The sequence below is a fragment of the Saccharopolyspora sp. NPDC003752 genome (genome assembly GCF_053605825.1).
On the sequence record NZ_JBSGJZ010000059.1, the window covers coordinates 1 to 46955 of the forward strand.

At 67.7% G+C, this 46955-nt stretch carries 50 protein-coding genes and 1 pseudogene; 33 read left to right on the top strand and 18 right to left on the bottom strand.

Annotation, left to right across the window (positions count from 1 at the left end; translation table 11 throughout):
• Positions 1-225 precede the first annotated feature (225 nt).
• From ACWEV3_RS40115 to ACWEV3_RS40130, 4 genes are all read right to left on the bottom strand, one after another.
• Positions 226-534 (bottom strand): hypothetical protein, encoded by a 309-nt coding sequence (locus ACWEV3_RS40115; protein WP_452618916.1) that lies wholly within the window; start codon positions 532-534, stop codon positions 226-228.
• A gap of 155 nt (positions 535-689) precedes the next feature.
• Positions 690-893: a hypothetical protein gene (locus tag ACWEV3_RS40120; RefSeq protein WP_452618917.1), complete on the bottom strand. Its 204-nt coding sequence runs from the start codon at positions 891-893 to the stop codon at positions 690-692.
• Positions 894-980: 87 nt separating this feature from the next.
• Positions 981-1991 (bottom strand): ketoacyl-ACP synthase III family protein, encoded by a 1011-nt coding sequence (locus ACWEV3_RS40125; protein ID WP_452618918.1) that lies wholly within the window; start codon positions 1989-1991, stop codon positions 981-983.
• A 5-nt stretch (positions 1992-1996) separates the two neighbouring features.
• Entirely contained in the window at positions 1997-2197 is a 201-nt protein-coding gene (locus ACWEV3_RS40130; protein ID WP_452618919.1) for a hypothetical protein, read from the bottom strand.
• A 590-nt stretch (positions 2198-2787) separates the two neighbouring features.
• Between ACWEV3_RS40130 and ACWEV3_RS40135 the strand changes: the two genes are divergently transcribed.
• The 23 genes from ACWEV3_RS40135 (at position 2788) to ACWEV3_RS40245 (ending at position 21283) form a co-directional block, all read left to right on the top strand.
• On the top strand, positions 2788-3408 hold the full coding sequence (locus tag ACWEV3_RS40135; protein WP_452618920.1) for a prepilin peptidase: 621 nt from the start codon (positions 2788-2790) through the stop codon (positions 3406-3408).
• A gap of 13 nt (positions 3409-3421) precedes the next feature.
• Complete coding sequence (locus ACWEV3_RS40140) at positions 3422-3958, top strand: hypothetical protein (protein ID WP_452618921.1); 537 nt, start codon at positions 3422-3424, stop codon at positions 3956-3958.
• Positions 3959-4949: 991 nt separating this feature from the next.
• Positions 4950-5627 (top strand): SAF domain-containing protein, encoded by a 678-nt coding sequence (locus ACWEV3_RS40145; protein ID WP_452618922.1) that lies wholly within the window; start codon positions 4950-4952, stop codon positions 5625-5627.
• Positions 5628-5668: 41 nt separating this feature from the next.
• On the top strand, positions 5669-6484 hold the full coding sequence (locus ACWEV3_RS40150; RefSeq protein ID WP_452618923.1) for a hypothetical protein: 816 nt from the start codon (positions 5669-5671) through the stop codon (positions 6482-6484).
• The gene (locus tag ACWEV3_RS40155) at positions 6481-7857 is read left to right on the top strand and encodes a CpaF family protein (protein ID WP_452618924.1); all 1377 of its coding nucleotides are present in this window, start codon (positions 6481-6483) and stop codon (positions 7855-7857) included. The genes ACWEV3_RS40150 and ACWEV3_RS40155 overlap by 4 nt, the downstream gene beginning before the upstream one ends.
• A gap of 26 nt (positions 7858-7883) precedes the next feature.
• A complete protein-coding gene (locus ACWEV3_RS40160; protein WP_452618925.1) occupies positions 7884-8714 on the top strand; it encodes a type II secretion system F family protein in 831 nt (276 codons plus the stop codon).
• Complete coding sequence (locus ACWEV3_RS40165) at positions 8711-9604, top strand: type II secretion system F family protein (RefSeq protein WP_452618926.1); 894 nt, start codon at positions 8711-8713, stop codon at positions 9602-9604. The genes ACWEV3_RS40160 and ACWEV3_RS40165 overlap by 4 nt, the downstream gene beginning before the upstream one ends.
• Positions 9605-9645: 41 nt before the next feature.
• The gene (locus ACWEV3_RS40170; RefSeq protein WP_452618927.1) at positions 9646-9882 is read left to right on the top strand and encodes a hypothetical protein; all 237 of its coding nucleotides are present in this window, start codon (positions 9646-9648) and stop codon (positions 9880-9882) included.
• 85 nt (positions 9883-9967) lie between these two features.
• Positions 9968-10330, top strand: coding sequence for a TadE family protein (locus ACWEV3_RS40175; protein ID WP_452618928.1), 363 nt, complete (start codon positions 9968-9970; stop codon positions 10328-10330).
• Complete coding sequence (locus tag ACWEV3_RS40180; protein ID WP_452618929.1) at positions 10327-10755, top strand: TadE family protein; 429 nt, start codon at positions 10327-10329, stop codon at positions 10753-10755. The genes ACWEV3_RS40175 and ACWEV3_RS40180 overlap by 4 nt, the downstream gene beginning before the upstream one ends.
• The gene (locus ACWEV3_RS40185) at positions 10752-11171 is read left to right on the top strand and encodes a hypothetical protein (protein ID WP_452618930.1); all 420 of its coding nucleotides are present in this window, start codon (positions 10752-10754) and stop codon (positions 11169-11171) included. Before ACWEV3_RS40180 ends, ACWEV3_RS40185 begins: the two co-directional genes overlap by 4 nt.
• A 53-nt stretch (positions 11172-11224) precedes the next feature.
• Complete coding sequence (locus tag ACWEV3_RS40190) at positions 11225-14146, top strand: LysM peptidoglycan-binding domain-containing protein (protein WP_452618931.1); 2922 nt, start codon at positions 11225-11227, stop codon at positions 14144-14146.
• Positions 14147-14943: 797 nt separating this feature from the next.
• Complete coding sequence (locus ACWEV3_RS40195) at positions 14944-15258, top strand: hypothetical protein (protein WP_452618932.1); 315 nt, start codon at positions 14944-14946, stop codon at positions 15256-15258.
• Between the two features lie 65 nt (positions 15259-15323).
• Positions 15324-15644 (top strand): hypothetical protein, encoded by a 321-nt coding sequence (locus ACWEV3_RS40200; protein WP_452618933.1) that lies wholly within the window; start codon positions 15324-15326, stop codon positions 15642-15644.
• A 67-nt stretch (positions 15645-15711) separates the two neighbouring features.
• The gene (locus ACWEV3_RS40205; RefSeq protein ID WP_452618934.1) at positions 15712-15933 is read left to right on the top strand and encodes a hypothetical protein; all 222 of its coding nucleotides are present in this window, start codon (positions 15712-15714) and stop codon (positions 15931-15933) included.
• Positions 15934-15997: 64 nt separating this feature from the next.
• On the top strand, positions 15998-16342 hold the full coding sequence (locus ACWEV3_RS40210) for a hypothetical protein (RefSeq protein WP_452618935.1): 345 nt from the start codon (positions 15998-16000) through the stop codon (positions 16340-16342).
• A 64-nt stretch (positions 16343-16406) separates the two neighbouring features.
• The gene (locus tag ACWEV3_RS40215) at positions 16407-16841 is read left to right on the top strand and encodes a hypothetical protein (RefSeq protein ID WP_452618936.1); all 435 of its coding nucleotides are present in this window, start codon (positions 16407-16409) and stop codon (positions 16839-16841) included.
• Between the two features lie 111 nt (positions 16842-16952).
• Positions 16953-17681, top strand: coding sequence for a hypothetical protein (locus ACWEV3_RS40220; RefSeq protein WP_452618937.1), 729 nt, complete (start codon positions 16953-16955; stop codon positions 17679-17681).
• Positions 17682-17790: 109 nt separating this feature from the next.
• On the top strand, positions 17791-18213 hold the full coding sequence (locus ACWEV3_RS40225) for a hypothetical protein (RefSeq protein ID WP_452618938.1): 423 nt from the start codon (positions 17791-17793) through the stop codon (positions 18211-18213).
• A gap of 245 nt (positions 18214-18458) precedes the next feature.
• Positions 18459-19247 (top strand): hypothetical protein, encoded by a 789-nt coding sequence (locus tag ACWEV3_RS40230; RefSeq protein ID WP_452618939.1) that lies wholly within the window; start codon positions 18459-18461, stop codon positions 19245-19247.
• Positions 19248-19253: 6 nt separating this feature from the next.
• Positions 19254-19703, top strand: coding sequence for a hypothetical protein (locus tag ACWEV3_RS40235; RefSeq protein ID WP_452618940.1), 450 nt, complete (start codon positions 19254-19256; stop codon positions 19701-19703).
• Between the two features lie 419 nt (positions 19704-20122).
• Positions 20123-20584 (top strand): alpha/beta fold hydrolase, encoded by a 462-nt coding sequence (locus tag ACWEV3_RS40240; protein ID WP_452618941.1) that lies wholly within the window; start codon positions 20123-20125, stop codon positions 20582-20584.
• A gap of 258 nt (positions 20585-20842) precedes the next feature.
• Entirely contained in the window at positions 20843-21283 is a 441-nt protein-coding gene (locus tag ACWEV3_RS40245) for an alpha/beta hydrolase (RefSeq protein ID WP_452618942.1), read from the top strand.
• Between the two features lie 321 nt (positions 21284-21604).
• Here the strand turns inward: ACWEV3_RS40245 and ACWEV3_RS40250 are convergent, their stop codons facing one another.
• Entirely contained in the window at positions 21605-22327 is a 723-nt protein-coding gene (locus tag ACWEV3_RS40250) for a MarR family transcriptional regulator (RefSeq protein WP_452618943.1), read from the bottom strand.
• A gap of 347 nt (positions 22328-22674) precedes the next feature.
• On the opposite strand from ACWEV3_RS40250, the gene ACWEV3_RS40255 reads away from it, so the two are divergent.
• The gene (locus ACWEV3_RS40255) at positions 22675-23124 is read left to right on the top strand and encodes a hypothetical protein (protein WP_452618944.1); all 450 of its coding nucleotides are present in this window, start codon (positions 22675-22677) and stop codon (positions 23122-23124) included.
• A gap of 165 nt (positions 23125-23289) precedes the next feature.
• Here ACWEV3_RS40255 and ACWEV3_RS40260 read toward each other — a convergent pair whose 3' ends face one another.
• The 12 genes from ACWEV3_RS40260 to ACWEV3_RS40315 form a co-directional block, all read right to left on the bottom strand.
• Positions 23290-25098, bottom strand: coding sequence for an ADP-ribosylglycohydrolase family protein (locus tag ACWEV3_RS40260; RefSeq protein ID WP_452618945.1), 1809 nt, complete (start codon positions 25096-25098; stop codon positions 23290-23292).
• A complete protein-coding gene (locus ACWEV3_RS40265) occupies positions 25095-25829 on the bottom strand; it encodes a DarT ssDNA thymidine ADP-ribosyltransferase family protein (protein ID WP_452618946.1) in 735 nt (244 codons plus the stop codon). Before ACWEV3_RS40265 ends, ACWEV3_RS40260 begins: the two co-directional genes overlap by 4 nt.
• Positions 25826-27169: a 3'-5' exonuclease gene (locus tag ACWEV3_RS40270; RefSeq protein ID WP_452618947.1), complete on the bottom strand. Its 1344-nt coding sequence runs from the start codon at positions 27167-27169 to the stop codon at positions 25826-25828. Before ACWEV3_RS40270 ends, ACWEV3_RS40265 begins: the two co-directional genes overlap by 4 nt.
• Before the next feature lie 294 nt (positions 27170-27463).
• Positions 27464-28444 (bottom strand): peptidoglycan DD-metalloendopeptidase family protein, encoded by a 981-nt coding sequence (locus tag ACWEV3_RS40275; protein WP_452618948.1) that lies wholly within the window; start codon positions 28442-28444, stop codon positions 27464-27466.
• A 105-nt stretch (positions 28445-28549) separates the two neighbouring features.
• On the bottom strand, positions 28550-29479 hold the full coding sequence (locus tag ACWEV3_RS40280) for a replication-relaxation family protein (protein WP_452618949.1): 930 nt from the start codon (positions 29477-29479) through the stop codon (positions 28550-28552).
• Between the two features lie 38 nt (positions 29480-29517).
• Positions 29518-30939, bottom strand: a complete 1422-nt coding sequence (locus ACWEV3_RS40285) for a type IV secretory system conjugative DNA transfer family protein (RefSeq protein ID WP_452618950.1) — start codon at positions 30937-30939, stop codon at positions 29518-29520.
• 44 nt (positions 30940-30983) lie between these two features.
• Positions 30984-32213: a hypothetical protein gene (locus ACWEV3_RS40290; protein ID WP_452618951.1), complete on the bottom strand. Its 1230-nt coding sequence runs from the start codon at positions 32211-32213 to the stop codon at positions 30984-30986.
• A complete protein-coding gene (locus ACWEV3_RS40295; protein WP_452618952.1) occupies positions 32210-33946 on the bottom strand; it encodes a VirB4 family type IV secretion system protein in 1737 nt (578 codons plus the stop codon). Before ACWEV3_RS40295 ends, ACWEV3_RS40290 begins: the two co-directional genes overlap by 4 nt.
• Before the next feature lie 103 nt (positions 33947-34049).
• The gene (locus tag ACWEV3_RS40300) at positions 34050-35024 is read right to left on the bottom strand and encodes a PrgI family protein (RefSeq protein ID WP_452618953.1); all 975 of its coding nucleotides are present in this window, start codon (positions 35022-35024) and stop codon (positions 34050-34052) included.
• Between the two features lie 5 nt (positions 35025-35029).
• Positions 35030-37072: a hypothetical protein gene (locus ACWEV3_RS40305; protein WP_452618954.1), complete on the bottom strand. Its 2043-nt coding sequence runs from the start codon at positions 37070-37072 to the stop codon at positions 35030-35032.
• Positions 37069-37449 (bottom strand): pilin, encoded by a 381-nt coding sequence (locus ACWEV3_RS40310; protein ID WP_452618962.1) that lies wholly within the window; start codon positions 37447-37449, stop codon positions 37069-37071. Before ACWEV3_RS40310 ends, ACWEV3_RS40305 begins: the two co-directional genes overlap by 4 nt.
• Before the next feature lie 190 nt (positions 37450-37639).
• Positions 37640-38536, bottom strand: a complete 897-nt coding sequence (locus tag ACWEV3_RS40315; RefSeq protein WP_452618955.1) for a hypothetical protein — start codon at positions 38534-38536, stop codon at positions 37640-37642.
• 1427 nt (positions 38537-39963) lie between these two features.
• On the opposite strand from ACWEV3_RS40315, the gene ACWEV3_RS40320 reads away from it, so the two are divergent.
• From ACWEV3_RS40320 to ACWEV3_RS40360, 9 genes and pseudogenes are all read left to right on the top strand, one after another.
• Positions 39964-40353: a hypothetical protein gene (locus ACWEV3_RS40320; protein WP_452618956.1), complete on the top strand. Its 390-nt coding sequence runs from the start codon at positions 39964-39966 to the stop codon at positions 40351-40353.
• Positions 40354-40373: 20 nt separating this feature from the next.
• Positions 40374-41345 carry a TRM11 family SAM-dependent methyltransferase gene (locus tag ACWEV3_RS40325; RefSeq protein ID WP_452618957.1) on the top strand — a complete coding sequence of 324 codons (972 nt, stop codon included), beginning with the start codon at positions 40374-40376 and terminating at the stop codon, positions 41343-41345.
• Positions 41342-41836, top strand: a pseudogene (locus ACWEV3_RS40330) (DNA cytosine methyltransferase); the annotation flags it as partial. The gene ACWEV3_RS40325 and the pseudogene ACWEV3_RS40330, both read left to right, overlap by 4 nt.
• A gap of 543 nt (positions 41837-42379) precedes the next feature.
• A complete protein-coding gene (locus ACWEV3_RS40335; RefSeq protein WP_452618965.1) occupies positions 42380-42688 on the top strand; it encodes a hypothetical protein in 309 nt (102 codons plus the stop codon).
• A 62-nt stretch (positions 42689-42750) separates the two neighbouring features.
• Entirely contained in the window at positions 42751-43602 is an 852-nt protein-coding gene (locus tag ACWEV3_RS40340) for a hypothetical protein (protein ID WP_452618958.1), read from the top strand.
• A complete protein-coding gene (locus tag ACWEV3_RS40345) occupies positions 43599-44162 on the top strand; it encodes a VUT family protein (protein ID WP_452618959.1) in 564 nt (187 codons plus the stop codon). Before ACWEV3_RS40340 ends, ACWEV3_RS40345 begins: the two co-directional genes overlap by 4 nt.
• Before the next feature lie 129 nt (positions 44163-44291).
• Positions 44292-44720, top strand: a complete 429-nt coding sequence (locus tag ACWEV3_RS40350; protein ID WP_452618960.1) for a deazapurine DNA modification protein DpdA family protein — start codon at positions 44292-44294, stop codon at positions 44718-44720.
• A 70-nt stretch (positions 44721-44790) separates the two neighbouring features.
• The gene (locus ACWEV3_RS40355; protein WP_452618963.1) at positions 44791-45132 is read left to right on the top strand and encodes a helix-turn-helix domain-containing protein; all 342 of its coding nucleotides are present in this window, start codon (positions 44791-44793) and stop codon (positions 45130-45132) included.
• A 125-nt stretch (positions 45133-45257) separates the two neighbouring features.
• Positions 45258-46496 (top strand): tyrosine-type recombinase/integrase, encoded by a 1239-nt coding sequence (locus tag ACWEV3_RS40360; RefSeq protein ID WP_452618961.1) that lies wholly within the window; start codon positions 45258-45260, stop codon positions 46494-46496.
• On the opposite strand, the gene ACWEV3_RS40365 is transcribed toward ACWEV3_RS40360, so the two are convergent.
• Positions 46429-46716 (bottom strand): helix-turn-helix domain-containing protein, encoded by a 288-nt coding sequence (locus ACWEV3_RS40365; RefSeq protein WP_452618964.1) that lies wholly within the window; start codon positions 46714-46716, stop codon positions 46429-46431. The two genes, ACWEV3_RS40360 and ACWEV3_RS40365, sit on opposite strands and share 68 nt — an antisense overlap.
• Positions 46717-46955: the final 239 nt, after the last annotated feature.

A 46955-nucleotide genomic window follows, 5' to 3' on the forward strand; every position in this document is an offset into this window, starting at 1 on the left:
TGCTCGGGATACTTCGATGAACCTGACACAGGGACATCCTTGCTCAGGCAACTTGCCTGGGATCAGGGTGTCCGGCTTACAGGGGCAACCTCAGTCCAGGCATGAACGTGTGGGACGAGCCTCGCCAGGTGGTCAAGGCTCGTCCCACGACTGAGAATCTCCAGTTCTCGTACACCTTTCCAAGTTTCACGTGCCTGTAGTGTGTGGTGCTTCTGCCCAGTTTTCCTACGAGGAGGGCGGGGTCAGGCCAAGACAGGCAGCGACCCTGCCGTGCACCCAGCCGGTGACTCCGGTGGTGTCGTCGGTCAGGTTGACCCACTCAGGAGTCGTGGGTGCCCCGCCGACGAACTGGTGCACACGGTAGGCGTGGGCCTTGTAGTAGACGCCGTCTACGGGTGACTTCAGATCCGCGGCACGGTGGATGCGGGCACCATCCTGAATGGACAACGCGGTGCCGGGCGGGCAGGCGCCTTCCGCGTGGGCTGTGCCGGTGAGTCCCACCATCAGGATTCCCGCTGCAGCTGCCAGATTCACCGCAGCACTGTACGCTTTTCGCATGACACGTTCCTCTCGTTGACATGCCTGTGATCAGAAATTCGTTAATACAGAGAAGAAATTTTGCTGGCCGGGATGCCTTGAAGGCGTCACAGTGGGCAGGATTCGCTGATAGCGAGGGATTCAGCGGTGCGTCACAGCACGTGCTGGTGTGGGAGTCCTTGGCGCGGCTCTTCCCAGTGCGGCAGTCCGCATGACCCGGCGATGCAGTCGTCGGGGGTGGCTTCGGCTGCAAGTGCTGTTCCGACGGTAGACAGCGCGGCCAGGGATACGGCGATAAACGCGGCTCGCACCCTGTTCGCGGCCGCCTTGTGACGACGCTGTTTTTCTTCGTTCATTTCGTTTTCCCTTTCTCTTTTTGGGCGCAGTTCTCCCGGGCGAGAATTCGCCCTGGGCAGGCATGTGTTGGACGGGGCCGGCGATGGCTAGTTGGTGATGCGGAGGACGGCCGCGGTCCAGGTCGTGCCGACGCCGATGCCCAGCAGGGCGATGTGATCCCCTGCAGCGACGAGGCGTCGGGTGAGGAGGTGGTGGAGGTCGACGATGTGATCGCAGGCGCCCATGTGGCCGTAGCGGCGGGCGAGGAAGGTGCTGCTGCGTTCTTCGGGGATCCCGAGCGGCGCGAGGCAGTGCCGGTGGGTCAGCGGGGCTCCGTAGTGCGGGCAGAGCAGGAAGCGGAGGTCGTCGAGTTCGAGTTCGGCGTCATACAGCGCTTGCTTGACGACGGTGCTGACGGCGGCGGCGTTGAGGGTTTCGAGGCTGCCGGGTCCGTCGTGGGTGGCCAGCCAGTGTGCTTTTCGCTGGCGTAGCTGGATCGGTGGCCTGTAGGTATTTCCGTTGTACCAACGGGTGTTTCCGCGGTGGAGGCCTTCCAGCTGCGGTTGCGCACAGGAGGCGGTGGAGATCAGCTCGGCCATGGCATCGTCCCCGGAGTCGCGTTGAAGGAGGACTGCGGCTCCGGCGTCGCCGTAGGTGATGCCGGGATCGGTTTGCCACCGGTCGAACAGCGGCGTGTGGAAGGTGTCGCCGGCGGTAAACAGCGCTGCCTGGCCGGGTTGGCCTGTGAGGACGTTGGTGGCTAGTTCGATGCCGGCAACCATGCTGTTGGACATGCCGTTGACCGCAAGAGTCATGGTGGTGTTGAGTCCGAGCTGGTCGGCGACGAAGCAGTGGGGCGACCAGAAGTCGAGGCCTGGGTCGTGGATCGTGGAGTGCAGGTGCAAGTCCAGGCGGCGGTGGAAACCGTGGAGGGCTTGGCGTCCGGCGCGTATCGCGAGCTCCGGCCCGGTGCACTCTGGTGCGATGGCGAGGGAGTCCTGGCGGTTCCGCTGCGCCTGCTTCGCGCTGTAGTGGCCGGCGTGGATGGCGTCGGTGGCGGGCATGAGGTCGCCGGTGACGGCTCCGATGCCGTTGATCGTGATTCCGTGGTGTCGCATGCCGATCACCTCGCCGGGTGCGTCGCATTGGAGAGGCGTCCGGTGAACCAGACTTCGCGGAATCCGTCGGCGCCGATCGAGCAGTCTCGGCTGAGCGTGTGGAAGACCGGGTCGAGGGCGCGGTTGACGAAACCCAGGAAGACAGGCTTGGCGGCGTCGGTGACCGCCGACAGGTGGCCCCAGTCCTCGCCGTCTTGCCACCGCAAGATAAAGAGCGTTCGGGCTCTGCTGGTTTGTCGTACGGTTCGCATAATGGATCACTCCATTCCCGCGCGTGGCGCGGCAGGACGAAAGAGAAACGGGAGCCCATTCGGAAAGCCGCCATCTCGGTGGAGAGGGTTCCTCGTTGTGGGTTTCGCCACGGTGACACGGGCACGGTTCCGGTGTCAGATTTTGGCCCCGCCCACCGGACAGATACACCCATCTGAGCGAGTCGGACGCCCAATATCACTGGATCTTCAAGCATCGAAAACCCTTGGCACGGAATCTTTTCGCGACGTGGACGCCGACTCCAAGGGGCTGTTGCGACCAGGCATCAGGAGAAGATGGTTGTTCTACCTGAGGCTTCACTCGAACGGGCGCATACACCACTTCACACTGGCCAAAAACTGACACGAGGCGCGGTCGGATGCCACGCTCGATCTCCCCGGATCCACTGCGACAAATCCGGCTTCCTCTGGCTTCTTCGCAGCCTGTCCCCGTTTCGGAGGTGAAATTGTGGTGCTGGCACATTCTTCCCTGCCTCACATCTACGGCGGGCGTTGTTCACGCACCGACACTTGCCTGCTCTGTGCCCGTGGTCGCTGTTGTTGTCCTCACGGGCATCGCGGTCGGCCCGTTCGTGGCGTGGGCGGTACGGCCGTGGGTGGCGTGGTCAACAGGCCCCTGGCCGGTGGCTGGGTTCAGCGCTGCCGGCGGCGCTGTCTCGCTCGCCGTGGGGTGCCGCTTCGCCACCGATCCCGTTCTCGCCGCCTGGTGGTGGTGGGCGATCTGCAGCATGGCGCTGGCCTGGATCGACATGGCCTGTCACCGATTGCCCCGCCCGTGGGTGATCACTTTGGCCGCGGGCGGCCTGGTCGTGTTCACCGACCACGCGATCACGGTGTCCTCGCCGACGGCGCTGCTGCGATCGCTCTGTGCCGGTGTGCTGGTCCTGACCGTCGGTTCGCTCGCGTACTGGATCGCACCGACTGGGCTGGGTTACGGCGATATCACGTTGCTCGCCGCGATCTCGGTGTACACCGGGTGGATCGGGTGGCGCACTGTGCTGGTGGGCATCGCCGCGTCGCTGCTGGTGCTCGGCGGGCTCGCCGGCCTGGCATGGGCGACCACGCTGCGATCCGGGACCGAACGCATCGCTGCCGGCCCCAGCCTGATCCTCGGCGGCTGGATCACCGTCCTCATTCACACCTTCTGAGAGGCAATCACACATGCTCTCGACACGTGTTGTGCCCGTAGCCGCGCGCACCGTGCTGTGCCCGGTCGGGTTCATCGTGGTCGGCTGCGCGACAATACCGCCGGCCACAATGCCTGCTGACCCGAGCATCGTTGCGCCTCCGGGCCTGCCCTCTGACGAACACGCTGTGGTTGAGCGCGCGTATCGCGATTTCTGGCGGATCACCTGGAACTCTACGACCGAGCGCGATGCGGCGTGGGACGCCGAGGTGCGCCGTGTGGCCGGGCAGGAGCTGGCGGACCAGATCACCTCGCGCGCTCGCGAGCAACTGACTGACGGGATTCGGCTGTATGGCGCTGTCGTGGCCCGTGTTTCGTGGGTGCAGATCACTGGGGATCAAGCGAGCGTGCAGGACTGTCAGGATGCGAGCCGGGCGGGTCAGGCCGACCTCGCGTCCGGGAAGCCGAAGAACGTTGGCATTGCTCGCAATCTCGTTCACGCCACGTTGACGAAAGGGCCTGATGCGATCTGGCGAGTCGATCGCATCGAGTTCCCGGGAGGTGAATGCTGATGCGCTCCACAGTCCGCGGCCCGTGCATTCTCTCCGGTTTTGTCGTGCTGATGGTCCTAGCCGCCCCCGTGGTACTGGCGCAGGATGGTGATGTCGCCGTGGAGTCCGGCGACATTGGTGGCTGGTACGGCCCACCTTCGATCGGGCTCTCCGCTACCGCCCCAGGACGGCCGGGACGGCCGGCAAGGTCGAAACCCGGGGGTGCCGGCACGCGTCCGACTGGGCCCTCGTCGCCGGCGCCGGTGCCGTTGTGCCCGATCGTGATGTGTGACGTCCCGGGGCAATCACAGGATCCGGCGTTCATGCTCAATTCCCAACCCTTGTCGACCTGGTGCTTCGGGCCCTTGGAAGACGGGTACTGCCCACGGCCGAACGCCACACCTTCGACGCCGAACCCGGTGGGCGCTGCGGCTCCGCCGGATCCCGCGGTTCTTGCTCAGCAGGCGGCCCGGCGGCTACAGCTGCCGTTGCCGACTCCGCGGCACTCCCCGGATCTGCGGTTACCGGATGGCCGTCCGGCAACGGTCGTCGGTGAGCACACCTGGTTCTGGACTGCTCCAGAAGATTGGCGTCCGCAGACAGAACGCGTGCAGGCCGGCGAAGTGTGGGCGGAGGTCACCGCGGTGCCCATTCGGTTGTCGATGACGCCCGGCCTGGGCCAGCCGGTCGCATCCTGCGCGGGGCCTGGGACACCGTATGACCGGTCGTTCGGCCTGCATGCGGCCTCGCCGGACTGCGATGTGGTGTACGAGCGGCCATCGGCCGATCAGCCTGGTGCGCTGGTGACGGCGGAGTGGTCGATCACGTGGCGGGTCACGTGGCAGGGCTGGACCGGCAGCGCACCCACCGGGGGTGAGCTCGAGCCGATGACTTCGCGGACGCCAGCGAGGTTCGCGGTGGCCGAGGCCCAAGCACTCCGCATCCGTTAAGCAACAGACCTTCTTGCCGTTTCCCTTTCGTAGTTCGTGTATTCACGTGTGGGGAGAAGTCTATGTCCAGTACCGGAATCTTCGCGGTCACCAAGCCCGATTCGAGCGACGCCAAGGATGGGAGCACTGTGGTGCGTGGTCCCCGGGTTCCTCGGCAGCGGCGGTGGTGGCTGCTCGGCGCATCGCTCGGTGTGATCCTCGTGTCGGTCGCGGGAACGGTCGGAGTGGTATCGGTGGCGTGGGAGCGCGAGCCGATGTTGCAACTCGTTCGTGACGTCGCTTGGGGTCAACCCATCAGAGATGCTGATGTGACCACTGTGGACCTTGATCCTGGTGCGCGGCGATTCGTGGTGGCGGATGCCGACCGTGGCCGCGTGGTGGGGCAGATCGCCGCCGCCAACTTGCGAGCCGGGCAACTCCTGGCCCTCAGCGATGTCACCACTCAAGCCGTGCCCGCGAGTGGACAGCAGGTGATCGGCATTCGCCTGCTCCCGGGCCGGTACCCGGCACGCGGACTGACCCCCAACGACCCTGTCGAGGTCGTGGGCCTGTCGAGCTCTGGCGCGGCAGAGACGGTGACGGGCGGGGCACGGTTCCGGGCTCGCGTGGTGCAGGCATCGCTGCCGGACTCCGAGGGTGCGGTCCTGGTCGATCTGCTCATCGACACCTCGGCCGCCGATCAGGCCGATGCCGCTGCCGCTGGCGGCGCACTCGTCAAACTGCTTGGCCCCACCAGCTGAAACCGATGATGGGTTTTTGCTTCTGTCTAAAGGAGTTTGTGATGGCCTTCATCACGATGCTGTCCGCGAAATGTTCACCCGGGATCACCACCGCGGTAGCGGCGCTGGCCATGGTCTGGCCGAACCGGCTCCTGGTGGTCGACGCTGATCCCGCTGGGGGTGATCTGCTGCCGGGATGGGGCGGCCAGTGGCTGGTCGACGGGCGCCTGTCCACTGAGCGCGGGGTGGTCAGCTTCGCCGCTGCCACCCGCCACCTGGACTCCGTGCCCTCGGAAGGGCTGGCGGGGCATGTGCAGGGGATTCCTGGTCACGATCACGTGCGGTTGCTGGCGGGGGTGACGAGCCGGACTCAGGCGGGAGCGATGGGGGACGACGGCTGGCGCCGACTTGCCAGCGCCACCCGAGATCTCGCGCGTGAAGGACCCGACGTCCTCATCGACGCCGGCCGGTGGACACCCGAAGCGCCCTGGCCGCTGATCGCCGAAGCCGACCTGGTCCTGGTGGGAATGCGTCCCAGCCTCCGGCACATCTCGGCCGCACTGCTCTTGATCAGCACGTTGCGCGAGCTGATACCGATCACCCGGCTCGGAGCGTTGGTGTCGGCCACCACGAGCCGCGCAGCCGACCGTGTCGCCCGTGCCGTGGGGATCCCCGTCGGTGTGGAGCTTCCCGACGACCCGGCAGCTGCCCGGTTCTTCTCCGACGGGGCAGGCAGCCACCCACCCCGCCGCTCGGCCCTCGTGCGCACCAGCCGGAAGGCCGCGCTCCGGCTGCACCGCAGCCTCACCCCACCCCCACCCACTCCGCCAGCCACACCGACGGTGGCCGACGGCGTACTGAAGGCAGGTGCGGCATGACCACCGAGATCAACGGCAACCCCCGCCTGCAGCTCTCGCGCGAGACCTGGGGATGGATACCGGACAACGCCACCGTGCAAGCGCTGCGGGAGAAAGTCGCCGTCCGCCTGCGAAACAGCACCACCGACGAGCGGGCCGCGGTGGTGGCCGCGGAGATCACCACGTGGGCACACGAGCGGGCCAGCAGGGGCGATCCGCCGTTGTCGGTTGCCGAGGAGCAGCGGCTCGCCGACGCGGTGCTGGCCGCGGTGTTCGGCCTGGGCCAGCTCCAGCCGCTGCTGGAACTGGAGGACGTGGAGAACATCCACATCCACGGCCACGACCACGTCTGGCTGGAGCTAGCCAACGGCCACCTACAACGCTGGCCCTACCCGGTCGCCGACTCCGACACCGAGCTACTGGAACAGCTAGAGGCGATATGCGCGCGGCTCGGACAGACCTCCCGCGAATTCAGCCCAGCACAGCCCATCGTGAACCTGCGACTACCAGCAGGTGGCCCCTTGGGAGCGAGATTGGCGGCGGTACGGGAAGTCACAGACCGGCCCCGCATCGCCATACGCCGCCACCGCCTCACCCACACCACCCTCACCGACCTACGCCGCCACGGCACCCTCGACCCCGGCCTCGAGAACTTCCTCGCCGTCGCGGTAGCCGCAGGCGTGAACCTGCTCGTGACCGGCGGCCCGTTCGCCGGCAAAACCACGCTGTTGCGGGCACTGTGCGCCGAAATCCCGACCCACGAGCACATCGTGACCGTCGAGGACGATTACGAGCTCGGGCTGCATCTCGACGGCGAGCGCGTGGTGACCCCGCTGGAGGCGCGCACCGCCAACGCCGAAGGCGTGGGGGAAATCAGCCTGGACGATCTGCTCAAACAAACCCTCCGGCACTCGCCATCCCGGGTCATCGTCGGCGAGGTACGCGGTGGGGAGATCACTGCGCTGCTGCGGGCGCTGGGTAACGGCGCCGCGGGCGGCATGGGCACCCTGCACGCGACATCGGCCCGCGCGGTCCCGGACCGCATCGCCGCGCTGGGGCAACTCGCGATGCCGCCGCTGTCCGTGGAGGCCGCGCACCGGTGGACGGCCTCCGCCCTGGACCTCATCGTTCACCTCGCCCGCCGGGATCACTCTGAGCGCCGGGAACGGTTCGTGACCGAGATCGTCGAAGTCGGCCCCGTCGGCGACGCAGCCATCCCGGACCTCACCACGCTCTTCGGGCCCCGCCCCGGTGACGGCCGCGCCGTCCCGACATGCCCTCCCAGCCCGAACCTGATGGCCCGTCTGCACGCCCACGGCCTGGACCGCGCCCTCTTCAACCAGCCGGACGGCCAATGGAACAACACCCTCGATCAGAGGAGTGAGCAGACATGATCGCCATTACCACTGTCCTAAATGGAGTGTTGTTCGGAACTGGGGTGCTGCTCGGCGTCTTCGCTCTTGTGCCCTCGTCTCCGATGCCCTCCCGCGAGGAGACAGCGCACGAACGGCACGCTGCGGTGACGCCGTGGATGCTCCGGTGGTGGCGGCGCGGTGTGCTCGCCGTGCTGGTGGCGGCGGTGGTGTGGTGGGTGACCGGGTTGCCGGTGGCCGCCGCAGCGGCCATCGCAGCTGTTGTGGGCCTGCCCGTCGTGCTGGCTTCACGCGGCGCGCGGGAGACCGTCGTGCTGCAGGAAGCCCTGGCGGTGTGGACGCGGCGGGTCGGGGACCTCCTGGCCTCGGGCGCCGGAGGCTTGCACCACGCCGTCGCGCGCTCCGCCGACACCGCCCCCGAGCCCCTAACAGCACCGGTTCGGCGTTTGGCTGACCGGCTGCAGGCCGACAGTCCGGAGACGGCGCTGCGGGCGTTCGCCGCGGAGTTCGGTGATCCGGCGGTGGATGAGGTCGTGCTGGCGCTGCTGTTGCGCCTGCGGACCGGTGGGCGTGGTCTGGTGGAGATCCTGCACGCCCAAGCCGCCGCGCTGCGCGCCCGCGCCGCCGCGACCCGCGAGGTCGAGGCCGACCGCGCCAAACCCCGCACAACCGTGCGCACCCTCGTCGCGATCACGGCGGTCATGGTCGTCGGGCTGGTGCTCTTCGCCCGCGAATTCCTCTCCCCCTTCAGCACCTGGACCGGGCAAGGAGTTCTGGCTGTCGTGGCAGGCATTTTCGCTGTGTCGCTGTGGCGAATGCACCAGCTCTCCACGATGCCCTCCAGGCCCCGCTACCTCAACGACGGGCAACCATCATGAACACCGCACTCATACTGGCCGCTGGGATGGGCATCGTGCTCGGAATCGGCCTCGTCCTCGGAATGCGCGCGATCGCAGGGCCCGCGCCGATGGACGTGTCCGCCGCGCTCAGCCACCTCGCCACCCGGACCACCACCTCCACACCCGCGACCGGGTGGCGGGCATGGCGGACACGCTTGGTGACCTACGCCACCGACCGCGCCAACCACGCCCGGCACCCCCGGCTGGGCATCCCCACCCACGACCTCGGCCTTCTCGAACGCACCCCCACCGACTACATGGCCACGCGGCTGCGGTGGGCTGTGAGCAGCCTTGCCGTCGCCACGCTGCTCGCCGTGTCGCTAGCGGTCGTGGGCGTGCCGGTCGGGGTATCGGTGGGGCTGGTGGCTGCCGGTGGACTGGTGGGTGCGGTGGTGCCGGTCTCGCGCCTCCGCGACCGGGCCGCGGTGGCGCGGGAGGACGCGCGGCGGGCTCTGGCGGTCTACTTGGACCTCGTGGCTCAGCAGCGCACTGCCGGTCACGCGCCTGGTCCGGCGTTGCGCGAGGCCGCCGCAGTCGGTGACCACTGGCTGCTGACCCGGCTACATCGCACCCTCATCCACGCCGAGCACAGTGGACACTCACCGTGGGACGCGCTCCGCACTCTTGGCACCGCGATCCGGCTCCCTGAGTTGGTGGCGGTGGCGGACCTGGCGGCGACCGCCGCGGACGGGGCGGCGATCTACACCAGCCTGACCACCCACGCCGCCAGCCTTCGCACCGCCGCGATCAGCACCGACAAGGCAGAGGCCAACACCCGCACCGAACGCCTCACCCTGCCGGTCACCCTGCTCATGCTCGGAATCCTCCTGCTCGTCCTCTACCCAGCCGTCACCCGACTCCTCGGCTAACCACCGCAAACCCAGTCCCATCGAATTCGAAAGAGGTCATCATGTCTGTCCTTCGTCTCCTCCACCGGAACGCCACGACCGCACTACTGCTTCTGTCGGCCTGGATCACGCTCGCCAGCCAGAACGCCCAGCAGCGTTGGGGCCACGCCCGCTTCGACGACACCGGATCGGAGAGCACCGAGAAAGCCGTGCTCACCGCGATCGGACTGGCAGCCGCACTCGGACTCGGCGCCGCCATCACCGCAGTCGTCCAGAAATACCAAGGCCAAATCCACTAACCCACAAAGGGAGGCGCCAGCGATGAAAACCCCGATGCGCCACACACATCCCCGCCAGGAACCTGAAGCCCGGGATGCTGGGTCGGTGGCGGTGGAGCTGGCCGTGCTCGCGCCGCTGGCGCTGATCCTGCTCGTCACGGTCCTGCAGGCCGGTCTGTGGTGGCACACCCGAACCCTCTGCCACTCGGCCGCCCAACACGGCGTGCAGGCCGCCCGCACACTCACCGGCACCACCAGTGACGCCCACACCGCCGCCACCAGCTTCCTCAACCGAGCCGGCGGCCTCGTGGAAGATCCGGTCGTCACCGCCACCGCCGACGCCCGCCAGGTCCGCGTGCAGGTCACGGCCACCGCACCGCAGGTCCTGCCCATCCCAGGGCTCGAGCGCATCGAGCAGGAAGCCCGCGCAGCCAAAGAACGCTTCACCACCCCCGGAGAACTGCCATGAGCCGCCGATTCTCCGATGCGGGCTCGGCCAGCGTGGAGCTGGCGATCCTGACACCGATGCTGCTCATGCTGGTCGTGCTGGTCATCGCCGGCGGGCGCACCGTGACCGCCGACCTCGCCGTGGAACACGCCGCCACCACCGCCGCCCGGGCCGCCAGCCTGGCCCGCACCCCCACCGCAGCCCACTCCACCGCAACCAATGCGGGAACCCGCGCCCTCGCCGAGCAGAACCTCACCTGCACCGGCCTCCAGGTCACCGCGGACACCAGTAGTTTCGGCCACCCCGGAGCCCCGGGGACCGTCACGGTGACCCTGCATTGCGCGGTGTCGCTGGCCGACCTCACCGGCATCCCCGGTCTACCGGCCAGCATCCCGCTGCACGCGGTGTTCACCAGCCCTGTCGACCCATACCGGAGCCGAACATGACACTCCACATCAGACACTCCAAGGACGAGGGATCGGTCAGCGTGCTGGTCGCGGTCCTGGTGCCCTGCCTGCTGCTGGTGTTCACGCTCCTCATCGACGGCGCCGACCGGCTCCGGGTTACGGCGCGCGCGGATGCCGTCGCAGCCGAAGCCGCCCGCGCCGCGCTCACCGCCCTCAACACCCGCGGCACCACCCTCACTCTCGACGCCCACTCCACCACCGCGGCCGCGCGGCGATACCTCGCCGCCACCAACCACACCGGCACAGTCACCCTGGATGGCGCCACGGCCGTGCGCGTCACGGTCACCTTTTCCGAGCCCGCGAAGATCGGGCTGCTGTGGTCCAGCCACACCGTTACCGGCCACGCGACTGCCGCGCTCGCCACCGGACCCCACCTCCCGGGCAGGCTGCCATGAGCCGGGTTCGGATCATTCTCGCTGGGCTCGGGATCCTCGCTTTGCTGGCCGGAATGCCGGTAATCCTGACCATCACCGGCCGCCTCGTCACCATTCCCGACCTGCCCTGGCCGAAGCTGGACACCTCGTACTGGGCGCCGCCGATCCGCGACCAACTCACGGTCTGGGCCGAGCACACCTGGCACACCCTGCGGCTTGATCTCCGCGCCGACGGTGCGCTCCTGCTCGTCATCCTCACCACCGGGTGGAGCACCTGGTCGTGCCTGATGTGGTGGACCCTCAGCGACCTCATACTCCTTGTCCGCTACGGAACTCGCGCCCTGCGCGAACGCCTTCCATCCTCCGGGCCCCGCGGGTGGATCGCCGCTGTGCTCGCGAGCACGGTGATCTCCCTGAGCGGGCCGTCCGCCTCCGCGGCACCCGCGGCCGATCGGGCCGCGGTCACCGCACCGCATCATCCCTCCAGTGGTGTCCTGCCCGCTCCCAGCAGCGACACCACAACGCTGGGTTCGGGCGGCTACGCCGACCCCACCCCGCCGCCCGAACCCAGCACCCCCACCCACATCGACGACAGTCACCGCCCGGACTGCCCCCGCTACCGCGTCGCCCGCGGCGACACCCTCTGGGACCTCGCGCAACGCCACCTCGCCAACCCCCAACGCTGGAGGGAAATCCGTGACCTCAACGCCGACCGCATCGGCGACTCCCGCCACCTCCAGCCAGGCTGGATCCTCCTGCTACCACCCGATGCCACCCAAGTGCCCACCCCGCCGGCCATCCCCGAGGATGCGCAGTGGGTCACGGCCGAACCCGGCGACACCCTGACCACCATCGCCGAACACCACCTCGGCAACGCCGATCGATGGGACGAGATCTTCCGGCTCAACGCCCACCACCCACAACCAGACGGACGAGTCCTACGCGACCCCGACCTGATCTTCCCCGGCTGGTCTCTCGCGCTCCCGCTGGCAGAGCACAGCGCTCACGCACCGGTGGCGCATCCGGCCACGCCCCTACCCGTTGAGCCGACGGCATCACCAGAACCCCTGCCAGCACCGGATCACGCTGAACCCGAAGCGAGTCCGGGCTTAGCGGAAGACCCGTCAGGTTCCAACTCCGATGCCGCAGATCGTGAGCGGGGGCCGGTTGTGTTGCCCTCGGGTGCAGTGGTGAGCCTGTCGCTGGCTGCCGCAGTGGCCACCGTGCTCACCCTCGCCCGGCGCCGTCGCCGCCACCACCGACGCCCCGGCAGCGCCCCGCAAGCCTCCGCAGCGCGTCCCCGTACCGCCGCGGAACCGGTGAGGTTGCTGGATCACGCCGCGCGCCACCACGCCCCCGACGAGACAGCCGCGAGCGCATGCGGTGAGGAGTTCGCGCCCCGCCGAGCCTGGCCCCCACCCGCGCCGGTGCTCATCGCCCACACCGACACCGGCGAACAGCATCTGGGCCTGGCTAGTGTCGCCGGGCTCGGGCTCACCGGCCCTGGCGCCCCGGCCGCCGCACGGGCAATCCTGACCGCTGTCGTTGCCGGCGACACCCTCCACCCAGGACAGATCCACCTCGTCGGCCCCGACATCCTCACCACACTCACCCACGACCCCGACCAGCCCACCGATACAGACACCACGGCAGCAACGGTTCTCGGTGAAGTAGCGGGGGTGACCGCTACCGACAACGAACACGACGCACTGGCAGGTCTGGAAGCCGAACTGGCCCGCCGTACCCGTCTGCTGGATGACCACGATCTCCACCCCGACCGTGCTGAGGATCCCGAGACAGCCACGGACATCGCCGCCCGCACCGCGGCCCGCTTCCACGCCTACCAGGACCAGGACCCCGCGGAGGCGGTTCCCACGCTGCTGGTCTGTGCCCGGCCGACTCCCGCGACCCGGGCCCGGTGGGCCGCCGTCTGCGAGCTTGGCCGCAGCCTCGGCATCCACGCCCTCCAACTCACCAACGCCTGGACCCCCACACTCGACATCGCCGATGACGGCACCATCAACCACACCCACGGACCCGGCATCGCCCTCCCACAAGGGGCACGGCTGGACACCCTCCACACCTCCGACGCGACCGAGATCTGGCGGGTCATCGCCGCAGCCCACGACACCACGCCCACCGACGCTGGTCCCGACACCGAATCCGAGACCGGAACCCCTGTCCCTGGGGCTTCCTGCGATGCCGACGATCGCGGCACTCACCAGCGGGACGACGAGCCAGCACGTGGATCTGAGGCAGGTCATGGTGCTGTGGTGCGTGTGCGGCTGCTCGGGGGTATCCGGGTCGAGGCCGCCGGAGGTGAGGTGTCCGGGCTGCGCAGTCTCGCCCGCGAAATCCTGGCGTACCTCGCTGCGCACCCCGCCGGGGCCCGCAGCGACACCCTCGAAGAAGACATCCTCTCCCACGTCCCGCCCGGCAACCGGCGCGCGCAGCTGCACACCGCGATCTCCCACGCTCGCGCGGCCCTGCGCAAAGCCACCGGACTACCCGACCAACGATTCATCACCTCCACCACCGGCGTCTACCGCCTCGACGACACCCTCATCACCCTCGACGTCCGGGAACTCGCCGACGCACTCCAGCAGGCACGCAACACCACCGACAACAGCATCCGCCTACACGCACTGAATACGGTGGCCGAGCTCTGCCGTGCCGGGCCACCGCTGGAAGGCGCGCACTATGCGTGGGCCGAGCCCGTGGCGGAAATGTGGCGCAGCCAAGCACTCGACGCACTCGTCTCCCTCGCCACCACGACCGAACACGACAACCCCGAGCGGGCGCTCGACATCCTGCAACTGGCCACCACCTGGGACCCCTACACCGAGCAGCTCTACCAACACATCATGCGGATACAAACCACCTCCGGGCGCCCCGAAGCAGCCGCAGCCACATTCCGGGCACTGCGAGCACGACTGGCCGACATCGACTGCGAACCCGACCCCACCACCACGAAAATCCTCACCCCACAACCATAAAACCCCGCCATGAACGGGTTCCGCTTTGCCCCGCACCACGGTTCGATGACAACGACCCGCACCACACCGCCGCGGTCATCACGCCACCGCCCGACACGCGCTCGCACCCCAGGAACTCATTCGTTGATGCACACGACGCCACCACACCACGCCGCGAACACCACATCGCCCCTCACACCGACGGGCACATCCCGGCCACGCCGGCATCATCCATTAGGAAGCGACACCGAGGCTTGCACCGTGCGGCAGCGACAGATCGGCGCCGAGAATGCGCCCGCCAAGGGGCCCGTTCACCCCGCCGTCAAGCACCCCATGGGAACCCCGTCGTCCAGGACGGTGTCCCGACGGCCCCCTTACACTTCCCAACACCGCAGGCCACCGCCCCCGACGGCGATCCTTCCGGTGAGCCAGACTGGTTACGATAACCAGTCTGAACCGCCATCCGCACACGAAAAGAATCAATCTCCCCAATCTCCCGGAATTTGCCGAGAAACCGGCACCATGTTCGGCATTAACCTCTCACTGCTTCTCGGCCGGCCACAGCAGCCAGGCCACCCCCAGCCCGCAGCCTGCCTCCTCCCCCGGCACCCCCGGCCGGCCCCGCCCTCGCCGACCGGCCCGTAGTGGGCCGTCACAGGCACGGACGCGGCCGAACCCGCGCCCGCCCGTTCCCCGGGGCCGAATAGCGACACGGAACCGCCAGCGGCAAAATAACGGCCCGAAAAAGATCTGAACAAACCATCGATAAAACATCCGAAATCAGCCGGAAAGAATCTTGGAAATGGCCCCATTTCAACTTGAGCACCCGCCGCCGCAGAGCTATCTTTGAATTGTCATCGGGAACGAAACCCGGAAATAGCCAGGGTTTCCACGAGTGCGAAATCATTTCTTTTTCCACAGAGTGGGGTATTTTCATGAAACCAGTCCCAACCGCCGATATCAGCGGCACCGTCACCAGGCTGAATTTCGACACCGACCCCGACGGGGCCGTGACGGTGGCGTATCTCGAAGACGACGACGGACGAATCACCCGCTACCACATGCGGTTTCCCACCGGAGCCGTCGGCTTCCTACGCCACCAGCTCGATCAGGGAACGCAAGCCACGCAATAGACAAGACATCAACCCGCATCAACATATGTCCACAGTGGACATTCAGGCACCGGAGGCAACCTGCTATGACGTACACGATCAGGACACTTGACGACAGCCCGCACATCTGGAAACAGAGCTACGAGTACGTGGAAATCGCCAAGATCAATGATCGCTACATCGTGCGAGCCACGGTCCGCCGGGACTTCTACGAGCAGCAGAGCTACGCCAAGGCCGAGGTCCTGGCCACCGACGCCATGACCTGGACCCACCTCGTCAACGAACCGACCGACACCTGGTTCGCCGCCACCGCGTCGCCACACGCCAAGGACCTCGACCCGGTCGCGGAACTCGCCCGGATCACCGACGGCCTGACTATGCGCGCCGCCACAATCCTCACCACCTAGCCACCAACAACCAGTCGTGATCAGAACACACAACGCTTTGTCCACTATGGATCAATTGGAGACTGTGATGCGTATCGAGACCGTGGGCGACCTGATCGCCGCGCTCAAGGAGTACGACCCCGATGCCCCTGTTCGGTGGGCCGCTCAACCGGGCTACCCGCTCGAGTACGCCATCGAAAGCGTCACCAACGACGCCGAATGGGACGACACGTCACCGACCGTGTGGCTGAGCGAGGGGCGACAGATCGGCTACCTCCCCGGCAACGCCCGCAACGCCCTGGGGTGGTAACCGGCCAGCCAGCCCACCACAGCCACGACCGGTATTGAAACCTATGGAAACAGGAGAACAAGTCATGCGTCACAGTGCCTTCGCCGGAGCCGACGAGATCCTGACTCGAGCCCTGGGTGTCGCCACTGCCTGCGGGGACCTCGACGACGCCCATCCCGCCGACCTTGTGTTGAAGGTGATCGCGGAGAACGTCGCGCGCCACCAGGCCGAAGCCAAGCACTATGCCGCCAGCATCGCCCGCGACATGCAGTGCGTCGCCGAAGGCGACCCCCACCCGCACAGCCTCGCTTCATGTTCGGATAGCCGGAACTATGACGCGGCCATCGCCAGCATGGACGCCCTCCGCGAGCCCCTCGCAGCCGCCGCCTACGCCTACCAACTGGCCCACCAGAACGGAGATCCGCAATGACCACCGCCCGACCCAACCCAGACCAACGGAGTCCACAATGGACTCTCAGAGAGAGGAGTATGTCTTGATCACGCCGGACACGTCAGCCGCCCCCACGGGACGCATGTACGGGGTGTCGTATGAGGACACCGCCGCGCTGGATCTCGCCCAGCTGGCCGTGTGGCTGATGGCCGAGCTGGTCACTAGCGCCGCCGATCCGGATGCCGGGTTGCCGCCCGAGGCCCGCTACGCCGCCCTGGTCTACCCCGGTGGCCGGTCGATCACCTTCGTGGTGTTCGGGATCGACCCCGCCGACGCGGGCTCGTTCGCCACGGCCCAGGAGATCATGAACCGCGCGATCAAGCCCGTGCTCCACGCGCACAACTGGCACAACCCCGACGACCCCCACGATCACCGTTTCCTGGCCGCAGCGATTGTCCCGAACAACGCCGACCACGAACACGCCCTCCGCGCCCAAGGACACGGACCTGGCACCGTCACCGTCTTCACCGACGAGTGACCCACCGGGCACCTGCCGAAACCCTCGCCGGCTCCCGAGAGCCGAATCGCGGCACCGGGCACACCAGGCGACCCGACCCTCATTTCCCTGACTTTCGAGGAGGAAACCGTCATGCCCACAATTCCCGCGGCAATGGAAGCCGGACACGGCGAGTACTACGTGCGGCTCGCCTGCGCCACAAGCCCCGAATCCCCTGCTTTTCCCGCCCAGATCGAAGACGAACGCTGGCAAGAGCACGCTCGCCCGTGGTTCCGGCCAGAGATCGCCGAAGCGGTGATCGCATGGCGCACCACCCACCCCGAGGCGTGCACCGACTGCGCCCAGGCGACCGTCACCCTCGACGACGACACCATCACCCTCACCGACAGCACCGGGATCAGCGGGCCGGTCGAACCCGATGCTCAGGGCCGCTACGGCATCGGCGCAGGCTGGTGGCATTGGGAACTGACCACCCCAGACACCGATCCCGACACCGACGCCGCGATCCTGGCCGAAGAGACCCGGTTCGCCCCGCAGCACGGCGAGCAGCTCGTCACCATCGACATCGACGGCACCGACCCCGCCTTCCCCGCACTGCTGGACGACACCACATGGAACGGATGGGCCAGCCCCTCTTTCCGGAAACCGGTCGCCGAAGCCGTCATCGCATGGCTGAACACCACCGCCCACACATACCCCGACGGCTCCCAACGCGGCTACTGGGACGGCGACACCGCCATCTGCCTCGACCCCAACATGGTCGCCGACGACGACTACCTGCCCGACCACTACGAACCCGGCCCCGACGGGCGCTACAGCATCGGCGCCTGGTCCTGGACCTGGCAGACCACCGAACGCTAACCCCACCCCGGCCCGGGCTAGCAAGGCCTTCCTGCGGCAAGCACGCGCAGCGCGAGCATCACCCACGACACGCAACACCTGATCCAACACTCACAGATAGGAATCCACAATGGACATTGTTGATCTGGGTACCGGTGCCCTGTACTGGCACGCCGACGAACGGCGCACCGACCGCTACGGCACCGTCCACCTCAACAAGACCCCCGAGGGCGACACGCCCGACCCGATCACCTTCGGCAACGCACCGATCGGCACTCACGGGCGACTCGTGGCCGTCATCCTGGACACCCGACCGGCCTTCCACCTCGGCGACTGGACCCAAGGACACACCCCGAGCACCCCGGCGACCGGGGACGAGATCACGCTCGGAACCGGGACCCTGTTCGTAGAACCCTCCCGCTACGGCAACACCGAGATCGGCCTACGCCCCGACGACGACCGGGACACCAACTGGCTCAACCCGGCCGCCCTGTACCGGTGCCACGAACAGACCGTCCGCCTCGAACTACGGCCATCCCACAAGCACACCTGATCATGGCATGTTCCCATCCCAGCACAGACCGGGCGTGCGGACCGGGGGTCGGTACGACGTCGGCGAGGGCATCGAACTGCCAGTCGGCCAACGCACAGGGCCGCCATGTCAGCCCGATTCCGCCCGCCGAACGAACGGCACGGCGAAGCGCATCACAACGAGTCCATATAGGACTGGATATGGTGCCTGCCGTTTTCAGTTAGGCGACCGGGAGAATGTTTTCGACGCTTCTGTGGGAGATGACGATGTCGACGTCTTTCGACTTCTATCACGGGCGGGGCCCCAACGCCCGCTGGCTAGGGTCCACCCGTATATACGATCGCTGTAGTTGCCTCACGCGAGCCGACTTCGCCTCCGCCGAGACCATTCAGGAGTTCGCGCAGGAGGTCGGCTGCCTGCTCGAGGACGCCGCCTCCCTCGGTTTCGGCGACGCTCATGAGGTCCGCGACGGGTGGCCCTGGCGGTGGCCGACCAGCCACGGCACCAGCCTCGTCTACGCCTTCGACAAGGGGACGGTGTGGGTCAGTGAACGTGGCAGCCCGTGGCGGCCCGCACAGCAAGACCACGGCGCCGGTATGGATGACGGTGCCGTGCCGACGCACCCGGTGATGCGCGAGTACTGCCCGATCATCGGTGCCCGCGCCGAGGAGACCGTGCACCGCCGCTACGGCATTGCCTTCACCGACACCGCACACCTCGATCTCCAGCAGGTGGCCGTGCGCTTCCTGTCCGACCGCATCGCCTACCAGGCGCACAGTGGCCTTCCCGAGGACCTGCACTACGCGATCAGCACCGACGAGACCACCGCGACCCTGACCATCGAGGTCTTCGGTCTCGCCGACACCGACCCCCGCGCCACCCAGACCGCCGCCACCCTGCGCGAGATCGCCGACCGCTACGGCTGGACCGACACCGCCGGAGGGCGCCCCCGCTTCACCACCCAGGTGACTATCCTGGACGTCCGCACGCAGCAGGACCATGCGCACCTGCGCGACACCGTCCGGCGCGCCGACGCCTGCTATCCCGGGAGCTAACCCACCATGCGCCTGCACACCGCCACCCATGACGCCGTCCGGGAGTACTCGGACGCACGACGAGCACTGATCCGCGCCATCCACCACGACCTTGATCACGGTGTGAGCGACGACGATATCGCCGCCATGGCTGCACCTATCTTGCCCAGGGATGTTGTCCTGGCTTATCTCGCCGCTGAACACCTTCGCGACCGCGCCCGCACGGCACTGCACGACGCCGGAATACGCGGGCACGTCGACGTCGGAGCCGACGGAGCCCTTGAGACGAGCACCCGGTCGGCGTATCTCGTGCTCGCCGTCGGCCCCCATGAAGTCAGCGACGACGACCGATCGACCCTGCTGTCTCGCATCGTCGACGCGCTGCAGACGGCGGGGGTCGCCCTTCTCCCACCTGACGATGGCTCGATCGACGAGCAGTTCTGGAACGGCGAAGCACTACGGCTCCTACACCGGTGACCTGACCCCGCTACCACCCGACGGAGAGGAACGGCTGTCTCACCCGTCCGCGCCGCTACGCCGGACACCCAGGACCGCCGGCCTGCCCCTGCCCTCAGCCACCGGCTAGCCGCGAGATCCACGGCTAGCCGGCGACTGAGGGCAGTCCTAGTTGTCGAGGTGCCGCTGGAATACACCGAGCCGACGGCGAGCAGATCCCACTCGCGGTGAAGCGCCACCGCGCCACCGATCCGGCACAGCGCATCGGCAGCCTGTTCATCAACCCGGGCGGGCCGGGGTGCCGGCCACCGACATGATCGAATCCATCGACCCCAGCAGTGACGCCAGCCCGTACTCGCCCGCCGTGGTGGCCCGTTTCGACATCATCGGCATGGACCCGCGCGGCGTCGGTGACTCCGGCGCCGTCCGCTGCCTCACCGATGAGCAGCGCGCCGACGTCGCGGCCGCCGACCTCGACCCGACCGTCCCCGGTGGGAAGCCGCTCCCAGAGCTGCTCGCCGACGCCACCACCTTTCACCGGCGGCTGCCCGACGCACCAGAGCCCGGAGTTGCTGGCGAGCCTGTCCACCGACAACGTCGCCCGCGACATGGACCAGGTCCGCGCTGCGCTCGGTGAGGAGCAGATCACCTACTACGGCGCCTCCTATGGCACGGTGGTCGGCCCCATGTACGCCACGCTGCTCCCGTACCGCGTCCGCCAGCTGGTGATCGACGCCCCCGTCGACACCAACCTCTGGCACTCCGACCCGCTGGCGCTCCTCGACGAGGTCTCCCGGTCCAACGAGCAGACGCTAGACGCATGGTTCGAGACCTGCCGCACCGAGGTTCGCAGGTGTGCCCTTTCGGCAACGGAGACCCAGAAGCCGCGTTCGACGCCCTGATCAGCCAGCTGGAGGCACAGCCGCTGCAGGTCCCGACCCGCCGGTCGAGGGCCTCACGCCGGGCGGCACGCTCGACGGTGCCGTGGCGCTCGAAGCCATCCGGGCAGGCGCGGGCGTCCAGCAGCTGTGGCCCACGCTCACCGCGGGTCTGCTGGCCGCGCAGCAGGCGATGGCAGGATCCTCCACTTCCTGATATCGAAGGTCACGGTCGCGCCCTTCGGCGGTCCGTACGCCCTTCTTCAGGAGCCCCACACCGCGGTGCGCTGCGTTGACTGGCCGACGCCGGCCGACATCGTCGCGCACACGGCCGCCGCTGCCGAGATCGCCGAACGCGACAAGCGGTTGGCAAGTCAGGCCGGCTACAGCGCGCTCAACTGCGCTCTGTGGCCCGCGCCGAACGAGGACCGCTTCACCGAGCCGCTCACCGGCGCCGGTGCCCCGCCGATCCTGGTGGTCGGTGGTCGCATGGACAACGTGTCCCTGTTCCACTGGGCCAAGGCCATGACCGAGACCATGGACAACAGTGTCCTGCTCACCTGCGAGGGCGTCGGCCACACCTCCTACCAACGTAGCGGCCTATGCATCGACGCCGCAGTGGACGCCACGCTGATCAACGGGGTCCTCCCCGCCGACGGCACCGTCTGCGACGCCCCCCGCCACCACCAAGCCTCCCGGGACAAACGGAAAATAGCTTGCTGATCGCGTGAAGTTGGGTGTTGTGATCGAATCCGACCGCTGACACCCAACTTCACGCGAACGCACCGCTGACACCCAACTTCACGCGAACGCACCGTTGCCGCCCGTCGATGTCCAGCGGCCAGCCAGCCTCGAACTCGTGCCAGCGGGCGGCTTCGCACGCAGCATGGAACTCGACCTCGAAAGCACGCATCAGCACACACGTGAGGCGGGTTGTACTGCTTGCCCAGGTAGTTTTCGGTGTGGGAGGGCGTGGGATCGACCGGCCTGGCCGATAGCCAGGCCGAGCTCTTCCCACGCCGCCTCCGCACTTGGCCCCGAGGGCTAGTTTGCGGGTTCGTCGGTCTTGGCGATTCGGAACCGTTTCGGGCTGTTCTGAGTCTTGATCGCGTAGCCCTCGGCGACCAGCTTTTCCAGCCCGTTGTTCACGGCACCCGACGACCTCGGCTTCCCGGTGCTCGCGGTAAGCGCCTTCGCGATCGCGGTCGGACCGAACTCCTCGCCAGGATGGTCGATGAGGAAATCCTCGATCAACCCACGCAACTCACCCTTACCCAACCGAGCCTTCCTCGTAGCCGGGCCGCGCTGTTCAGTTTCGCCCACACCGACCTCACTTCCCGCCTCATCCTCGGACGTCTCGGTAGGGACGGTTTCCTGCGTGACGGTCCCGGAATCCGCGTGATCCGCAGCGTGGGCAGTGTCAGAGTTCTCCGGTTCAGTGGCTACCACGGCGTCCCGCTCTCCGGTCGTGGTGTCGGTGGAGTCGGGGATGGTCCATCGGTCGGCGGCGCGTCGCCCGCCGGTCGCGATCCCGGTGATCCGAGTGAGACTGCCGTCTTCGGCCCACGCCGCGAGGATCTTCCCCGCAGTGGAACGCCCGACCCTCGCGGCCTGCGCCACCTCGAGAGTGGTCGCGCCGGGGTGAGCACGCAGGGCTTCCCAGACCTTCTGTTCGGCCTCGGTGCGCGGAGGGTGCGCCGCTGCCGCACTGTCGGGCACCGCGCGCAGCTGAGGCGGCGGCGAGATTCGCTGGGTGTTGTCGGGCATGATGAGGTCACTCCTGGAATACAGATGGTGTCGGGTCATCTCCCCGGGGAGGTGTAGCCCGCCGGTGCGCTGCCGTTCGACGCGGGCCACACGACCATAAACGCTCGACACAGCAAGAAAGTCAAGCGAACCCAGCCGACTTACCCTGACCGTCTTCTTTGGACCTTGTCTGCTACGACAGGGCTCTGCTGCTCCAGAGCCGTCCCGCTGCATGACGCCCGGATCCGGCTGCGATTGGCCCACTACGGTCGACTCTACGAATCCTCGCGGTGCTGCTGTTGCGGCCGGCACGTCAGGGAGGGTCAATGCATTGCGACCAATCCCCTGCCTCAGCGGGAGGTTCTGCCATGTTGACGCGCAACCCCGAACCGTCACGCACACAGGATCCGACCGAGCCCGGACAGGTCACGGCCGACGATCCTCAGTGTGATCCCCAGGCGTACACCAGGCTCGCGTCGATTCGGTACGCCCACACGCTCGGGCCACGACCGTCGATGCGGATGCCCGGTAACTCCGGCGGCATTCTGATCGAAAACGCTCAAGCTGATCCCAGCGGAGGATTGGCAGCACTGAGCGGTACCTGGGATGCACGACTGAACCCCTCCCGCACACCAGAAGGCACGCTGGTACTTCAGCTTCTACCTCCCGCGAACTCCGACTGCGATCGTCTCGACCGGGCCGACGTGTGGTTGTGGCTTGCCCGCCGCGGCCATTGGCACCGCCTCGGACACTGGCCGAAGACCGGCTGGGACTGGCCCCACCGCGCAGCACCCCTGATCCGGGCAGCACTCGGCTGACCAGACACAAGACGCCCCGGCCGGGCCCAGCCACCCGCCCGCTTCGACGCCCCCGGATCGCTGGGCAGGCGGCTGCTGGTCACAGAAGTCATCGCGCGACCACAGGCGGCACGCACGACGGAACTGCTTATGGTGGCCGTGAAACTTTCAGCAGCGGCCCGGTGGTTAGGTCGTAGGTTGCTGAGTGATACGCACGGTACGGCCGTCGGGATCATTCACCTCGATCACGGTGTGACCATCGGTCGCGGTGGCGTCGAGGCCAAGACGGCGTGCCGCCGCAGGAAGGTTGCCGACAGTGATGTTCACGATGACGGACGAGGCGTCGATGAGTGTGTCCGCTGCGGATTGGTGAAGGAGTAGCCCGGGGGTGATCTCGGCAGTACCAGCGCGCACCGGAATGTCGCGGCCGGTGAGTTGGGCATAGAAGCCTGCGGAGCGGGCAAGGCTGCGGGTAGCAAGGATGACGCCGGCTTGGCGCTGGGTGGAATGTCCTGCCGCTGACGAGGCTGTAGACGGTGCAGATCTTGCGCTCACGTCGTTAATCGTGGTTGGTTCACGCTCGTCGGTGCGCTGCCCAGCCTCGGAAGTCGGCTGCCGGAACGGTGACTCTCGATGATCCTGGTTTGTCCGACTGGGCCCGGTTGATGGGTGGTCTGCGCGCAGGTCGACGAGCGCGGTTTGGCCATCGTCGAGTCGCAGTCGCGCGCGCAGGACGCGACCGTCGCGGAGAAGGGCAACGTCGTCGAGATGGTACTGGCGCCCGTCGGGAAACTCGCCCCGGGCATCTCGGCGGGAGGGCAGCGACTCGCTGAGTTTGCGGCGTAGCGTGCGCGGGTGGCTAGTCGGCCATGGTGGTGGATCGGTGACGTGAGCGGCGCTGCGTTCGGCTAGTCCCGCGATGTAGTCAGCGTCTTGCACTTCGAGGGCGAGGTTCCCGAGCCAGTGAGTGTCATGCAGTGCGCCGAGGATCGCAGCAGTGAGTGAGGCTACGGTGTCAGTATCGGCCTTGCGAAGGAATGCCGCAGATAGCAGACCGCCCTGTGGGCGGGCAGCGAATCGGCTCGCGAGGTAGATGGCTGCGACCGCACAGACAGTTCCGGCGCCGTTGATTTTCGGGTCGGTGCAGCCGAGGTGTTCCAACGTTGCTTCGGGGTTGCTCATAGCGCCGTGGTGCAGTGATTCCGCTATGAGCTCCAGATACTGCAAGGTCTCTTTGTTTGTGTCCTGCCAGGTGCCCGCGAACAGTTCGAGGTCGCGGGGAGTACCCCAATCTGGGGGCAGTGAAGGGAGAACCCGCTCGACGTCGATCAGTCCGGCGGTGGCCGCCTCGACACTGTCACCGAATCCGTGCATTGGCCGTGAGGAGGCGGCGTGGCGGAGGCCGAAGGCATAGACCAGCGCGCCGACCAGTGCTCGCGGATGTCCGTGGGTCGTGATGCCGTCGCGCACGATGCGTCGGATCAAGTCATCGGGGCCCTCGGCCCGTAGCACGTGGGGGGCAATGCGCATCGCGACGCCGTTGGCTCCCGCTCCGCGGTAGCGCTTCTCCACGGCCTGAACTCGTGCCGACCCGTCGCCGCGCCAGGGTGGGCGTCCCTGGGACCAGGACTCGGCGGCCGTTAGGACCGCTCCCCCGCCACCTCGCTGGTAGAGCGGCCAAGTGGGGAGTTCGACCTCGGTGAGTCGTTCCCACCAGCGGTCACCGGCGAGACAGCATCTGGCTGTAGCAAGCAAGAGTTGGGTGTCATCACTGTACTCGCCGACATGAACCGGATCCCTGTAACGACTCCGGTAGTGGCCTGCATAGCGAGTCCAGCGCCGGAACTCTGGCCGTGGGATAGCGCGGTCACGTTCCTTCTGCCCGCCGACTAGGCCACCGCGGACCTCTTGCGGCCAGCCCAGAGCGTCACCAACTGCCGCGCCCAGGAAGATGCCTCGCGCGGCCTGTGTCATCGCGTCGGTGGTACTGGTCATGATGTCGCTGCCGTTGGCGCGGGTGGTGTCCAGGTGATCTCAGGGAAGTATTGGCTAGTTCGGACGGCGGTAGCGATTGTCCATTTCTCAAACATTCCCGGCGAGACCACCCACTGCACGTCGTCTGGTGGGAGAATGCCGAATCGATCCAAACGTCCGTACTCCTCGACTGCCGCCGCTTCGCTGGGGAACACAATCGCATGGATCGCAGACAGTGGCACTGGCGCGGCCACGAGCACCTCGGCCTGGACATCGGTCGGGCTGCCGGGGTCGTGTTGCGGCCCGCGGGTGCGGGACTGTCCACCTTGGCCGCGCACGGTGGGCGCATAGCATGCACGAAGCCCATCGACGCCTGGGGCAACTTGGCCGGCTGCGGCGGCTGCGTTGCGTGGGCAGAATAGCGTGCCTTCCGATGCGGCGACGGTCTTGTCCAGCAGAAGGCAGATCCAGTCGGGGTAGTTGACGACGTCGTTCTTGCGTCGGGCGATATCGAAATAGAAGCCGTTCGGGTACTGCAAGCTGCAGCAGATCCGGTCTTGATAGCCGTCCAGGCGTTGCAAATCGGTGACCCGATAGCAGGCTCGCACGTCCGCGGAGAGATCCTTGACGCTGCGCAGCTGGCGGTCGGCAAGGACGCTGGGCAAGTTCAGCGCCGGGGTGAAGTGCGTCAGTCGGGTCAGCGGCAGCGCGGCCAATGCGGTGGCGACCTCGACGTTGACCGGGCCGGTCATGTTGTCACCTGGTAAAGGCCGGAGTCGGTGGCCGGTAGCAGCGGAGTCAGGTTGCCCGTATGAGTGATGACGAGTTCCTCCCTGGCACGGGTTACGCCGACGTACAACAACCGGCTCCCTCGGCTAGCCGCTTCGTCGTATCCGAACGCGGTGACCGCATCACCATCTGGGCATCGATCGGCTCCGCAGAAGGGCAAGAACACAACGTCAAACTCTAAGCCCTTCGCCGAATGGTAAGTGCCAGCGTACACACCGGCGTCGGTCTCCCACCGCTGCATGTTTTCGTGCAACATCCGCACACCCACGATGTCCTGGACGGCCACCCGCGCTTCGGCGCGGGTTCGGGCGAGCACCCCGACGCGGGCGGTTTTCCCGAAGGTCGTGGCGGTAGCAGCAACCGCGGCGACCTCGGCCTCTGGTGACGGGAAGCGGGCCAAGGTGGGCTTCGCGCCAGCCGCACGTTGCGGGGCACGGGGCTCCACCAAGTCAGCCGAGTCCGTGAAGTGGGGCATCTGAGCCATGGCGATCGCGAGGCGGGCGATCTCGGGACTATTGCGGTAGTTGTCGAGGAACACCTCGGCCTTCGCGACCTTTAGCCCACAGGAGCGCCACGACACCCGCTGCCCGTAAATCTGCTGGGCGTAGTCCGCAAACAGCGTCAAGCTACCGTCCGCCGGGATGGCCTCGGCCAACGAACGGATCGACTCCGGAGACAGGTCCTGTGCCTCATCAACCACGATGTGCTTGTACCTGCGATCGGCCGTGTCGACGGCCAGCGAGGCACGAACAGCGACCGGGAGCCCCGCCCAGTCGTAGGGAAAGCCGCCCGCCGTGCGGGTCGCCAGATACTTCTGACGAATATCCCAGACTGCTCGCCGTTGGCCCTGTTGCAACGCAGCCATCCGGCCGACCCGGCGCACCGCGAGGTACTCCTCCAACGCAGTGAGGCCGTTACCATCGATCCACTCAAGCTCATCCAGGAAAAAGTCGGTCGCTCGGCCGAAGAACGGGTTCGGCATATAGGCCGCCGCAGTGGCCTTGACCGCCTGCTCGATGAAGAATTTGCGCTGGTCCGGGCCAACGATCTTGTTATAGCCCATCAGGCCCTGCGCGGCCAGGTACCCACGGGCGAACTTCCCGTAGGTCTCGATCGTGACCCCAGGTAGCCGACTGGCGAGATGGCGCAGGTAGCTGACCAGCGAATTGTTGTACGTCAGCAGCAGCGTTGGCCCAAAATTCTGGGTGCGAGAATCCGCCAAATGCGCTGCGCGGTGGATCGCCATCACGGTCTTGCCCGTGCCAGCGGTGCCGAGAACAACATGGTGGCCGCGGGACGCCATGTAGACAACATCGCGCTGGTGGCCCTGAGGCGTCGGTAGGCCCACATCGTCTCCCCGTAGATCACGGCGGCTGGGAGAGCCACACACATGGCACCGCCGAGACCCCGAAACTTATCGAAATCGCGCCCGTCCGACAAGTTCCGCTGGGAGTCGGCAGCCCGGCTGCGGGCGATCAAGCGTGCACCGCATTCGCGCACCGACGTAACAGGACGTGGAACTTCGTCTGCTTCCCAGGAAGACAGACGTAGCCAGGTAACGAAATATGGCTCTCACGCTGTACATCCGGAAGCGCGGTCACGGTGAGCCGCACAGTGGTGGTGCCGACCGTTGTCGGTAAAACTCCACCAAATTCACCGGGCTGCCAGCACGTTCGATCTGGAAGTGCAGGTGCGGTCCGGTGGATTCGCCGCGGTTGCCGACTTCGGCGATGGGTTGCCCGGCGTGCACGGTCGCGCCGCTACCGACGAGGTTGCGGTGGTTGTGCCCGTAGGTGGTGGTGATGCCGTCGGCGTGCTGGATGCGGATCCACAGTCCGTATCCGCTGGCTGGCCCCGAGTCGAGGATGGTTCCGGCGCTCGCGGCGACGATCGGGGTGCCGATGGGGGCGGCGATGTCCTGGCCGTGGTGAGGTTTTCCGCCTCGGGGTCCGAAGCCGGAGGTGCAGCGGCCTGCCACCGGTACCACCCAACCATCCCTGCCTGGTCGTGGTGTGGTCGTGGCGGCTCGGTACTGGTCGGCTTGGTTGAGGACTTTCCGCACGTACCAGTCGGCGTGGTTGTAGGTGAAGATCGCGCGGTAGAGGTCGGCATTGTTCTCGGCACCGGACATGCACAGGTAGAACGACGCGGCGTAGATGGCGTCGTGGGCGTTGTACCGGGACGGCGGTGTGGCCCCGCCGGGAGGGATGTATTTGCCATCGTGCGCGGCTTGATTCAGCACCCACGTGAAGGTGGGTTGAAGGAACTGCATCGGCCCGCCGGCCCCTGCTGAGTTCTCTCCACTATGGACGCCTGGGGCGTTGAGCCGTCCGTGGTTTGTTTCGATTTTGCCGATGGCGGCGAGAATGCTCCATTCGAGCCCGGGGCAGGTGGCCGCGGCGTGCCGATACAACGCGAGATAGGTTGGCGGGATGTCGGCGAGTGCGGTCACACTGGCCGTGCTCGCGGCCTGCTGTAAGCGGCTTCCGCCGCCGAGGAGGGCCCCGAAGGCGGCGATGAATAGCGCGGGCAGCAACAGCAACGCGGCGGCGAGGCCGGTGACGATCTTGGTGAGCATCCGCGACTCCCGGAATATGGGCCATGCCCGAACCGCCCGCCCGATGGATCCCCGGTCTGCAGCGAGGGGCATGACGTCGGGCGGGAAGGGATTCAGGGCTGGTGATCAGGCGGTGGTGAGTGCGGCGAGGGTGCGGCGGTGTGTGTCGCCGAGCGGCAGCCAGACCTCGCCAGCCGGGCTGTCGTGGGTGGTGTGGTCGGCGCTGGTGGTCGCGATGCCCCACGACACGCCTGCGGCTGGCCACTGGCGGGGGCTCGGGAGGCCGGTGGTGGTGTCGAGGCGGCGGCGGAGGTTGGCTTCCCTTGTGGTGGTCGGCAGGTGGAACAACACCCAGAACCCGTGCCGCTGGCGGTCACTGGCGCCAGTGTCGTGTGTGGACAGTTGGGGGCCGCCGGCGTGGGCGAGTTCGGTGTAGCCGGTGAGTTTGGTGATCAGGGTGGTGAGGGCTTCGGTTCCGGTGTCGTATTCCAGGCAGAAGGTGATCTGTCCGCTCGGGTGGGTCCAGGTGCCGATGCCGTCGGGGCGGGCCAGCGCGCCGCAGGCGCCGGTCGCGGAGCGTTCTCCCAGCCACCGAGTGAGTTCGTGGCCCGGTGTGGTGCGGGCGTGGGCAGACAGGGCGGTGAAGAGGTCGTGGGTGCCCAGCAGGTGGTCGAGGTGGGGGTGGGCGGCCAGACGCAGCATGCGGGTCCGCAGTGCCCCGGGGCGGGGTGGGGTGGTGCCGCGCTGGGCGGCGAGGATCGTGGCGCCCAGCGGGCCGAGGGTGTAGCGCCAGGAGGTGAGGCGGTCGTCGAGGCCGGGTCGGCGGAAGCGGTCGAGGACGTGCCAGCGGAACAGTGCCAGCAGGCGGCGTTGGGCGCGGTCGGTGTTGGGGAACAGCAGCGCGGTGATGTGCTGGGTGGTCAGGACGTGGTGTTCGGCCAGCAACTCCAGGAGGGCTTGGTCGCGGCGGGTGAGCCGGCCCAGCACCGTGAACGTGTCGGGGGCGGGCGGGCGCCGTTCGTCGGGCATGCGCCGGTGGAGTCGGTGGTCGGTCATGACGCGGTCAGGCCCCCTTTTCCCTACTGCTGTTTTCCCTACTGCTGGTCCTGGGCGGCGAGATCGTCGAAGGCGGGGATTCGTGGTGGATCTCCGCGCGTAGCGCTAGCTGGGCGGGTGTGGCTGGTGAAGCGGCGGCGGGTGGTGATCTCCTCGCGAACGCTGCGGGACAGGCCGTGGCGTCGGGCGGCGGCCCGGAGTTGCTGAGCGCGGCCTTCGACGGCTGTCGGTGGTGGGAAGGTGCGCAGGGTGAAGCCGCGGGTGTCGCGGTTGCGGACGGTCAGGCGGGCGGCGGCTTGAAACCGCGCGAGGTGGGCCAGATCGTCGGCGCCGAGGTTCGGGGCCACGTGCGGGGCGAGGTGGCGGGCGTCTTCGGGGGAGAGCCCGAAGAAGAGTTTGTTGCGGGCGTTGGCGTCCAGCGCGGTGCGCAGGGCGGGGGTGAGTTGGTCGAGGTGCTGGTGGGCCAGGATCCAGGCGACGTGGTAGCCGCGGGATTCGGCCAGGGCGTCGTCGAGTGGGGTGGGCAGGTGCAGGAAGTTCTGGGCCTCGTCGATGAGGATCGTGGCATCCGCCCGCGCCTTCTCGGGTTGAGTGGAGCGGGTGATCGCGGCCTGCCACAGGGAGGCCACCAGCAGGGAGCCGACGAGGCGGGCGGTGTCCTCGCCGAGTTCGCCTTTGGGCAAACGGGCGAGCAGGATCCCACCGTCGAGGACGTCGGCGGGGAGGAAGGAGCTGGTGGCGGTGCCGAAGAGGTCGGCGACGAACCGGCGTGTGGTGACCGCCCGCAGCTTCGACAGCACCGGGCCGACGGTGGCCGCGGCGGCGGTGGGGGTGAGGTTGTCGAAGGCGGTCCAGAACGCCCCGACACCAGCCGGATCCTCCTTGCGGATCGTGGCGGTGACCTGGCGGCGGTAGTGCTGGTTGGTCAGCAGAACGGGAATGTCGGCCAGGGTGGCGTCGGGGTGCGGGATGAGGGTGAGGGCGGCGGCGCGCAGGGTGTCCTCGACCCGCGGTCCCCACCAGGCTGAGTACAGCCGGTGGAGAGTGGACACGAGTTGGTCGGCGACGGTTTCCCCGCCGAGGCCGGCGGGGTTGAGGACGTTCAGCGACGCCGGGGCTTCGGTCTCGTCGGGGTCGATGAGTACCAGGCGCTCCCCCGCCTCGGCGGGCATCCGCTCGAGGAGGTCGCGGATCAGGTCGCCGCGGGGTTCGATGACCGCGCAGCCGCGGCCGGCGTGGATGTCGGCGAGCGCGAGGTGCAGCAGGGCGGTGGATTTCCCGGTGCCGGTGGCGCCGATGACGTGCAGGTGGTGGCGGGCGTCCGGGATCCGCAGCAGCACCTCCAGTTCCGGGCCCGCGTCGGTGGCACCCAGCACCTTCGCCACGCCGCGACGCCGGTCTCCTGGCGGGGTCAGCCGCAACCGCCGCGGCGTGGGCTCGGCCGCTGTGGCGTCGTTCATCCGCCCTCTCCTCCCCTCTCTTTCCGGGCCGCAGTCTGGGGCGTTCACCTGCGGTGTTCGGGGGTGAGGGGGCGGCCGGTGACCTCGCGGGGTGCGGGCACGCCGCGGGCCGCTCCGGCGGCGAGTGCGCTGGTGCGGGCGGGCAGGTGCGCCAGGACCGCCAGCTCGGGCACCGACAGCACCGCCCCGCGCCGCAGCCGGCGGCCGTTGATCACGTGGTGGGGGTGGCGGAGGTGGTGGCGGGCCAGTGCGTTGCGGCCGGCCAGGACGGTGAACACGGCGAAGACGGCATCGGCCAGCCCCCGCACCCGGCTTTGGGCGCCGTCGCCGGTGGCGGTGGCGGTGGCGGTGGCGGTGGCGGTGGCGGTGGTGGCCGTGGCGTAGCGCAGCGCGACTTCCCACTGCGGATGCATGGCTTTGTCCCGCACCGCGCGCAATTCCTCGGCCACCAGCGGATCCCGCCGGTAACCGGCCGAGTGGTGCGATGTCGTGGCAGGGCCGAGGGTGAGGAGATCCAACACCGCACGCAGCACGCCGGTGAGGACCCGGGGCAGCGGTGAGGCCTGCGGGCCACCGTGGTGGTGAAGTCGGCGGACAGTGGCACGGTACCGGCGCAGACGTCGCCCCACGACAGGTCGCGCCAGCACCTGCACCACCGCCGACTCGCCCGCGGCCAGGGTCTGGGTGAGGGATTCCAGGGTGCGCAACGGGTCGGTATCTTCTTTGGCCTCCGGGACGTGCAGCGGCAGGTGCTCGCCGCGTTCCGGGCGCACCAGGCCTCCGGTGACCGTCACCGCCCACGCCCACACGGGCGGGACAGTGGTGTGGTCGTGGGTGATCAGGGCGCCGGGCCAGGCGGTACGCACTGCGTTCTCAACCCGGCCCGGGGCGATCGAGCCGGGAATCCAGATCCGGACCGTGAGATCCTCGCCGCCGGCCAGCCAGTACTCCACCGCGAGATGCGGTGCCCCCTGCAGGATGCGGCGGTGGCGAGGCGGGGCAATCCCCATGAGGTCCCGCCACAACCGCCGGCCCCCAGCCAAGGCAGCAGCCGGATCCAGCCCCGTCGGCGGCAGCACAGTGATCACCCTGCCCTTCGCGTGCCAGCGGCAGAGGGCCCGGCGCCGCACCGCCACGAAAGCCAGGTATCCGGCCAAGCCGATGCCACCTACGGCGCCCAACGCCACGACGTGATCCGCGAAGAAAACGGCGGCGGCGCGCAGGAACGTGGCGACCGGGTCGTCGATGTGCACAAAGGACTCTTGTGGGATCACGGTTCCAGCTCGCTTTCATGCGCGGCATCGAGATAGGCGAGTTCGGCGGGGTCGGTCGTGATCAAGGCGTGTTCGGCGTGCGAGGCCAGGGCGTGGAAGGCGACCCGATTCGCCCCGGAGACCAGCAGTGCCTCGCCCGGGGTCGCCGAGAGCAGATACGCGCGTTCGCCGTGGGAGAGCCGGAACGCCTCGGTGATGGTGTCGATGGCCTGCGGGCCTTGGCGGAGCAGGACCTGGGTGGTGGCGTTGGAGACGATCGCGCGCCCCAGGTCGGTGGAGAGGACGTCGGCGGGGTCTTGGGAGACGAACGCCAGTCCGGCCCAGTATTTGCGGGCGGCTTTGGCCATGCGATACAGGAATTTCGCGCCTTCGGGCTGCTGCATGAGCAGCCACGCCTCATCGACCACCACGAGCCTGCGGCGACGCTGGTGGGGGTTGAGGACCCGTCGCCAGACCGCGTCCAGGGCGATGAGGGTGCCGAGGCTTTTCATCTCCTCGGCCAGATCCCGCAGGGAGAGCACGACGAAGTGCCCGTCCGGGGTGTGGGTGGTGGGTCCGTCGAAGAGTTCTTTGTAGGCCCCGGAGGTGAACGGGGTCAGCCGCGCGGCCAGGTCGGCGCCGGCGGGATCGGTGTCCGCGTTCAGGGTCTGGGCGAGGTCGGCGAGCTGTGGTGCAGGGCGTCGCCATGTTCGGGGGTCGGTGGTGATGCCGGCCGCGGCGTAGGTGGCAGTGACCGCACGGTCCAAGACGGCGCGCTGCGGTGGTGTCAGGGGTTCGCCGAGCATGACCGCTACCAGCGTGTGCACGAACAGGCTCCGGCGCGTCAGCGCATCAGAGACCTTCTCGGCGCCGGTGGGGAGGTCGAAGGGGTTGAGGCGCACGCCGGGGGCGCCGAGGTGCAGGCTGGTGCCGCCGATGGCCTCGGCGAGGCGGGAGTATTCGTCCTCCGGGTCGATGACGAACACCTGCACCCCCTCGCCGCCAAGGCTGTCGGGGTAGAGGGAGCGGAGGGCTTCGAGTTTGGTGAAGTAGGACTTGCCCGCGCCGGAGCGGGCGAGGGTGACGGAGTTGTAGTTGTCCTGGGCCCACCGATCCCACAACACCACCCCCGCCGACGAGGCGTTCACCCCGTACAGCCGTCCCGCCACCGGGGTGTGGGGTGAGGGGTCTGGTGTGGGGAGGTCGGGGCTGGTGAATGGGAAACTCGCGGCCAGCGCCGGAGTGTCCAGGCTCCGGCGCATGCCCAGCAGGTCCACGCCCATCGGGAGGGTGGAGATCCAGCCCTGCAACGCCCGAAACGACGCAGGCTGCGCCTCCAACAACAACGATGACGCCAGCGCTTTGACCTGGTCGACTTCCGTGTCGAGTTCGTCGCGGCTGCGGGCGTGCACGGTGAGATACAGGCCGACGCGGAACAGCTTGGATTCGCCGCGGGCCAACGCGGCGGCCATCTCCGCCGCATCGCCGACTGCCGCGTCGACCTCCGGGTCCGACACGGCGCCTTTGTCGGCACGGGCGCGGCGGGTGGCTTCCAACCGGCCCTGCTGGGTGCGCAGCCTTGATGCCGCTGTGACCGGTGGGATGGGGTCGATGTGCAGCGCCACGTCCAGACGTCCGGGGTAGCACAGCAGGGGTTCCAGCCATCCCGCGCCGACTTCGGAGGGGTAGCCGGTGATCACCAACGTGGCCGTGTAGCCGTTGCCGACACGGAGATGCCGTGCGGTGACCTCCACCGCATCCGGCCCCACGACCGCCCTCGGGCCCGTCGAGAGGCGAGAAGCGTTGGTGGGCAGGAGTTTCCGTGCAAGGTCAGGGAGTATGAACCGGCTCATGGTTTTATTCCTCCCGCGGTCGGCTGGCGTCGGTGAGCGCGGTGGTGAGGCCACTGGTCGCCGTGACCGGCTCACCGGTGGTGGTGTGGCGTTGTGTGGTGGGCTGGCCGTGGGGGTCGGCGGCGGCCGCGACCACGGCGTGGGCTCCGGCGTGATCGAGGGGAGCGACGGTGATCTCGCTGGCTGCCAGTCCGCGGGTGGCCTCGACCGCTCGCCGGGCCAGCCCGGTGCCCGCTTTCGCCGCGGGCGTGGGATCGTGCAGGACGAGCGTGACGCGGCGGCGCAGCAGATCCCGCGACGCGGCCAGCCCGGCCAGGAACGTGGCGTGGGCGTGGCAGGCGTCCTCCAGCGCCGGATGCGGCAGCCCACCCGCTCCGGTTTCGAGGGTGTCGATCAGCGGGTCGAGGTCCACCCGGTCGGCGCGGACGAGGATCTGGACCGGGCCGGTCAGGGAGTGCAGCCAGCGGGCGAACCCGCCGATCAACGCGGTCTGCTCCCCCGGGGTACGGAGACTGAAATTGACCGTGGAACACGCCACCAACCGGCACGCACCCTGCGCGCCGAGGTCCACCACCCCATCACCACCGATGGCGTGGGCGGGCAGGCGCAGCGGCGCCGGCAATCGACCCGGATCCGCGCCGACCCATCCCGGCACCTCCCGCACAGGCTCGCCGCCGGGGGCGAGGCGCTTCGGGGCGCGATAGTGCCGCCATGCCGCGGCCAGCAGCCGGTCGAGGCTGAGCCCGTCGCGGCGAGCCGCCACGACCGCGAACGCCACCCCCGCCACCGGCACCGCGACCGCCACAAACGCGCCGAAGGGCAGGAACGGGCGGGTGGCCAGGTAGGCCAGCCACAGACCGACCGCTACCGCCGCGAGCAGGGCAGTGTGGCGGGCGGTGAGGCCGAAAACGATCTCATCCGGGCGTTCCACATCCGCCGGCACCCGCGCCCGCATCACCGGCTCATCCTCTGAGGCCATCACCATTACTCCTTTCGCTTACGTGACTGGGATTTCGACTGCGCCGGCGGCATCGCCTGATCCGCCCGGCGGGTGGCGCGGCGACGGACGCGGTGGGTCGGCGAATCGAGCATGCTCTCGGCCGGACGGACCGTCCCGGTGGGTTTCGGCGTCTGGGAGATTCGCGGTGGTTCTCCTGAGATCCGCTCCGGGATCCCGCCGCTCGGCGGTGTGCTGGAAATCCGGGTCGGCCGCATGGCCATGGGCGGTGTGGGGCTGGAGATACGGGGCGGGATGTAGGCAGCGGCATCCGGACTCGACGTGCGTCGGCCCCGTCGGCGCTGGGTGTGTTCCAGTGGCGGGGCGGGCTGCGCCGCTGCCGGAGTCTTTCCCAGGGCGTCTGGGGTGATCGCGGCCGAGGGTGGGGTGAACGCCGTCGGCGGTGGTGGCGCAGACCCGCGCGGCGGGGTGACCGCGGTGGAGGTCGCCGGGGTGGACATCCGCTGTGGTGTCCGCGATATCCGCGACGGAGTCGACCCTTGCCGCTGGGCGGGTGTGGAGAGGCGTTCAGGGGTGCTGGAGGTCCGGCGGGGGACGGTCGCCTGTGGCTTCGACCAGGCCCGAATCGCGGCCTCTCGCGCCTGCCCCGCCACGCGCGCTCGCTTCTCAGTCCACCGCTGCAGGTGGGGTTGCTGCCACCGCCGGAACCCACCCGGTTCCGGGTCGTCGGGGGTGTCGGTCAGCCGGGTGCGGAACCACTCCGGGGTGCCGAACACATCCGACCACGACATCCCCGCCTTGCCCGCCCCGGACCGCCGGGACGCCGCCGCGCCGCGGTGGAGGCCGGCGCGGCCGAGCCGTCCGCCGGTGAGCAGGCTGAGGCCTTTGGCCAGCAGCGCGACCTTCACGATCGAGGCGATCGCCGACCGGCCACCGAGCCCGACCTGCTGCCGCAACCACTTCGGGATCTTGATCATGATCCCGAACAACACGACGCTCACCAACAGGCCCATCAGCGATCCGCCGACATGCAGCATGTCCGGGTGCGACGGCCCGAAAAACAGATCAACGAAGACGACGAGGGTGAGGGACTGCAGCAGTGGGATGGCCAAGACCACCAGCAGCATCCGCCACCACAACTTCGCGATGCCCTCGGAATACGGGGAGGCGTGGCAGGCCAGCGCCAGGGGCCCGGCGGCCACCACGATGATCGTCAACGCCACCCGTACCACATACCCGGCGACCAGAACAATGATCAGGACCAGCACGAACAGCGCCACCCCGACCGCGAACAGGGCGTCCTGCCGCAGCGAGCCCTCGATGGTGGTCTTGATGTGGGTGGCGACCCCGCCCATCGTCTTCTCGCCCAACACGGCCTTCACCAGCGTGTTGGTCGCGGTGATCGACTGCCCGATCACCGGCAGGTTGGCGTTGACCGCGACGAACCCGGTCACGATCCGCGGCAGCACCTCCCTCGCGGAGAAGCGGGTTTGCAGTGTCTCGTGGGAGGCGATCACGATGCCGCCGGCGACGATGAACAACACGAACACCGTGTTGGCGATCCACCGGTTGATCTCCCACAGGTCCCTCACCTGCTCGACTGTGGTCAGCTCGGGCACCTGCAGCAGGGAGTCGCTGACCATGTCCAGGCTCGGCATGGTCGCGTCGGCGGCCAGGTCGACGAACCATTGATGGATCGCATCGATGAGCTCGCAGCCGATCTGCCAGCCGGCGCACTCGGGGTCGACGGGCTCGGGTTTCACCCAGCCCGGCGGCAACGGATCATCCGGTCCCGGCGGCACCACCGGCACCTCCGACGGCGGCAGCAGCGGGACGGTCCACGGTTCGGCCGGGCGCTGCCCCGGCAACTCCCCCGGCACCGGGGCCTGGCCGGTCGGCAGCGGCAGCGGTGGTGGAGTTGGCGGGGGCTGCGCGTGGGCGTGGCCGGTGACCATCAGCGCCACCGCTCCGGCGAGGACGACCAACACCAGGCTCCGGATCGAGGTGGCTGTGATGCGGCGACCGGCCGCCGGCACCCGCGTGGGGGCGATGGGATGGGGGTAGGTCATGGGGTGCCCACCACCTGTTGCAGGGCCGCGAGGATCGGGCCGGCCAGCACCGCGAACCCGTAGCCGATCAAGGCGTTGCGCAGGCTCTTCTTCGCGCGCTCGACCTGCCCCGGATCCCCATCCGCCGCCAGATACCGGACACCACCGATGGTGAGGAACAACGTCGCCAGCCCCGCCAGAAACCCCACCAGATAGCCGCGCAGGTTCTCCACGACCTGATGCAAATCCTGCGGTACCGGTATCGACGTCTGGGCCCACGCCCACCCTGGCGCCGCGCCCCAGAACACCGCGGTCACCACCACGACCACCACCCACCAGCGCACCCTTGCGCGCAGCGCCGTGGAGAGAACGCGGCGGCGCAGTGACGGCAACAGCATGCTCACGTCCCCTTTCCAGGACTCCCGTGGCTACGCGCCTTTCCGAGAGACGACGCAGTGGATGCACGGGGCTCCTCCTCTTTGCAGGCAGAAAAAGCAGGGCCATGTGATTGGCGTATCGCGATCGACTCAGGGATTCGTGTACGGATGACACGGCCCTGCCTTTTCCCTCACCCTTCTAAAGCGAGACCTACGCGGCGGATTCACATTCGGCGGCGGAGATTTTTTCCGCCGCACCGTCAGTGAGATAGGCGACGAGCTTGCGTTCGGCCCTTTCCCGCAAGTAGCAGATCTGCCGATACGTCAACCCCAACGGGCCGGCCAGATCTCGCAAATACAGGCCTTCCAACCTGCTCGCCCCGATGACCGCGGCCTCCCGCGCGGTGAGGCGTCCGTCGCGGACGGCTTCGGCCAGCACCAAATCGGGATGCCCGCTCGCCGGCGGCGGTTCGATCGACTCCGGCAACGGCACCGTGCGACCGGCGGCGTCCCATTCGGCCGCCCGCGTCTTCGCGCCCGCGCGTTGCGCGGCCCACACCAACCGGGCCGCCAACATGCCCGCATCCGGATCGATCGTTGTGATCCGCTCGGTGAACCCGGCCAGCACCGCCGCATCCACCTCCGCGACATCACCGCCGTAGCCGGTGGCGAGCTGCCCGGCGATGTTGCGCAAGCCCGGCAACGCCACTCCCACCGCGCCCACCACCCACACCGCCCCGTCCTCCTGCGCTTTGCGCACCAGGACGCGCCAGGCGGCCTCCCGCGCGGCATGCGAGGTCGCCGGATGCAGCAACACCGACCGCAACTCCCTCAACGGGACCAACCGGGCAGGCAGCCCATGCCCCAGCACGGCACCGTCGACCGCCAAGGGTTCCGGGCCGGTGGACAGCAACCGGAAGGCGTTCTCCGCCTCGTTCAACACCGACAGCGGTGGGAGAGGCTCGTCCTCCTCATCGAGATCACACACCACGTCCTCGCCGCCCTCCAGCGGCATCTCGGAAGCGGCGTCCGGGGCAATCCCCTCGGTCTCTACGAGGGCGAAATCTGGCTCGGTCATGGCAGCACGGCCTTCCCACGAACCGGCCACCAACACCCGGCGGCCGGGGCGAACAACGACGCCCTCCATGCCGCCGAACCCGACCTACCCTTCCCTCACACCACGATCACCAGCAGGACCGTGTAAGGGCCGGTGTTGGTCATCCGTAAGCGACAAACCGGGCGCCGCCGCAGGGCGTAAGGGTGCGGTTGACCTGCGATGCAAGAACACCGGCAGGCGACAACAAGATCCCTGAACCACAGCAGCGATCTGCCGAGAAAAATCTTGAAAAAGCTCAGGCACGGGACCTGGACTCTCCCGCCGGAACCCTCTTACCGACCCGTGAGCGCCAACCACGAGCCTCACCCGTACACCCGTGACCACAGAGCCGACAGCCCCTCTGCCCGGCCACAGCCACACGTGTCATTGGGGGTGTGCGTTCCGTCCGGCCCCGCCATGGGCCCCACCAGACCATGTCTCATGACCTCCGCCACCAGACGTTCGGGAGCTGTCCGGGTAGTGCGGACATGCAATGGGATCACTGAGACGCTTCGGGTTGGCCGCGAGACCGCAGCTGATGTTCAAGGCTGCCCCTGGCACCGCACCTCCATCGCGCGCTGCGGAAACGGACCCGCTCCTCTAGCGGGGCTGCCGTTCGGTCTTCGACGCGTCATGCGGGGCGGAACTCGATCACGTAGCGGGGTTGTGAGAGGGCGGCACCACTCGCTCGTCTTGCGGGAAAGGGGCCGGAGCCTCCCCGCGACGGCGCGAATGATCAGCCGCCCGGACCGGCGAAGCGCTTCGGTTGAGGTGCCGGTATCCGCAACGCATCACCACGTGGCCTGCCGTCAATCCTCGCGTGTCTGATCATCAACCGCCGGTCGTGTTCTGGGCGCGGTGCCCCCAGAAGGGCGAGGCACCAGCGTGGTTTCGATCGCGGGGTTGAGGACAGCACTCCAGTCGCGGCCCGCACCGGTATAGAGATGCCAGCGCGTGGTCGTGTTCAAAAAATTTGGGCAGCGTGATGTGAATCCACCGGCCCGGGTGCGCTTTAGAAGGGTGTCAGAACCTTCCACCGCAGGCCGATAACGGAGTAACCACGCATGACACCCATGCCCCGGAATTCCTCCACGATCAAGGCTCCGCCGGCACCTCCGAAGAACAGCAAAGGAAACCGAGGCCAGAGCGCGCCCGTTCCTGTGGGGATTTGGCTGTGCGGGCCCCAGCCGAACACCTCAGCCGGAGAAACGCGGAGTGTTTCCCAGCGGTTGACCCGTCGCGTGATCGAGGAATTCGCTCCCGAGAAAGGCAGCATTGTCGTCACATCGACCGACACCAATGCGCACCCCTCGCCTGTCGACTCCGCGACCGGCCGGCACATCCGTATCGCGCCGATTCCCGCCGAATCCGCCGGCGACACCGCATCAGACGGTCACCGGACCTCCATGCCTCAGCAGCGTGTGGGGCACAGGCCGCCGATGGGGCCCGTGGATCTGGTGGTGGCCTGCCGGCTTCCCGCACCGGCACCGGCCTCGGCCGGTGAGCCGTACGCATCCTGGGCGCGGTGGCTGCGGCCCGGTGGAGTACTCGCCGTGATCACCACCAACCCCGCGGGTCCCGGGCGGTTCGCCAACCACACCGGCGCGATCATCAGCTCCGCGGAAACCGCCGGCCTGGCCTACCTGCAGCACGTCATCGCCGTGCTCGCCCACGTCGAAGGCGACCGCGTCCTCATCCCCGACCGCCCTGACGAGCACAGCGGGGTCGCCGAGCCGGTGTCGGCGCGCAACCCAGTCCACGTTCCGGCGCACGCCGATGTCCTGATCTTCCTCGCACAAGGTGCCCCGGCGACCGGAGGCCAGGCATGAACCACATCCACCCAACATCCATGCCAACCCCGCAAGGCAGCGGCGCGTTGCGCGAGCTGCCGGTGACCGTGTGGCCCACCGCCCAGCAGGTCGCGCGGACCCAGCGGCGCGGGCGCTACATCCCCGAATCCACCGCCCACCCCGCCAAGATGCTGCCCGCGATCGCCGCCCACGCCATCACCGCCTTCACCACGCCCGGCGACCATGTGCTCGATCCGATGTGCGGGATCGGCACCACCCTCGTCGAAGCCGTCCACCGCGGCCGCGACGCCATCGGCGTCGAATACGAACAACGCTGGGTCGACGTCGCCCAGGCCAACCTCGCGCTGGCCGCCCAGTCCGGCGCCACCGGCACGGCCCACGTTCTGCACGGCGACGCCCGCCAGACCCTCACTCACCTCGCCGGCGCCTACACCGCGTGTGTCGGGCTGCTGGTGACCTCCCCGCCCTACGGCGCCAGCCTCCACGGCCAGATCACCACCGCATCGAGCGGGGTACAGAAACGCGACTACCGCTACAGCCACGACCGCAGCAACCTCGCCCACCGCAGCCTGCCAACCCTGCTACGCGGCTTCACCGACATCCTCACCGCCGCCCTCCCCCTGCTACGGCCCGGCGGGATCGTCGCGGTCACCACCCGGCCCTTCCGCAACGACGGGGAACTCATCGACTTCCCCTCCCTCACCCTCGACGCCGCCATCAACGCCGGACTCGAACCCATCCAGCGCTGCATCGCGCTGCTCGCCGGAGTCCGCGACGGCCGCCTCGTGCCCCGCACCTCGTTCTTCCAACTCGACTACATCCGCAAACTCCGCGCCCACGGCATCCCCGCCCGCGCCATCGCCCACGAAGACGTCCTCATCCTCCGCCGCCCGCCAATGTCTTCGAGTCCCGTAGCCCCGAAGCGCAGCCCTCTGGCCTTCGTGGACACCTCCATCGGGGAACGGGTCGCAGCGGTGGCCGGCGGCGAGCCCGACGGCTGGGTCGCATGAGCAGCCCACCCGTACCCACATCCACGGCGACGTTGTCCGTCACGGCCACCGGGGGGCCGGTCGTGGGATCACTGTGCACCGGCTATGGAGGACTCGACCTCGGCGTCCTCGCCGCGCTCGGCGGAGGCAGCATCGCGTGGTGCGCCGATCCCGACCCCCACATCGCCGAGCTACTAGCGCACCGCATGCCCACCTCTCCCAACCTCGGAGACATCCGGACGATCAACTGGCGTGCGGTGGAACGAGTCGACGTGGTCACCGCCGGATTCCCCTGCCAAGACATCTCTGGCGCCGGGCGGCGCAAAGGCATCGAGAAAGGCGAACGCAGTGGCCTGTGGACCGACATCATGGCGGGTCTTCGCGTACTACGACCACCACTGCTCGTCGTGGAAAACGTCGCCGCGCTCCGATGGAAAAACGGCGGACTGCACCGAGTACTCGCAGACCTGGCCGAAGCAGGGTATGACGCGGCATGGCGAAGCATTCGCGCCAGCGACATCGGCGCCCCGCACCGACGAGAACGCGTCTTCCTCCTCGCCTGGCCCCACTGCGACCACACCGGTGCTGCCCACACCCACCGCGCACGACGGAAACTCCAACGGAATCAGCGCAGCCAGCAGACAAGGCGGCCCCTCACTACTGGACCATCTACGGCTACTGCCGACACCGACGGCGTCGGATGCCAAGAGCTGCACCCACCGGACGCAGCGTGGCGGCCCATCACTGCCCGACCAGGCACGGCTTCTCCCGACCCCGCGAGCCTCGGACACCGGGACATCGGGACGGCGAGCCGGAACGGGATTTCGCCCGCCGCTGTCGCAGCAGGTGCTGCCGTTGGTGACCCCCAAGGCCTTGTTGCCGACACCGCGAGCCACCGATGGCACGAAAGGGTGTCCGGCACAACGCGGTTCCAAAGGCGACCTGATGCTGCCCTCAGCAGTTATCCGTCTCCTCACCACCCCTGGCAACAACTCCTGACCGAAGAAGACACCACCAGAAACGATGAGCCATCGGACACAGCTGATGATCACGTAGTGGACTGGGGTGTCTATGCCACCGCGATCCACCGGTGGGAACGAATACTCAAACGCCGCACACCGTTTCCCACCCAGCCCGGCAAGCACGGCCGCCCCGTCCTCTCACCACGCTTCGTCGAACACCTCATGGGCCTCCTGCCTGGCTGGGTCACCGACCTCCCCCTACCCCGCACCGCCCAACTCCGCGCACTCGGCAACGGCGTCCTCCCCCAACAAGCCGCCCACGCCATAGCACTACTCCTGAGCGACTTTGCCGCCCTCACCGACGATCACACCGACGATGCATGGCAGGTGAGGGCCGCATGACTCACCGAATCCCGAACCACGATCCTGGCCCGGCTCTTCGGCTGTTGTCCTTAGGCGCCGGTGTGCAGAGCACGGCGGTGCTGTTGCTGGCCTGTGAAGGGGCGATCCCGCGATTCGACTACGCGCTGTTCGCCGACACAGGATGGGACCCGCGCGCGGTCTACGCGAACCTCAAGCACATACGCGCCCACGCACGGCGATTCGGCATCCCGGTCCGCACGGTCTCAGCCGGGAACATCAAAACCGATGCACTGGACCCCGGCCACCGGTTTGTGTCCATGCCGCTGCACGTGCTCAATGCGGACGGATCGAAAGGCCTCGCCCGGAGGCAGTGCACCAGCGAGTACAAGATCGTTCCTCTGAAAAAGGCAGCACGCCAGCTTCTGGGCTATCCCCACCCCCGGCGCGTGCCCTCCGGTGTCTACGCGGAGCAGGCTAGCGGGATCAGCATCGACGAAGTTCATCGAGCCAGGGACACCGACGTGCGCTACCTGCGCAACAGGTTTCCGCTGCTGGAACTCGGGTGGAACCGCGACACCTGTGCCGACTATCTCTCGGCGCAAGGCTTCGGGCAGACCGTGAAATCATCGTGCTTGGGGTGCCCCTTTCACGGAAACGCCGGATGGCGGTGGATTCGCGACCACGACCCGGATGGGTGGCGTGAAGCGGTCGAGTTCGACAAGGCCATTCGCAACGGCTACCCGCACGCCACCGAACAAGGCCAGCCGTTGCATGGGCAGTACTTCCTGCACCGATCCTGCAGACCGCTTGACCAAGTCGACCTCGATCAGCCCGCTATGACCACGCGGCATTCCCGTCTCGTCGCCGTCCCCGATGAGGACGACGAGCCGGATGGCTGCTCACCGTGGTCCTGCCGCTCCGGCACCCAGGTCTCCGGGGAGCGTGCGGCATGACGACGCAACATCGCGTGCCCGCGACAAGACCGCAGAACCGTCGGGAACCTTCCGAAGCGACTGCCCACCGGCACAGCTGCCTGGGTTTCGTGGTGCTGGTCGCCTTCACCACAACGGTCGTCATCGCGAACTGGGCCTCCACCCACTGGCGTCCTGCTCTAAGGGTCGATTGCCGTGCCAGCGGGCACGGCGTGGGCCGGAGTGACGCCGACCTTGCGAGACCTGCTGCACGAGGCTCTCGGAGGGCGAGCGGTACTCGTCACGATCCTGCTCGGGCAGGGGTGTCCTGGTTGCTGGCCACCCCTCAGATCGCCTCGGCAAGCGTGGTCGCGTTCGTCGTATCCGAGGCCGTCGATTCAGGCGTGTACGCGCGGCTCCGTACCCCGTCGCGGCTAGGCGCGGTAATGGGCTCGAACATCATCGGATTAGTCACCGATAGCGCGTTGTTCGTGCCGCTGGCGTTCGGTTCCTTCACCGCGGTGCCTGGTCAGGTTCTCGGCAAGACGGTCGCCACAACACTCACAGTCGCGGTGCTGCTCGCCACGAAGGCGGTGCGGTGATGAGGTTCTTCCTCGGCACGCATCAGCCTTCTTGGCTCGCCCGCGACCTCGGCCGGACAGCAGCAGCCGCCCACCCTCGTCGGTCCCGACGCCGAACAGCGCCAGCACACAGCGGAGGTCGAGCAGATCATGCGGTCGCTGGCCGCTCGCGGGTACCGGCTACACGCCTTCGGCGCGAAAGTCTTGGGACTGGGGCGGTATGCCGATGCGATCTCCAGCAGTGACTCCGCCGCCTGGAGTTTCCGGAGCAGGTATGTCTCCGGCTGCTCGCCCAGCCACCGCAGCGAGTCCAACTGCGTCCACTTCGCCTTGAGCCGGCACGCCCATCTCATGGAATCCCTGCCCACACACCACGCTCAACGAAGCAGTCAGCACAACAGGCAACCGAGGATCTCCACACACGCACCGGAAATTGCCGATCGCCGACCCCTGCCAGCCGCACCCGGACCCCCTCGACGGCGCAGTACGCCGCCCTCGGCGATACAAGCCACGGAACATTCCCAGGCACTCGCGCCCGTAGCCAACCCCGCAATCGATGTGCAGCAGCACGGAAAGTAAGTCCACCATGCCAGCAAACACCGATCCAAACACAACCGGCAACCACACTCCATACCGGCAGCAGATAAGAATGCGCAAACCTCAAGAGCCACAGCCGCGCAGTCGGCAACATCGCCCGCTACCGCACACCTCTAGTGCGGACGGCCGCGACCGCGTCACCGCGCCTACGTCAGCCGATGCTTCCCCTAACACTCCCGGCGATGTACGCCTGCCGCTGTATACCCCGACCGAAGCCGCCGAGCTCTTGTCCGTGAAGGAAACATGGCTGCGCCGCAAAGCCGGCACCCGATCAATCCCTTGCACCTTCATCGGCCGACATCTGCGTTTCTCCGCCACGGACCTCCGCACCATCGTCGAAAACGGGACACAACCTGTTCGCGCGCGTCGAGGCCGACCACGCAAAGCGAATTGACCGCTGCCACGCAGGACCTATCAAGATCTACGCCGCCAGGCTGCGCACCCGCTTGCCCTTTGTGCCCGCAGAAGCGTCCATCTGTCCATCAAAACATACACCGCAACGAGATACAGGGGAAACCTATGGCATGGGCGGAGAAACGAGGCGAAGGCTCCTGGCGGGTCCGTTACCTGAAGGACGACGGCACACTGGGCTCCATCCCCGGATTCCCAACCAAAACCGCCGCTGAGACCCACATCAGCACCATGGAATGCGAACAACGCAAGGGAACCTGGATCGACCCCGCAGCTGGCAAGATCACGCTCGCCGAGTGGAGCGCAACCTGGCTGGACGCGCTCGACGTCGCCGAAACCACCGAAGCCCAGTACCTCAGCTTGATCAACAATCACATCATGCCCCGCTGGGGCGACACCGCGCTCTCCGACATCACCGGCATCTCCATCTCCGCCTGGCGCAAGAAAAAACGAGCCACCGGTTACTCTGAATCCACCACCAAAACCATGATCAAGATACTGGCGATGATGCTCGCCGACGCAACAGACGAGAACCTCATCGCCGCCAACCCGATCCGCCCACAACGACGCGGCAAACGTTCACGCAGCAAACGACGCGAACGACTCTGGGCCACCCCAGAGCAAGTCCTCCGCATCGCCGTGCAAGCCGCGGCACTCATCGGCCCCTGGGCCGGCCTCCTGATCATCACCGCCGGATGGACCGGCGCGCGCTGGGGCGAACTCACCGGACTCCAACGACACAACACCCACCTCGACGACGGAACCATCGTCATCGACCCCGACAACGGAGCACTTCACGAAGTCAACGGCCGCTTCAACCTAGGCCCACCCAAAACCGCTGAATCCGCCCGCACCATCACCCTCCCCCCATTCCTCATCAGCCCCCTGCACTCCCACTTGAACATGCACACCCACCCCCACGTGTTTGTGACCACCGAAGGCGAACATCCCCGACGAAGTAACTTCTCCCGACGCGCCATGCGCCCCGCGGCCGACGGTAACCTCGATCGCGTCAAGCCACGCATCCGCACCCACCCCGTCAAGCCCGGTCTGACATTCCACGGACTACGCCACAGCCACAAAACCTGGCTGATCGACGCCGGTGTCCCTGAAATCGCGCAAGCACGCCGACTCGGCCACGCCCTGGACGACGACATCCAAGACATCTACTCCCACGTATCACAACAGGTTGAACAAGCCCTCATCAACGCGCTACAAGACCGCTGGAAACAAGCCCTCGACCAGTTCACACCCCGACAACTAGCCCTGATCGGCCTACCTACGGTGACCTCCCCAATGCGCGGGCGATCGCACGAACCCCGTCACCCGCGGCGCGGCGACAGCTGATCTCCTCACGCTCGGCAAAAGACAGCCGTGAATACTGCGTCTGGGCACGGTCCGCCGGAGCGGTTACAGATATCACGCCGCCAGCTTCACGGAACCACCTCCAAGCGACCGTCTTCGACACGCCGACAGCAGCCGCCGCCTCCTCAAGCACAACTCCGGTCCGCATCACAGACCAAAACCGGCGCCGGACCTGCAACGGCAACGCAGGACGCCCCATCATGAACACCTCGCAGCAGACGAGGTGTTGCGCTAACCCGTTGAACCCACGCCGCCAGGGACTGTTCCGCGAGCGGTGTTTTCGGCCTGACGCGCCGGGCTGGGGTCCGGCGGGATGGGCACTGTGAGTGATGACATCGGATGCTGCGAGTCCACAGAGGAACGTGAAACAGGCAGGACGGCAGCCTTCGCCGGAACAGGCGGCCGTGGCGGCGATGGTGGCCCAGGCCCGGGAGCAGGGTC

Coding starts and splice junctions, on each gene's coding strand:
- ACWEV3_RS40120 (WP_452618917.1), bottom strand. CDS start 893: ATGAACGAAGAAAAACAGCGTCGTCACAAGGCGGCCGCGAACAGGGTG.
- ACWEV3_RS40125 (WP_452618918.1), bottom strand. CDS start 1,991: ATGCGACACCACGGAATCACGATCAACGGCATCGGAGCCGTCACCGGC.
- ACWEV3_RS40140 (WP_452618921.1), top strand. CDS start 3,422: ATGCTCTCGACACGTGTTGTGCCCGTAGCCGCGCGCACCGTGCTGTGC.
- ACWEV3_RS40145 (WP_452618922.1), top strand. CDS start 4,950: ATGTCCAGTACCGGAATCTTCGCGGTCACCAAGCCCGATTCGAGCGAC.
- ACWEV3_RS40150 (WP_452618923.1), top strand. CDS start 5,669: ATGGCCTTCATCACGATGCTGTCCGCGAAATGTTCACCCGGGATCACC.
- ACWEV3_RS40155 (WP_452618924.1), top strand. CDS start 6,481: ATGACCACCGAGATCAACGGCAACCCCCGCCTGCAGCTCTCGCGCGAG.
- ACWEV3_RS40165 (WP_452618926.1), top strand. CDS start 8,711: ATGAACACCGCACTCATACTGGCCGCTGGGATGGGCATCGTGCTCGGA.
- ACWEV3_RS40170 (WP_452618927.1), top strand. CDS start 9,646: ATGTCTGTCCTTCGTCTCCTCCACCGGAACGCCACGACCGCACTACTG.
- ACWEV3_RS40180 (WP_452618929.1), top strand. CDS start 10,327: ATGAGCCGCCGATTCTCCGATGCGGGCTCGGCCAGCGTGGAGCTGGCG.
- ACWEV3_RS40185 (WP_452618930.1), top strand. CDS start 10,752: ATGACACTCCACATCAGACACTCCAAGGACGAGGGATCGGTCAGCGTG.
- ACWEV3_RS40190 (WP_452618931.1), top strand. CDS start 11,225: ATGCCGGTAATCCTGACCATCACCGGCCGCCTCGTCACCATTCCCGAC.
- ACWEV3_RS40200 (WP_452618933.1), top strand. CDS start 15,324: ATGACGTACACGATCAGGACACTTGACGACAGCCCGCACATCTGGAAA.
- ACWEV3_RS40205 (WP_452618934.1), top strand. CDS start 15,712: ATGCGTATCGAGACCGTGGGCGACCTGATCGCCGCGCTCAAGGAGTAC.
- ACWEV3_RS40210 (WP_452618935.1), top strand. CDS start 15,998: ATGCGTCACAGTGCCTTCGCCGGAGCCGACGAGATCCTGACTCGAGCC.
- ACWEV3_RS40220 (WP_452618937.1), top strand. CDS start 16,953: ATGCCCACAATTCCCGCGGCAATGGAAGCCGGACACGGCGAGTACTAC.
- ACWEV3_RS40225 (WP_452618938.1), top strand. CDS start 17,791: ATGGACATTGTTGATCTGGGTACCGGTGCCCTGTACTGGCACGCCGAC.
- ACWEV3_RS40230 (WP_452618939.1), top strand. CDS start 18,459: ATGTCGACGTCTTTCGACTTCTATCACGGGCGGGGCCCCAACGCCCGC.
- ACWEV3_RS40235 (WP_452618940.1), top strand. CDS start 19,254: ATGCGCCTGCACACCGCCACCCATGACGCCGTCCGGGAGTACTCGGAC.
- ACWEV3_RS40240 (WP_452618941.1), top strand. CDS start 20,123: ATGAGCAGCGCGCCGACGTCGCGGCCGCCGACCTCGACCCGACCGTCC.
- ACWEV3_RS40250 (WP_452618943.1), bottom strand. CDS start 22,327: ATGCCCGACAACACCCAGCGAATCTCGCCGCCGCCTCAGCTGCGCGCG.
- ACWEV3_RS40255 (WP_452618944.1), top strand. CDS start 22,675: ATGTTGACGCGCAACCCCGAACCGTCACGCACACAGGATCCGACCGAG.
- ACWEV3_RS40260 (WP_452618945.1), bottom strand. CDS start 25,098: ATGACCAGTACCACCGACGCGATGACACAGGCCGCGCGAGGCATCTTC.
- ACWEV3_RS40265 (WP_452618946.1), bottom strand. CDS start 25,829: ATGACCGGCCCGGTCAACGTCGAGGTCGCCACCGCATTGGCCGCGCTG.
- ACWEV3_RS40270 (WP_452618947.1), bottom strand. CDS start 27,169: ATGGCGTCCCGCGGCCACCATGTTGTTCTCGGCACCGCTGGCACGGGC.
- ACWEV3_RS40275 (WP_452618948.1), bottom strand. CDS start 28,444: ATGCTCACCAAGATCGTCACCGGCCTCGCCGCCGCGTTGCTGTTGCTG.
- ACWEV3_RS40280 (WP_452618949.1), bottom strand. CDS start 29,479: ATGACCGACCACCGACTCCACCGGCGCATGCCCGACGAACGGCGCCCG.
- ACWEV3_RS40285 (WP_452618950.1), bottom strand. CDS start 30,939: ATGAACGACGCCACAGCGGCCGAGCCCACGCCGCGGCGGTTGCGGCTG.
- ACWEV3_RS40300 (WP_452618953.1), bottom strand. CDS start 35,024: ATGGCCTCAGAGGATGAGCCGGTGATGCGGGCGCGGGTGCCGGCGGAT.
- ACWEV3_RS40305 (WP_452618954.1), bottom strand. CDS start 37,072: ATGACCTACCCCCATCCCATCGCCCCCACGCGGGTGCCGGCGGCCGGT.
- ACWEV3_RS40310 (WP_452618962.1), bottom strand. CDS start 37,449: ATGCTGTTGCCGTCACTGCGCCGCCGCGTTCTCTCCACGGCGCTGCGC.
- ACWEV3_RS40320 (WP_452618956.1), top strand. CDS start 39,964: ATGGGGCCCGTGGATCTGGTGGTGGCCTGCCGGCTTCCCGCACCGGCA.
- ACWEV3_RS40325 (WP_452618957.1), top strand. CDS start 40,374: ATGCCAACCCCGCAAGGCAGCGGCGCGTTGCGCGAGCTGCCGGTGACC.
- ACWEV3_RS40345 (WP_452618959.1), top strand. CDS start 43,599: ATGACGACGCAACATCGCGTGCCCGCGACAAGACCGCAGAACCGTCGG.
- ACWEV3_RS40350 (WP_452618960.1), top strand. CDS start 44,292: ATGCGGTCGCTGGCCGCTCGCGGGTACCGGCTACACGCCTTCGGCGCG.
- ACWEV3_RS40355 (WP_452618963.1), top strand. CDS start 44,791: ATGCGCAAACCTCAAGAGCCACAGCCGCGCAGTCGGCAACATCGCCCG.
- ACWEV3_RS40360 (WP_452618961.1), top strand. CDS start 45,258: ATGGCATGGGCGGAGAAACGAGGCGAAGGCTCCTGGCGGGTCCGTTAC.
- ACWEV3_RS40365 (WP_452618964.1), bottom strand. CDS start 46,716: ATGATGGGGCGTCCTGCGTTGCCGTTGCAGGTCCGGCGCCGGTTTTGG.